The organism is Hominiventricola sp., assembly GCF_057604405.1.
Genome location: NZ_DBLYVB010000002.1, coordinates 115,343 through 173,013, shown reverse-complemented (window position 1 = coordinate 173,013; position 57,671 = coordinate 115,343). Strand labels below are relative to the sequence as shown.

The 57,671-nt window shown below is 46.4% G+C and carries 58 protein-coding genes (2 of these 58 running past the window's edge); 9 read left to right on the top strand and 49 right to left on the bottom strand.

The genetic code is table 11. The features are described 5' to 3' along the window. The 29 genes from rpsP to ACZMB2_RS02795 form a co-directional block, all read right to left on the bottom strand. Window positions 1-81 carry the 5' end (the start) of a 30S ribosomal protein S16 gene (rpsP, locus tag ACZMB2_RS02935; protein WP_118769857.1) on the bottom strand. Its footprint begins 165 nt before the window's first position, so 81 of the gene's 246 nt are visible here — the first part of the coding sequence; its start codon is at window positions 79-81; its stop codon lies beyond the left edge, outside the window. 78 nt (window positions 82-159) lie between these two features. Further along, window positions 160-1,518, bottom strand: coding sequence for a signal recognition particle protein (gene ffh, locus ACZMB2_RS02930; RefSeq protein ID WP_487595426.1), 1,359 nt, complete (start codon window positions 1,516-1,518; stop codon window positions 160-162). Continuing rightward, complete coding sequence (gene ylxM / locus ACZMB2_RS02925) at window positions 1,519-1,854, bottom strand: YlxM family DNA-binding protein (RefSeq protein WP_118769855.1); 336 nt, start codon at window positions 1,852-1,854, stop codon at window positions 1,519-1,521. It lies immediately after the preceding gene. A 126-nt stretch (window positions 1,855-1,980) separates the two neighbouring features. Continuing rightward, entirely contained in the window at window positions 1,981-3,171 is a 1,191-nt protein-coding gene (locus ACZMB2_RS02920; protein ID WP_487595425.1) for a phosphopentomutase, read from the bottom strand. A 231-nt stretch (window positions 3,172-3,402) separates the two neighbouring features. Beyond that, on the bottom strand, window positions 3,403-3,822 hold the full coding sequence (locus tag ACZMB2_RS02915; RefSeq protein ID WP_487595468.1) for a cytidine deaminase: 420 nt from the start codon (window positions 3,820-3,822) through the stop codon (window positions 3,403-3,405). Window positions 3,823-3,853: 31 nt separating this feature from the next. Then, entirely contained in the window at window positions 3,854-4,519 is a 666-nt protein-coding gene (deoC, locus tag ACZMB2_RS02910; protein ID WP_487595424.1) for a deoxyribose-phosphate aldolase, read from the bottom strand. Between the two features lie 27 nt (window positions 4,520-4,546). Then, complete coding sequence (gene deoD / locus ACZMB2_RS02905; RefSeq protein ID WP_118769848.1) at window positions 4,547-5,257, bottom strand: purine-nucleoside phosphorylase; 711 nt, start codon at window positions 5,255-5,257, stop codon at window positions 4,547-4,549. A gap of 15 nt (window positions 5,258-5,272) precedes the next feature. Beyond that, on the bottom strand, window positions 5,273-6,208 hold the full coding sequence (locus ACZMB2_RS02900; protein WP_487595420.1) for an ABC transporter permease: 936 nt from the start codon (window positions 6,206-6,208) through the stop codon (window positions 5,273-5,275). 1 nt (window position 6,209) lies between these two features. After that, the gene (locus tag ACZMB2_RS02895; RefSeq protein WP_487595419.1) at window positions 6,210-7,277 is read right to left on the bottom strand and encodes an ABC transporter permease; all 1,068 of its coding nucleotides are present in this window, start codon (window positions 7,275-7,277) and stop codon (window positions 6,210-6,212) included. After that, the gene (locus tag ACZMB2_RS02890; RefSeq protein WP_487595467.1) at window positions 7,270-8,796 is read right to left on the bottom strand and encodes an ABC transporter ATP-binding protein; all 1,527 of its coding nucleotides are present in this window, start codon (window positions 8,794-8,796) and stop codon (window positions 7,270-7,272) included. The genes ACZMB2_RS02895 and ACZMB2_RS02890 overlap by 8 nt, the downstream gene beginning before the upstream one ends. 42 nt (window positions 8,797-8,838) lie before the next feature. Next, complete coding sequence (locus tag ACZMB2_RS02885; protein ID WP_487595423.1) at window positions 8,839-9,681, bottom strand: YjjW family glycine radical enzyme activase; 843 nt, start codon at window positions 9,679-9,681, stop codon at window positions 8,839-8,841. After that, complete coding sequence (locus tag ACZMB2_RS02880; protein ID WP_487595422.1) at window positions 9,682-11,226, bottom strand: YjjI family glycine radical enzyme; 1,545 nt, start codon at window positions 11,224-11,226, stop codon at window positions 9,682-9,684. Window positions 11,227-11,268: 42 nt separating this feature from the next. Next, window positions 11,269-12,045: a uridine phosphorylase gene (gene udp / locus ACZMB2_RS02875; protein ID WP_118769852.1), complete on the bottom strand. Its 777-nt coding sequence runs from the start codon at window positions 12,043-12,045 to the stop codon at window positions 11,269-11,271. Between the two features lie 2 nt (window positions 12,046-12,047). Continuing rightward, on the bottom strand, window positions 12,048-12,767 hold the full coding sequence (locus tag ACZMB2_RS02870) for a Crp/Fnr family transcriptional regulator (RefSeq protein ID WP_487595421.1): 720 nt from the start codon (window positions 12,765-12,767) through the stop codon (window positions 12,048-12,050). 241 nt (window positions 12,768-13,008) lie between these two features. Then, a complete protein-coding gene (locus ACZMB2_RS02865) occupies window positions 13,009-13,944 on the bottom strand; it encodes an ABC transporter permease (RefSeq protein ID WP_487595420.1) in 936 nt (311 codons plus the stop codon). 1 nt (window position 13,945) lies between these two features. After that, on the bottom strand, window positions 13,946-15,013 hold the full coding sequence (locus tag ACZMB2_RS02860) for an ABC transporter permease (protein WP_487595419.1): 1,068 nt from the start codon (window positions 15,011-15,013) through the stop codon (window positions 13,946-13,948). Further along, the gene (locus ACZMB2_RS02855; protein WP_487595467.1) at window positions 15,006-16,532 is read right to left on the bottom strand and encodes an ABC transporter ATP-binding protein; all 1,527 of its coding nucleotides are present in this window, start codon (window positions 16,530-16,532) and stop codon (window positions 15,006-15,008) included. Before ACZMB2_RS02855 ends, ACZMB2_RS02860 begins: the two co-directional genes overlap by 8 nt. A gap of 194 nt (window positions 16,533-16,726) precedes the next feature. Next, entirely contained in the window at window positions 16,727-17,812 is a 1,086-nt protein-coding gene (locus ACZMB2_RS02850; RefSeq protein ID WP_487595418.1) for a BMP family lipoprotein, read from the bottom strand. 82 nt (window positions 17,813-17,894) lie between these two features. Then, on the bottom strand, window positions 17,895-18,866 hold the full coding sequence (gene add / locus ACZMB2_RS02845) for an adenosine deaminase (protein ID WP_487595417.1): 972 nt from the start codon (window positions 18,864-18,866) through the stop codon (window positions 17,895-17,897). Further along, window positions 18,863-20,086 carry a flagellin lysine-N-methylase gene (gene fliB / locus ACZMB2_RS02840; RefSeq protein ID WP_487595416.1) on the bottom strand — a complete coding sequence of 408 codons (1,224 nt, stop codon included), beginning with the start codon at window positions 20,084-20,086 and terminating at the stop codon, window positions 18,863-18,865. The genes add and fliB overlap by 4 nt, the downstream gene beginning before the upstream one ends. A gap of 28 nt (window positions 20,087-20,114) precedes the next feature. Then, complete coding sequence (gene map, locus ACZMB2_RS02835; protein ID WP_487595466.1) at window positions 20,115-20,921, bottom strand: type I methionyl aminopeptidase; 807 nt, start codon at window positions 20,919-20,921, stop codon at window positions 20,115-20,117. Between the two features lie 12 nt (window positions 20,922-20,933). Beyond that, complete coding sequence (locus ACZMB2_RS02830) at window positions 20,934-21,461, bottom strand: GNAT family N-acetyltransferase (RefSeq protein ID WP_487595415.1); 528 nt, start codon at window positions 21,459-21,461, stop codon at window positions 20,934-20,936. Continuing rightward, window positions 21,451-22,623, bottom strand: coding sequence for a CapA family protein (locus ACZMB2_RS02825; RefSeq protein ID WP_487595414.1), 1,173 nt, complete (start codon window positions 22,621-22,623; stop codon window positions 21,451-21,453). Before ACZMB2_RS02825 ends, ACZMB2_RS02830 begins: the two co-directional genes overlap by 11 nt. Next, window positions 22,620-23,276 carry an HAD family hydrolase gene (locus ACZMB2_RS02820; protein ID WP_487595413.1) on the bottom strand — a complete coding sequence of 219 codons (657 nt, stop codon included), beginning with the start codon at window positions 23,274-23,276 and terminating at the stop codon, window positions 22,620-22,622. The genes ACZMB2_RS02825 and ACZMB2_RS02820 overlap by 4 nt, the downstream gene beginning before the upstream one ends. Continuing rightward, window positions 23,273-24,397 (bottom strand): GTPase HflX, encoded by a 1,125-nt coding sequence (gene hflX / locus ACZMB2_RS02815; RefSeq protein ID WP_487595412.1) that lies wholly within the window; start codon window positions 24,395-24,397, stop codon window positions 23,273-23,275. Before hflX ends, ACZMB2_RS02820 begins: the two co-directional genes overlap by 4 nt. After that, window positions 24,394-25,503, bottom strand: coding sequence for a DUF362 domain-containing protein (locus tag ACZMB2_RS02810; RefSeq protein ID WP_487595411.1), 1,110 nt, complete (start codon window positions 25,501-25,503; stop codon window positions 24,394-24,396). Before ACZMB2_RS02810 ends, hflX begins: the two co-directional genes overlap by 4 nt. Continuing rightward, window positions 25,500-26,294 carry an HAD-IIB family hydrolase gene (locus tag ACZMB2_RS02805; protein ID WP_487595410.1) on the bottom strand — a complete coding sequence of 265 codons (795 nt, stop codon included), beginning with the start codon at window positions 26,292-26,294 and terminating at the stop codon, window positions 25,500-25,502. The genes ACZMB2_RS02810 and ACZMB2_RS02805 overlap by 4 nt, the downstream gene beginning before the upstream one ends. Continuing rightward, window positions 26,284-26,994, bottom strand: a complete 711-nt coding sequence (locus ACZMB2_RS02800; RefSeq protein WP_487595409.1) for a GTP pyrophosphokinase — start codon at window positions 26,992-26,994, stop codon at window positions 26,284-26,286. The genes ACZMB2_RS02805 and ACZMB2_RS02800 overlap by 11 nt, the downstream gene beginning before the upstream one ends. Window positions 26,995-27,010: 16 nt before the next feature. Then, window positions 27,011-27,823, bottom strand: coding sequence for a nitrilase-related carbon-nitrogen hydrolase (locus ACZMB2_RS02795; protein WP_487595408.1), 813 nt, complete (start codon window positions 27,821-27,823; stop codon window positions 27,011-27,013). 139 nt (window positions 27,824-27,962) lie between these two features. Here ACZMB2_RS02795 and asnA point away from each other — a divergent pair, with 139 nt between their 5' ends. Continuing rightward, on the top strand, window positions 27,963-28,973 hold the full coding sequence (gene asnA / locus ACZMB2_RS02790; RefSeq protein WP_487595407.1) for an aspartate--ammonia ligase: 1,011 nt from the start codon (window positions 27,963-27,965) through the stop codon (window positions 28,971-28,973). 34 nt (window positions 28,974-29,007) lie between these two features. Then, a complete protein-coding gene (gene greA / locus ACZMB2_RS02785) occupies window positions 29,008-29,511 on the top strand; it encodes a transcription elongation factor GreA (RefSeq protein WP_308459812.1) in 504 nt (167 codons plus the stop codon). Window positions 29,512-29,610: 99 nt separating this feature from the next. On the opposite strand, the gene ACZMB2_RS02780 is transcribed toward greA, so the two are convergent. Together ACZMB2_RS02780 and ybaK are read right to left on the bottom strand one after the other, a co-directional pair. Continuing rightward, window positions 29,611-30,870 carry a PDDEXK-like family protein gene (locus tag ACZMB2_RS02780; protein ID WP_487595406.1) on the bottom strand — a complete coding sequence of 420 codons (1,260 nt, stop codon included), beginning with the start codon at window positions 30,868-30,870 and terminating at the stop codon, window positions 29,611-29,613. A gap of 10 nt (window positions 30,871-30,880) precedes the next feature. Next, on the bottom strand, window positions 30,881-31,363 hold the full coding sequence (gene ybaK, locus ACZMB2_RS02775; RefSeq protein WP_308459814.1) for a Cys-tRNA(Pro) deacylase: 483 nt from the start codon (window positions 31,361-31,363) through the stop codon (window positions 30,881-30,883). A gap of 99 nt (window positions 31,364-31,462) precedes the next feature. Between ybaK and ACZMB2_RS02770 the strand changes: the two genes are divergently transcribed. Continuing rightward, complete coding sequence (locus tag ACZMB2_RS02770; protein ID WP_487595405.1) at window positions 31,463-32,236, top strand: ABC transporter ATP-binding protein; 774 nt, start codon at window positions 31,463-31,465, stop codon at window positions 32,234-32,236. After that, window positions 32,223-33,038 (top strand): ABC transporter permease, encoded by an 816-nt coding sequence (locus ACZMB2_RS02765; RefSeq protein ID WP_487595404.1) that lies wholly within the window; start codon window positions 32,223-32,225, stop codon window positions 33,036-33,038. Before ACZMB2_RS02770 ends, ACZMB2_RS02765 begins: the two co-directional genes overlap by 14 nt. Here ACZMB2_RS02765 and ACZMB2_RS02760 read toward each other — a convergent pair. Both ACZMB2_RS02760 and ACZMB2_RS02755 read right to left on the bottom strand, forming a co-directional pair. Continuing rightward, complete coding sequence (locus tag ACZMB2_RS02760; RefSeq protein WP_487595403.1) at window positions 32,992-33,951, bottom strand: P1 family peptidase; 960 nt, start codon at window positions 33,949-33,951, stop codon at window positions 32,992-32,994. The genes ACZMB2_RS02765 and ACZMB2_RS02760 overlap by 47 nt on opposite strands. Window positions 33,952-33,983: 32 nt before the next feature. Beyond that, a complete protein-coding gene (locus ACZMB2_RS02755; protein WP_487595402.1) occupies window positions 33,984-34,586 on the bottom strand; it encodes an ECF transporter S component in 603 nt (200 codons plus the stop codon). A gap of 402 nt (window positions 34,587-34,988) precedes the next feature. On the opposite strand from ACZMB2_RS02755, the gene ACZMB2_RS02750 reads away from it, so the two are divergent. Together ACZMB2_RS02750 and ACZMB2_RS02745 are read left to right on the top strand one after the other, a co-directional pair. Continuing rightward, a complete protein-coding gene (locus tag ACZMB2_RS02750; RefSeq protein ID WP_487595401.1) occupies window positions 34,989-35,270 on the top strand; it encodes an autorepressor SdpR family transcription factor in 282 nt (93 codons plus the stop codon). Next, complete coding sequence (locus ACZMB2_RS02745; protein ID WP_487595400.1) at window positions 35,257-35,898, top strand: SdpI family protein; 642 nt, start codon at window positions 35,257-35,259, stop codon at window positions 35,896-35,898. The genes ACZMB2_RS02750 and ACZMB2_RS02745 overlap by 14 nt, the downstream gene beginning before the upstream one ends. A 50-nt stretch (window positions 35,899-35,948) precedes the next feature. Here the strand turns inward: ACZMB2_RS02745 and ACZMB2_RS02740 are convergent, their stop codons facing one another. From ACZMB2_RS02740 to ACZMB2_RS02715, 6 genes are all read right to left on the bottom strand, one after another. Then, window positions 35,949-36,836: an SseB family protein gene (locus tag ACZMB2_RS02740; RefSeq protein ID WP_487595399.1), complete on the bottom strand. Its 888-nt coding sequence runs from the start codon at window positions 36,834-36,836 to the stop codon at window positions 35,949-35,951. A gap of 14 nt (window positions 36,837-36,850) precedes the next feature. After that, window positions 36,851-37,192: a cupin domain-containing protein gene (locus ACZMB2_RS02735; RefSeq protein WP_487595398.1), complete on the bottom strand. Its 342-nt coding sequence runs from the start codon at window positions 37,190-37,192 to the stop codon at window positions 36,851-36,853. A 113-nt stretch (window positions 37,193-37,305) separates the two neighbouring features. Then, window positions 37,306-40,656 carry an SbcC/MukB-like Walker B domain-containing protein gene (locus tag ACZMB2_RS02730; protein WP_487595397.1) on the bottom strand — a complete coding sequence of 1,117 codons (3,351 nt, stop codon included), beginning with the start codon at window positions 40,654-40,656 and terminating at the stop codon, window positions 37,306-37,308. Beyond that, window positions 40,613-41,275 (bottom strand): DUF4194 domain-containing protein, encoded by a 663-nt coding sequence (locus ACZMB2_RS02725; protein WP_487595396.1) that lies wholly within the window; start codon window positions 41,273-41,275, stop codon window positions 40,613-40,615. The genes ACZMB2_RS02730 and ACZMB2_RS02725 overlap by 44 nt, the downstream gene beginning before the upstream one ends. Continuing rightward, entirely contained in the window at window positions 41,272-42,612 is a 1,341-nt protein-coding gene (locus ACZMB2_RS02720; RefSeq protein ID WP_487595395.1) for a Wadjet anti-phage system protein JetA family protein, read from the bottom strand. Before ACZMB2_RS02720 ends, ACZMB2_RS02725 begins: the two co-directional genes overlap by 4 nt. A gap of 113 nt (window positions 42,613-42,725) precedes the next feature. After that, complete coding sequence (locus ACZMB2_RS02715; protein ID WP_487595394.1) at window positions 42,726-43,688, bottom strand: AraC family transcriptional regulator; 963 nt, start codon at window positions 43,686-43,688, stop codon at window positions 42,726-42,728. A 274-nt stretch (window positions 43,689-43,962) separates the two neighbouring features. On the opposite strand from ACZMB2_RS02715, the gene ACZMB2_RS02710 reads away from it, so the two are divergent. Continuing rightward, the gene (locus ACZMB2_RS02710; RefSeq protein ID WP_487595393.1) at window positions 43,963-44,832 is read left to right on the top strand and encodes a phosphoribosylaminoimidazolesuccinocarboxamide synthase; all 870 of its coding nucleotides are present in this window, start codon (window positions 43,963-43,965) and stop codon (window positions 44,830-44,832) included. Between the two features lie 62 nt (window positions 44,833-44,894). Here the strand turns inward: ACZMB2_RS02710 and pdxR are convergent, their stop codons facing one another. After that, window positions 44,895-46,292, bottom strand: coding sequence for a MocR-like pyridoxine biosynthesis transcription factor PdxR (gene pdxR, locus ACZMB2_RS02705; RefSeq protein WP_487595392.1), 1,398 nt, complete (start codon window positions 46,290-46,292; stop codon window positions 44,895-44,897). Further along, window positions 46,289-47,635, bottom strand: a complete 1,347-nt coding sequence (locus tag ACZMB2_RS02700; RefSeq protein WP_487595391.1) for an MATE family efflux transporter — start codon at window positions 47,633-47,635, stop codon at window positions 46,289-46,291. The genes pdxR and ACZMB2_RS02700 overlap by 4 nt, the downstream gene beginning before the upstream one ends. A gap of 161 nt (window positions 47,636-47,796) precedes the next feature. Between ACZMB2_RS02700 and ACZMB2_RS02695 the strand changes: the two genes are divergently transcribed. After that, on the top strand, window positions 47,797-49,149 hold the full coding sequence (locus tag ACZMB2_RS02695) for an MATE family efflux transporter (protein ID WP_487595390.1): 1,353 nt from the start codon (window positions 47,797-47,799) through the stop codon (window positions 49,147-49,149). Here the strand turns inward: ACZMB2_RS02695 and ACZMB2_RS02690 are convergent. Genes ACZMB2_RS02690 through ACZMB2_RS02680 form a run of 3 tightly spaced genes read right to left on the bottom strand, consistent with a single transcriptional unit; the run spans window position 49,141 to window position 52,896 of the window. After that, a complete protein-coding gene (locus ACZMB2_RS02690) occupies window positions 49,141-50,202 on the bottom strand; it encodes a M20/M25/M40 family metallo-hydrolase (RefSeq protein ID WP_487595389.1) in 1,062 nt (353 codons plus the stop codon). The genes ACZMB2_RS02695 and ACZMB2_RS02690 overlap by 9 nt on opposite strands. A gap of 40 nt (window positions 50,203-50,242) precedes the next feature. After that, window positions 50,243-51,583 (bottom strand): MATE family efflux transporter, encoded by a 1,341-nt coding sequence (locus ACZMB2_RS02685; protein ID WP_487595388.1) that lies wholly within the window; start codon window positions 51,581-51,583, stop codon window positions 50,243-50,245. A 26-nt stretch (window positions 51,584-51,609) separates the two neighbouring features. Beyond that, a complete protein-coding gene (locus ACZMB2_RS02680) occupies window positions 51,610-52,896 on the bottom strand; it encodes a sedoheptulokinase (protein WP_487595387.1) in 1,287 nt (428 codons plus the stop codon). 151 nt (window positions 52,897-53,047) lie between these two features. Between ACZMB2_RS02680 and ACZMB2_RS02675 the strand changes: the two genes are divergently transcribed. After that, window positions 53,048-54,406: an MATE family efflux transporter gene (locus ACZMB2_RS02675; RefSeq protein WP_487595386.1), complete on the top strand. Its 1,359-nt coding sequence runs from the start codon at window positions 53,048-53,050 to the stop codon at window positions 54,404-54,406. A 95-nt stretch (window positions 54,407-54,501) separates the two neighbouring features. On the opposite strand, the gene ACZMB2_RS02670 is transcribed toward ACZMB2_RS02675, so the two are convergent. The 5 genes from ACZMB2_RS02670 to ACZMB2_RS02650 all read right to left on the bottom strand — a co-directional run. After that, complete coding sequence (locus ACZMB2_RS02670; RefSeq protein ID WP_487595385.1) at window positions 54,502-55,050, bottom strand: hypothetical protein; 549 nt, start codon at window positions 55,048-55,050, stop codon at window positions 54,502-54,504. Continuing rightward, window positions 55,031-56,131: an AAA family ATPase gene (locus ACZMB2_RS02665; RefSeq protein ID WP_487595384.1), complete on the bottom strand. Its 1,101-nt coding sequence runs from the start codon at window positions 56,129-56,131 to the stop codon at window positions 55,031-55,033. The genes ACZMB2_RS02670 and ACZMB2_RS02665 overlap by 20 nt, the downstream gene beginning before the upstream one ends. 67 nt (window positions 56,132-56,198) lie before the next feature. Then, window positions 56,199-56,768, bottom strand: a complete 570-nt coding sequence (locus ACZMB2_RS02660; RefSeq protein WP_487595383.1) for an alpha/beta hydrolase — start codon at window positions 56,766-56,768, stop codon at window positions 56,199-56,201. Between the two features lie 11 nt (window positions 56,769-56,779). Continuing rightward, complete coding sequence (locus ACZMB2_RS02655; protein WP_487595382.1) at window positions 56,780-57,328, bottom strand: helix-turn-helix domain-containing protein; 549 nt, start codon at window positions 57,326-57,328, stop codon at window positions 56,780-56,782. A gap of 153 nt (window positions 57,329-57,481) precedes the next feature. Further along, window positions 57,482-57,671, bottom strand: partial view of a hypothetical protein gene (locus tag ACZMB2_RS02650; RefSeq protein WP_487595381.1) — the 3' portion only. Its footprint extends 359 nt past the window's final position; 190 of the gene's 549 nt are visible here — the last part of the coding sequence; its start codon lies off the right edge, out of view — the gene reads right to left on this strand; it ends in the stop codon at window positions 57,482-57,484.

The following is a 57,671-nucleotide window of genomic DNA, read 5'->3' as shown; positions in this document are numbered from 1 at the left end:
GGATCTGGAATCTGCTACGATTACTCTGTAAAACGGTGCCTTTTTCTGTCCCATTCTTCTTAATCTGATCTTTACTGCCATTGTTTCTTCCTCCATTAAATAAATGTATTGTAGTTTATATTCTATATTGTAAACGGAAAATCCGGATGCATCTGTTCCCTAGAAGGGTAATTTGCCGAACATTCCTTTTTTACCAAATTTACCTTTGCCGCCCATCAGTCCCGGCATCTGCTTCATCATCTTTCTGCTCTGCTCGAACTGTTTTACCAGACGGTTGACTTCACTGATATCCACACCTGCGCCGTTGGCAATTCTGCGCTTTCTGGATGGATTCAGAATCGACGGATTCTGACGTTCCTTGACGGTCATGGAAAGAATCATTGCCTCAATACGGGCCATCTTCTTCTCATCCACAGCATCTTCCAGCTGCTTCATCTGCGCGCCGCCCATCCCCGGCATCATGCTTAAGAGAGCGCCAATACCGCCCATCTTCTTCATCTGCCGCATACTTTCCAGATAATCCTCGAAGTCGAACTGGTTTTTCTTCATCTTCTGAACCATCTTCTTGGACTGCTCTTCGTCAATGGACTCCTGCGCCTTCTCAATCATGGTCAGAATATCACCCATGCCAAGAATTCGGGATGCCATACGGTCCGGATAGAACTGTTCCAGATCGGAGAGTTTCTCACCCATGCCGATATAGAGGATCGGTTTTCCGGTCACTGCGCGGATGGAAAGTGCCGCACCACCACGGGTATCACCATCCAGCTTGGTAAGGATCACACCATCAATGCCTACCTTATCCACGAAAGTGGAAGCTACATTTACTGCATCCTGTCCAGTCATGGAATCCACAACCAAAATACTGTAATCGACATTGACATTTTCCTTGATCTCCACAAGCTCTTCCATCATGGATTCATCAATGTGAAGACGTCCTGCGGTATCCAGAATGACAACGCTCATTCCATGCTTTTTCGCATGTTCCACGGCAGCCTTTGCAATATCCACCGGCTTGTTCTGATCTCCCATGGAAAATACTTCCACGCCCTGCTTCTCACCATTGACCTGCAGCTGCTTAATAGCTGCGGGGCGGTACACATCACAGGCTGTCAACAATACCTTGCGGCCTTTGATCTTGAACTTTCCGGCCAGCTTTGCTGCGGTAGTCGTCTTACCTGCTCCCTGAAGACCAGTCATCATAATAACCGTAATCTCGTTGGAAGGGCGAAGCTTAATCTCTGTCGTCTCGCTTCCCATCAGCTTGACCATCTCTTCATTTACAATCTTGATGACGGTCTGCCCCGGTGTCAGGCTTTCCAGCACGTCCGTACCGACTGCCCTTTCCTCCACCGCTTTGATGAACTGCTTTACTACTTTGAAACTTACATCCGCTTCCAGAAGTGCAAGTTTGACTTCTTTCAGACCTGCTTTTACATCGGCCTCGGTCAGTCTTCCTTTACCCCGAAGGTTCTTAAATACGTTCTGTAGTTTTTCTGATAAACTGTCAAATGCCATCTATAGCTCCTCCAGGATCTCGGCTGCGATCTGTCCGATCTTCTGCATGGACGGATCGTCTTTTTCATTTTCGGTAAGCTTATGTATCTCTCCCACTTTTCCGCGGAGATCCACAAAGCGTTCCACCAGATGAAGCTTCTCTTCATATTCATTCAGAAGCCGTGTGCTACGCTTGACCATATCATGCACGCCCTGTCGGCTGATGCTTAAGGACTGGGCTACCTCGCTTAGGGAGTAATCATTCAGTACCACATCTTCATATACCTGCTTCTGATGCTCTGTCAAAAGCTCACCATAAAAATCATATAAAAGCGTCTGTCTCAGAATCTCTTCCATCGTTGTCACCTTGTGTATCTTACACGATTCGGGTAGTGGTGTCAAGTGTTTTTTCTTGACAAGTTGATTTTTCGCAAAAAGCGGCCGCTCCTTATCCGAGAAGCGGCCTTCATCATCTGTTATTTCCTATTTAAGTTTATCCAGAATGGAATATCCAATGGTTCCTTCCGGCATTTTTACACCGAAATTATCTGCTATAGTAGCACCAATGATGGCAAAGGTATCGGTCTCCGGGAGTTCTCCGCTGCCTTTCATTGCTTTGGAGTATGCCAGGAACGGTACTTTTTCTCTGGTGTGGTCGGTTCCGGTATAGGTCGGATCGTTTCCATGGTCTGCGGTGATAATGAGAAGGTCGTCTTCACGCAGAGTATCAAGAAGGACTCCCAGGTTTACATCGAATTTCTCAATCTCCTGTGCGTAGCCTGACGGATTTCTTCTGTGTCCCCACAGAGCATCGAAATCTACCAGATTAACGAAGCAGAGTCCGTGGAAATCTTTCTTTGCCACATCGATGGTCTGTTCCATGCCGTGAACGGAGCTCTTGGACTTATATGCCTCCGTAATGCCCTCTCCCACGAAAATGTCATTGATCTTTCCGATGGAGATGACATCAAGGCCTGCATCTTTCATTGCATTCAGCGCGGTCGGACCAAAGGGTTTCAATGCATAGTCATGACGGTTGCTGGTACGCTTGAACTCGCCTTTTTTCTTGCCGACATACGGTCTTGCAATCACACGGCCCACTTTCCACTCGTCTCTCATGGTCAGTTCTCTGGCAATCTCACAGCAACGGTACAGCTCATCAAGACCGAAGGTCTCCTCATTTCCGCAAATCTGAAGGACGGAATCGGCAGAGGTGTACACGATCATATGTCCTGTTGCAATTTCTTCTTCTGCCAGTTCATCCAGAATTTCCGTGCCGCTGGCACTCTTATTGCCGATGACCTTATGCCCGGTACGCTCTTCCAATTCTTTAATCAGTTCCGGCGGGAATCCGGTCTCGGTAAAGGTCTGGAATGGTTTGGTCACTTCCAGTCCCATCATTTCCCAATGTCCGGTCATGGTATCTTTTCCGCGACTCTTCTCCCGCAGCTTGCCGTAGTAAGCCAGCGGATGATCCGTCGGTGCAACTTGCTTTAACGGAGTAATATTTGCCATTCCCAATCTTTGGAGATTCTGGATCTCAAAGGTGTCGACAGATTCTGAAATATGCCCCAGAGTATTGACACCGATGTCACCGAAATCCGCAGAGTCCGGCATTGCACCGACTCCTAGGGAATCCATGACAACTACAAAAACTCTCTTAAATTTTTCCATGTCGCATTCTCCTATCACGTTAGAATTACGTTTTGAAAAGCAGCCAGCTGCTTTGGAAGGTGACAGCCTGTGAAAGAAACGTCCGCAGTCCCGGTACTTCATGAGAACGAGCAGTCAGCGATGTTCGAATGTTAGTACCGCTGGATCGAGGACTTAGCGCGAGCGGTTCCGCTCACAGCCTGTCACTTCCAAGTGCTGGGCTGCATGTAAATAATGCCTGAATAAAATTAATTATTTCAGATTATTGGGTCCGAATCCAAGCGGAAGAAGCTCTTTCAGTGTGAAGATTTCATACTGCTCTTTTCCGGTTGCCAGAATGATCTGGAACTCTTCCGGATCACAGAACTCCATCATAACCTGACGGCAGACACCACATGGAGCTGCATATTCTTTCAGTTCTTTATTCATACCGCCCACAACACAGATAGCATCAAATTCCAGCACGCCCTCGCTGACTGCCTTGAAAAATGCCGTTCTCTCCGCACAGTTGCTTGGAGTATAGCCTGCATTTTCAATATTGCAGCCGCCATAGACAGTTCCGTTCTTTGCCAGCAGAGCCGCTCCCACATGGAAATGAGAATAAGGTACGTAGGAATAATCCATCATATTGATAGCTTTATCAATCATTTCTTCAATCTGCTTCTTTTCCAGCTCTTTCATACAACCTCAAACAATCCTTTCCTTAATATCCAGTTGCCTCTTCCTGTTTCACCAGTTTGATAATACGGCTGGTTCCCAGACGGTCCGCACCCAGAGAAAGGAACTTTTCTGCATCGTCAAGAGAAGAAATTCCTCCAGCTGCCTTCATCTTCACATTCGGTCCGATATGCTCGGAAAACAGTTTGATATCCTCAAAAGTTGCACCTGCTTTGGAAAATCCGGTAGATGTTTTAATATAATCAGCCCCTGCTTTTGTCACTGCTTCACACATACGGATTTTTTCTTCATCGGTGAGCAGGCAGGTCTCGATGATGACTTTCAGTATTTTGGAACCGCATGCTTTTTTGAGCGTACGGATTTCCTCTTCGATGCAGTCAAATTTGCCGTCTTTTGCCCAACCGATATTGATGACCATATCAATCTCATCTGCGCCATTTGTCAGTGCATCCTTGGTCTCAAACTCTTTTGCCGCGGTGGTCATGTATCCGTTCGGAAAACCAATCACGGTGCAGACTGCCATTTTATCCTGTACATATTCTTTTACCTGTTTTACATAAGCAGGCGGAATACATACAGAAGCGGTTCCATAGGTAATTGCATCATCACAGATCTGTTTGATCTCCGCCCAGGTAGCAGTCTGCGTCAGCAGTGTATGATCGACATGTTTTAAAATCTCTTTTACATCCATTCTTATAAATTCTCCCCGTCTTTATTATTATGCCAGTTCCAGTGCAATCTCCATCATCTTGCCAAATCCCAGCTGACGGTCTTCTGCACTTAAGAACTCGTTGGTATACAAATGGTCAGAAATGGTCAGCATACAGAGGGCTTTCTTACCTGCTTTTGCTGCATTCATATACAGAGCTGCCGCTTCCATCTCCACAGCCAGTACACCCATGCTGCGCCACAGATCATTGACATTCGGGTTCGCATTGTAAAATACGTCAGAAGAAAGGACATTTCCAACGACTACATTGGTACCCTGACGTTTTGCAGTCTCAACGGCTCTGTTCAGCAGGTCATAATCTGCGATCGGAGCAAAAGTTCCCGGAAGGCCATACTGATATACATAGTTGGAATCCGTGCAGGCACCCATGCCGATGACTACATCCATCAGTTTCAGATGATCCTGCAGGGCTCCTGCAGAACCAATACGGATGATCTGATCTACATCATAGAAGTTAAACAGCTCATAGGAATAGATTCCGACGGAAGGCATACCCATGCCTCCGCCCATAACGGAAATCTCTTTTCCTTTGTAAGTTCCGGTATATCCAAACATGTTTCTGACTGCAGTTACCTGTCTCGGATTCTCGAGATACGTCTCTGCAATGTATTTTGCTCTCAATGGATCTCCGGGCATCAGTACGGTTTTAGCGAAATCGCCTGCTTTGGCGCTGTTGTGCGCAGTTGGTGTGTTGGACATGTTTGTTCTCCTTTCTTATTTAGACTTCACAAAAATCTTGCCGTTGGCTGCCGGTGTGTGAGCTTTTCCCACGAACAGCACCAGTGCCACGATAGTTACCACATACGGAATCATGGAAATCAGGTTCGGGGATACCATATTGCTCTGGGATGCCAGGGATTTGATACCACTGCAAAGGCCAAAGAGCAGGCATGCCTTCGTTGCTCCCTCCGGGGAGAACTTTCCAAAAATAACCGCTGCAATCGCAATGAAGCCCTGTCCTACGATTACGCTTGGACGGAACTGGTTAATGGTTGCCAGCGTGACAAAGGCTCCGCCAAGCCCGGCCAGAAATCCGGACAGAATCACACAGATGTAACGAACCTTGTATACGTCAATACCCAGGGATTCACATGCTTCCGGATGTTCCCCGACAGCTCTTAAGTGAGCTCCGAATCTTGTTTTGTAAAATACAAACCAGCAAATAAATGCCAGAATAAATACCAGATATGCCACTGCATAGACATTCAGTACGTTGCTCCAGAAAGAACCGGTCGGGAACACACCCTCAAAGAGTTTCGGCAGCTTGCAGCTGGGATCCATCGCCGGTGTATCGGAAGAGTTATTGTACATCGCCTTGCAGAGGAACAGTGCCAGTCCAGGTCCTAAGAAGTTGATCGCCGTACCGGCAATGGTCTGGTCTGCATGGCAGGAAATACATGCAAATGCGTGGATCAGTCCGAACAGTGCGCCCGCCAGTCCTGCACAAAGGAATGCGATCCAGCCGTTTCCGGTGGTCAGCCCCATAACCGCTCCGGTGAAAGCACCGATGGTCATCATTCCCTCAATACCGATGTTGACCACTCCGCTTCGCTCGGAAAAACAGGAACCAAGTGCCGCCAGCAGAAGGGGCGGGGTTGCGATCAGGGTCGCATTGATCAGAAGTCCAAGGTCTTTTATTAATTCATTCATCTTATTTTGCCTCCTTCTTCTTTGCTGCTTTCAGCACGAATACTTTAAATACATGGGCGATGGCAATCAGCAAAACGATGCATCCCATGATGATATCAACAACCTCAGAAGGTGCTTTTACAATACTAAGCTTGGATCCGCCGTATTTCATAGCTCCATAGAAAAGTCCGGAGAAAATACATCCAATAGGATTGGAAGATCCGATAAGGGCAACCGTAATTCCTTCGAACCCGAAGCCTTCCTGTCCGGCAAACTGACTGAGACGTCCTGCCATACCAAGTACCTGCACGGCTCCGCCAAGACCGGATAACAGTCCGGAAATTCCAAGGGCGGTCAGGATTGATTTGTTGGCATCAATTCCTCCATACTCCGCGCCATTGCTGTTAAAACCAACGGCTTTCAGTTTATAACCAAGGGTCGTCTTCTCAATGATGACCCAGATAATCGCTGCCGCGATGACTGCCAGTACAATTCCCCAGTGGGCATTGCTGCAGTCCAGAGTGCTGCGCAGTCCTTCCGGCATCAGCAGTCTTGCAGAAGCTGCCACATCCTGGGTTGCTTCACTGCTGTCACGATGGATACCCGGAAGATTTACTACATAGTTAGAGAGGTAGAAGGCAATCCAGTTAAACATGATGAAGGATAATACTTCATGAATGCCTCTTTTTACTTTCAGGGCTCCGACGATCAGGGACCAGATGCAGCCGGCTGCTGCAGCTGCCACCAGACATACAATGGCATGAAGCCCTGCCGGAAGCTTTAATACGATTCCCAGTACACAGGCCACCAGTCCGCCGATGACGAACTGTCCCTCTGCACCAATGTTGAATACACCTGTTCTGAAGGAAAAGGCTACACTCAGACCGGTAAAGATCAGCGGGCTTGCATAAACAAGCGTCCATACCAGATATTTCGGCTTGCTGAAAATACTGCTGAACAGTTTTCCGTATGCCACAGCCGGACTGATACCTGCAATCATCAGGAACACCGCTCCGATCAGAAGACCGGCTATAATCGCAATGATGGTATAGAGTACATTACTTTCCAGAATGCTTTTCTTTTTATTCATTTGTCTTTCCTCCTGCCATCATAAATCCAAGTTCTTTCTCATCTGCGTCCTTACCCGCTACGCTTCCGGTGATCTGGCCGTCAAAGATAACCTCGATCCGGTCAGACAGGCTCATGATCTCATCCAGCTCGAAGGAAACCAGTAGAACCGCCCGGTTCTTGTTTCTCTGCTCTACCAGATATTTATGTACAAACTCGATTGCTCCTACATCAAGGCCTCGGGTCGGGTTAACTGCAATCAGAAGCTCTTTGTCATTGGTTACCTCGCGGGCAATGATGACTTTCTGCTGATTTCCGCCGGACAGGGTACCTGCCGGAGATTCCGCACAGCCTCTCGGACGCACATCAAATTTCTCAATCAGTTCTTCTGCATGTTCTTTGATGGCTTTCCGGTTCAGAATACCATGAGAAGAATAGGGTTCTTCCTCAAAATGCTGCAGAATCAGGTTGTCCTCATTGGAGAACTCCAGAATCAGGCCATGTTTCTGACGGTCTGCCGGAATACTGGAAATACCGCTCTCAAAAGTCTCCTTTGGTGTCTTATTGAAGACATCTTTGCCAAGCATGGTCACTTTTCCGGATTCTGCTTTCCGGAGTCCGGTCAGTACTTCTACCAGCTCCGTCTGTCCGTTTCCATCTACACCTGCCAGGCCAACAATCTCACCGCGTCTGACATTCAGATGGAAGCCTTTCAGGATCTCGACACCACGATAATCCTTTGCATGAAGGTCTTCGATATCAAGAACCACTTCGCCCGGCTCCTGGTCCTTCTTGTCGACTTTGAAGTTTACGTCACGGCCTACCATCATGGCTGCCAGCTCATTTTCATTGACGTCTGCTACCTTCACCGTCTGAATGTATTTACCCTGACGGATAATGGTACAGTTATCAGAGGAAGCTGTGATCTCTTTCAGCTTATGGGTAATCAGGATAACGCTCTTGCCATCTGCGGTCAGATTGTCAATGATCTCCATCAGGCCTTCGATCTCCTGGGGGGTCAGGGAAGCCGTCGGCTCATCAAGGATTAGCGTCTCCGCTCCGCGGTACAGAACCTTTAAGATCTCTACACGCTGCTGCATGCCGACGGAGATGTCCTCTACCTTCGCATCCGGATCTACTTTCATTCCGTAACGCTCCGACAGTTCCATCACTTTCTCCTTGGCCGTCTCCTTATCAATGGTAAGTCCTTTCGTCGGCTCCATTCCAAGAATGATGTTCTCAGTTACCGTAAAGGGCTGGATCAGCATAAAGTGCTGATGCACCATACCGATCCCGATATCAATGGCATCCTTGGGGCTGTTGAAATGAACTTCCTTCTCATTGATAAAAATCTGTCCGCTGGTCGGTTTGTACAGACCACAGAGTACATTCATCATGGTACTCTTTCCGGCTCCGTTCTCACCCAAAATCGCATGCACCTCTCCTTTGTGCACGGTCAGATTGATGTGGTCATTTGCTGTAAAATCGCCAAATTTTTTCACGATGTCTTTCATCTGAATGACGACTTTACTCTCATCCATATGGCTTGTTCTTGCCACAGCTTGTTCCCTCCTGCTTTCTCATTAAATAAGTGTTACGTGCGTAAACCCTTTTTCTTCCATAATCTTTCCAAGATGTGCCAGATAATCCTGCCCCGGCACCTGAAAATGAGAATATTCTTCTCTCACACCCATGGGACGATACGCAATAATCTTTACACGAATATCATTGATTTTCAGATAAGGTGCCAGAAAATCTCCAATCTCCCGTACACTTTTTTCTGTATCATAAAGATCCGGCACAATGACAGCCCTTACCTCATAAAGCTTAGATGTCTTTGCAAGATAAACGGCATTCTGAAGTACCATCTCATTGGTATATCCGGTTACTTTCTTATGTTCTTCGGCTTCAAATGCCTTGATATCCAGCATCACGCCGTCTGCCACTTCCATCAGCTCCGGATAGTTTTCAAATGGCACCATACCGTTGCTGTCGATCAGTGTTCCCAGTCCATCCTTCTTTGCCAGCCGAAACAGTTCCGTTAAAAATTCCGGCTGCAGCATGCATTCCCCTCCTGAGACGCTGATTCCCCGGATAAACGGAATCTGTTTTTTTACTCTCTCGTAAACTTCTTCCGGAGTCATCTCACAGGTTCTCGGTGAACTGTCATTGGGACAGACATGGATACAAGTGTCACACTGCACACATTTCGCGGGATCAAACTTCACTTTTTGGTCTGTTCCCATGGACAGTGCCCCTGCCGGGCAGTTTTTCACGCAGGTGCCGCACTGCACACACATTTTTCTCGTTTCCGGATTGTGGCAATATTTGCAGTTGATATTACATCCCTGCAGAAAGATTGCCGTCCGGTTACCCGGACCATCCACACTGCTGAAGGGGATGATCCGGTTCACTACTGCTTTCATTTAACGTACCTTTCTCTCCAGAATATGTCCGTTTCTGGCAGCTCCCAGTCCCAGTGCCGTGGTATCCTGAAGCACTGCCTCGCCGTTTGCCAGTTTTTCCAGCTCGGAGCGTTTTACCAGATATCCGGTTACACGAATCACATCACTGTCACTGGAATAGAAGGACAGATAACGGAGATCCATCTTGAAGGAACCTTTGATAATATCCAGTACATACTCCGGATTCCGATGAACCGTCATGTCGATCGGGAAGATGTCTCCGGTACCGGAGGTGAAGTATTTATGGAATTTTTTCAGGACATTCAGCTGGTCAATGAGCTCTTCCGGCTCCTCACCGATCGGGATTCTGGTTCCCGGTGTGACGTTTTCATCCTCTGCCAGACCTACCTGTGCATGGAGAAGGAAATGTCCGCCGGTTCCTTCACAGTATTTATTTTTATGGTTCAGATTGAATTCTTTGATAATCTCCATGATTTCCACACCAAGATCATTCGCTGCTTCATCATGTCCGAAACGTCCCTTGATCCCCTCTTTTTCAAACAGGATATTGACGCAGTCTGCAAGACCTACCAGTCCATACATACCGGAGAAACGGTCTCTGTGAATGAATCCTTCTTTAGCCAGGAAGTTGTTCTCGAAGAATCCACTCTCCTCTACTTCGAATTTGATTCTGGCATCCATATAACGTGCCATAATATCCAGTACGTACGGAAGTTCTCTTTCCTTGAAGTCCTGAATATTTTTTGCTCTCTTGGCAATATTTCCAAGCACCAGACGGCAGAGGGTGTAAGCGCCGCCCCCCAGCAGAAGTCCGTTGTAGCAGCTGGCAATGACATAATTCTCGCCCAGCTCACTCTTGAACATTTTATGATTTGCAAAGCTCGGTTTTGCGCTGTGCATTGCACAGTCGATGGCTTTCAGTGCAAAATCATCCGGAGTAATATCCTCGTCATATTTGAAGCTCAAGTTCGGAACTGCATTTTCCAGTTCTTTCTCTGCTTCCAGAAGAAGACGTCCTGTCTTGGTAGCTTTCGGTCCGATATTTGCATGGGAGAAGGAATCTAAAATGGTACGGTCCATCTGGATCAGGAAGAGTTTCAGCATTTTCTTTGCCTGTGCCTCATCCACGGTGTCAATGTACGGCTCCAGCAGTTCGTCCAGCTGACCAACATATACCGGATAGTTGGTAACGCTCGGTACATGTTTGTAGAAAATCATCAGGCTGTTCAGTGCCTCATATAGATCCGTCGGCGGGTCCAGCTGAAGGAATTTGCTTCCTTCTTTCAGGAATTTTGCATAATCCGGGATGATGTAACGCGGACGCATGGGAGCATGGCCCTCAGACAGATCGCAGATACATTTGCGATCGATGGGTACGTTCAGAAGCTCATCCAGACCTTCCGGAAGATCCAGTACTTCCATCAGGGAATCTGCCTGATTAGCCAAGCAGGTTAATTTCTGCTCATGGGTGAGCGTTGCGCTCTCAATAATGTCCAGAATATTTTTTCTTGTTTCATTGACTCTTTCCATAGAAATGTCACGCATAATAATAGTTTCCTCCTCGTGGTATAAACATGTAGTGTAATTTTATTTCTCAGCGTCTTCTTTGATCAGCTTGCGGATTGCTTCCACAGCCACACGGATGGCCATATCCGTATCATGGGCTACCGGATTATCCAGGCCCTGTTTTTCTCTCTCCTGGTTAGCCATTACCAGAAATACAGATCCGCAGCGCACATGCAGGGTGCTTGCTACGATGAACAGTGCTGCAGACTCCATCTCGGATGCCAGACATCCAAGGCGTTTCCATGCCTCCCATTTGTTCAGGAGTTCATAGCTGACCGGCATAGTCTCCGGTGAATGCTGCCCGTAAAATGCATCCTTGCACTGCACCACTCCCACATGGGAGGTCTGTCCCAGTTCCTTTGCAGCAGACCGTAATGCATTTACAATATCAATATCTGCCAATGCCGGGAACTCGATGGGTGCATATTCTTTACTGGTTCCCTCCATACGGATGGCACCGCTGGCGATCACTACGTCAGAACTCTTTACGTCCAGCTGCATGCCTCCGCAGGTACCAACACGGACGAAGGTATCTGCTCCGCATTTTACCAGTTCTTCCATGGCAATGGATGCGGACGGACCGCCGATACCGGTGGATGTAACACTTACCTTCACACCGTCAAGGTAACCAGTGTAAGTCACATATTCGCGGCTGTCTGCCACCAGTTTTGCATCATCAAAGTAAGCAGCAATCTTGGCACAGCGCTTCGGGTCTCCCGGAAGGATTACGTATTTTCCGACTTCTCCTTCGCCTACCTGAATGTGATACTGTTTATCCGGATTCTCTGAATATTTCATTGTCATTCCCCCATTTCGTTAATCTGATCTTTCATTAGTTCTTTAATCTGTTTATATTGTTTCCATGTCATCACAATATTCCAGCCATTTCTGGTGATAAGTTTTTTCTCCTCCAGCTCCTTCAATGCTCTGGTGATCGTCCGTTCCGATAATCCTGTAACTTCTGAAAAATCTTTTCGACTCATATAGACGCTGTAGGTGTCGAACTTTCCATATGTCTCATATAAATTGGCAAGGATGAGATAAACTCTTTCATTACCCGGAAGCAGCACGTAAAGCCGCTCTTTTCTGGACTGATCCAACAGATAGCCGATGATTCGTTCTGTCTCCATCTGAAGTGCATCCACATCTTTCAAAATCCATTTCTCAAAGGCATCTCTCGGTATCTTTAAAAACAAGCTGTCCCGCGTGGTCGCCAGCGTGGTTCGATACTGATTCATATGTCCCAGAATTTCCATAGTTCCGAAAGTCTCGATGGGATCAAAATGACAGAATCCATAAACCGTTTCCCGCACCCGGTAATCCACTGCCGAGACACATCCTTTCAGAAGGATATATACCTTGTCTACCGGTGTTCCTTCCTGTATGAAGGTCGTCCCCTCCGGCATCCGTATTACCTGCATGCTTCCTGTCACGCTCTCCGGTGCATGAGCAAAGTAACGGTTCAGGTAATTTCGCTGTTCCGTATTCAGTTTTCGAATGATTTCATCTGCTTCACTCATTTTTCGTTAATTTATCCATTTCCTCTTTTATTTCTACTTTATTTATACCACATTTCTCACAGGCAAGAAAGGACAAATGTCCTTTCTTCATTCTTTTTCTTGCCATTTGTCACTTTTAGAATTTTTTCATGACTATTACCAAAACCCAAAGCCTGTTTTTGTCTATAATCACCATATCTACAGGCGCAAAAAAACTGACAGCCGGAAAGGACAGCTGTCAGTTTTAGAGCGCTTTTATTATTTATTTAGACTTCACAAAAATCTTGCCGTTGGCTGCCGGTGTGTGGGCTTTTCCCACGAACAGCACCAGTGCCACGATAGTTACCACATACGGAATCATGGAAATCAGGTTCGGGGATACCATATTGCTCTGGGATGCCAGGGATTTGATACCACTGCAAAGGCCAAAGAGCAGGCATGCCTTCGTTGCTCCCTCCGGGGAGAACTTTCCAAAAATAACCGCTGCAATCGCAATGAAGCCCTGTCCTACGATTACGCTTGGACGGAACTGGTTAATGGTTGCCAGCGTGACAAAGGCTCCGCCAAGCCCGGCCAGAAATCCGGACAGAATCACACAGATGTAACGAACCTTGTATACGTCAATACCCAGGGATTCACATGCTTCCGGATGTTCCCCGACAGCTCTTAAGTGAGCTCCGAATCTTGTTTTGTAAAATACAAACCAGCAAATAAATGCCAGAATAAATACCAGATATGCCACTGCATAGACATTCAGTACGTTGCTCCAGAAAGAACCGGTCGGGAACACACCCTCAAAGAGTTTCGGCAGCTTGCAGCTGGGATCCATCGCCGGTGTATCGGAAGAGTTATTGTACATCGCCTTGCAGAGGAACAGTGCCAGTCCAGGTCCTAAGAAGTTGATCGCCGTACCGGCAATGGTCTGGTCTGCATGGCAGGAAATACATGCAAATGCGTGGATCAGTCCGAACAGTGCGCCCGCCAGTCCTGCACAAAGGAATGCGATCCAGCCGTTTCCGGTGGTCAGCCCCATAACCGCTCCGGTGAAAGCACCGATGGTCATCATTCCCTCAATACCGATGTTGACCACTCCGCTTCGCTCGGAAAAACAGGAACCAAGTGCCGCCAGCAGAAGGGGCGGGGTTGCGATCAGGGTCGCATTGATCAGAAGTCCAAGGTCTTTTATTAATTCATTCATCTTATTTTGCCTCCTTCTTCTTTGCTGCTTTCAGCACGAATACTTTAAATACATGGGCGATGGCAATCAGCAAAACGATGCATCCCATGATGATATCAACAACCTCAGAAGGTGCTTTTACAATACTAAGCTTGGATCCGCCGTATTTCATAGCTCCATAGAAAAGTCCGGAGAAAATACATCCAATAGGATTGGAAGATCCGATAAGGGCAACCGTAATTCCTTCGAACCCGAAGCCTTCCTGTCCGGCAAACTGACTGAGACGTCCTGCCATACCAAGTACCTGCACGGCTCCGCCAAGACCGGATAACAGTCCGGAAATTCCAAGGGCGGTCAGGATTGATTTGTTGGCATCAATTCCTCCATACTCCGCGCCATTGCTGTTAAAACCAACGGCTTTCAGTTTATAACCAAGGGTCGTCTTCTCAATGATGACCCAGATAATCGCTGCCGCGATGACTGCCAGTACAATTCCCCAGTGGGCATTGCTGCAGTCCAGAGTGCTGCGCAGTCCTTCCGGCATCAGCAGTCTTGCAGAAGCTGCCACATCCTGGGTTGCTTCACTGCTGTCACGATGGATACCCGGAAGATTTACTACATAGTTAGAGAGGTAGAAGGCAATCCAGTTAAACATGATGAAGGATAATACTTCATGAATGCCTCTTTTTACTTTCAGGGCTCCGACGATCAGGGACCAGATGCAGCCGGCTGCTGCAGCTGCCACCAGACATACAATGGCATGAAGCCCTGCCGGAAGCTTTAATACGATTCCCAGTACACAGGCCACCAGTCCGCCGATGACGAACTGTCCCTCTGCACCAATGTTGAATACACCTGTTCTGAAGGAAAAGGCTACACTCAGACCGGTAAAGATCAGCGGGCTTGCATAAACAAGCGTCCATACCAGATATTTCGGCTTGCTGAAAATACTGCTGAACAGTTTTCCGTATGCCACAGCCGGACTGATACCTGCAATCATCAGGAACACCGCTCCGATCAGAAGACCGGCTATAATCGCAATGATGGTATAGAGTACATTACTTTCCAGAATGCTTTTCTTTTTATTCATTTGTCTTTCCTCCTGCCATCATAAATCCAAGTTCTTTCTCATCTGCGTCCTTACCCGCTACGCTTCCGGTGATCTGGCCGTCAAAGATAACCTCGATCCGGTCAGACAGGCTCATGATCTCATCCAGCTCGAAGGAAACCAGTAGAACCGCCCGGTTCTTGTTTCTCTGCTCTACCAGATATTTATGTACAAACTCGATTGCTCCTACATCAAGGCCTCGGGTCGGGTTAACTGCAATCAGAAGCTCTTTGTCATTGGTTACCTCGCGGGCAATGATGACTTTCTGCTGATTTCCGCCGGACAGGGTACCTGCCGGAGATTCCGCACAGCCTCTCGGACGCACATCAAATTTCTCAATCAGTTCTTCTGCATGTTCTTTGATGGCTTTCCGGTTCAGAATACCATGAGAAGAATAGGGTTCTTCCTCAAAATGCTGCAGAATCAGGTTGTCCTCATTGGAGAACTCCAGAATCAGGCCATGTTTCTGACGGTCTGCCGGAATACTGGAAATACCGCTCTCAAAAGTCTCCTTTGGTGTCTTATTGAAGACATCTTTGCCAAGCATGGTCACTTTTCCGGATTCTGCTTTCCGGAGTCCGGTCAGTACTTCTACCAGCTCCGTCTGTCCGTTTCCATCTACACCTGCCAGGCCAACAATCTCACCGCGTCTGACATTCAGATGGAAGCCTTTCAGGATCTCGACACCACGATAATCCTTTGCATGAAGGTCTTCGATATCAAGAACCACTTCGCCCGGCTCCTGGTCCTTCTTGTCGACTTTGAAGTTTACGTCACGGCCTACCATCATGGCTGCCAGCTCATTTTCATTGACGTCTGCTACCTTCACCGTCTGAATGTATTTACCCTGACGGATAATGGTACAGTTATCAGAGGAAGCTGTGATCTCTTTCAGCTTATGGGTAATCAGGATAACGCTCTTGCCATCTGCGGTCAGATTGTCAATGATCTCCATCAGGCCTTCGATCTCCTGGGGGGTCAGGGAAGCCGTCGGCTCATCAAGGATTAGCGTCTCCGCTCCGCGGTACAGAACCTTTAAGATCTCTACACGCTGCTGCATGCCGACGGAGATGTCCTCTACCTTCGCATCCGGATCTACTTTCATTCCGTAACGCTCCGACAGTTCCATCACTTTCTCCTTGGCCGTCTCCTTATCAATGGTAAGTCCTTTCGTCGGCTCCATTCCAAGAATGATGTTCTCAGTTACCGTAAAGGGCTGGATCAGCATAAAGTGCTGATGCACCATACCGATCCCGATATCAATGGCATCCTTGGGGCTGTTGAAATGAACTTCCTTCTCATTGATAAAAATCTGTCCGCTGGTCGGTTTGTACAGACCACAGAGTACATTCATCATGGTACTCTTTCCGGCTCCGTTCTCACCCAAAATCGCATGCACCTCTCCTTTGTGCACGGTCAGATTGATGTGGTCATTTGCTGTAAAATCGCCAAATTTTTTCACGATGTCTTTCATCTGAATGACGACTTTACTCTCATCCATATGGCTTGTTCTTCCCACGTTTCTTTCCTCCTGTATATGTAGAATCGGCATGTCTTCCGTAGACAGGAAAACCCGTGGATTTTCCTCTCTATCGAAGACATGTGGCAATCTCAGAAAATTCCGTATGTGCTTACGGGGTCCGCATATACGCAGACCCCGCACCACATTGTTGGATATTCAGTTTACCGTCAGAATTAATCTAACTGATATACATCACCATATTTTGCCTCGAAGGACTCTTTGTCATCCGGAACAACCACTTCACCGCTGACGATTTTCTCTTTTACTTCATCAACTGCAGTGATTACTTCCGGAGCAATCAGATCCTGGCTCGGAGCGATATCAACACCGCCTGCTGCCAGGTCGAAGGATTTAATGCCGCCTTCAAGAGTTCCGTCGATGAGCTCCTGAACTGCTTCGTATACTGCGTTGTCGACTCTCTTCATAGCAGAGGTCAGAACCGTGTCCGGAGCAATGCTGGACTGGTCAGAGTCAACACCGATTGCATAAACCCCTGCCTCCTGGCAAGCCTCAATAACACCAAGTCCGGTAGCGCCTGCTGCCTGGAATACGATGTCAGCGCCTTTGGTAATAGCAGTATTTGCCATGGTCTTACCGGTAGCGGAATCAGCGAAAGAGTTTGCATTGAACTGCTGTACGGTGATATCCGGGTTCGCATCAATAGCACCTGCACAATAACCATAACCGAACTGGTTCATGGTCTCGTTGGTCATACCAACTACAAAACCAATATTGTTGGTCTTGGTAGTCAGACCAGCTACATATCCTACCAAATAGGAAGCCTGCTCTGCATGGAAGATAAGGCTGGTTACGTTGTCAAGATCGATGGAAGAATCATCGATGATAGCAAATTTGGTATCCGGGTTAGCTTCTGCTGCAGCTCTCGTTGCATCGGCAAGCATGTAGCCAACGCTGATGATCAGATCATAATCCTCATCAACAAAAGTCTCCAAGTTCGGAGCATAGTCAGCGTCAGTAGCGGATTCCAGATAGTTAACAGTCACACCAAGCTCCTCGCCTGCTCTCTCAAGTCCTTCCCAGGAAGACTGGTTGAAGGAACCATCGTTTACACCACCTACGTCAGTGATCAGACCTACTTTGAACTCAGAAGCATCTTTGGTGTCAGCAGCCTCAGCGCTATCTCCGCTCTCCTCAGTTTTGGTAGTATCTGCAGTATCAGCAGAATTGCTTCCTCCGCAAGCAGTCAGGGATGCCACCATAGCACCAGCTAACAATACAGCCAGCATTTTCTTTTTCATATGTTTCTCTCCTTTTTTCTTTTTCGGCTATTCACCTTATTCTATAATACCATCAATCTGCACAAATGAAAAGAAATATTTTTCAAGCTCTCATCATTTTCCATAATTCATGTTTCACGCTGTCATCGGCAAAAGCCACTTCCACCGCATTACGCTCTATCCGATAGAATTCCTCCAATGGGATTCCACAGTGTTTCTGTACCTCTTCCATCTCCCTGGAAAGGGTTGTTCCGCTGACAGTACGGTTATCGGTATTTAATGTTACCAAAAGTCCTTCTTCCAGGAATTCCCTGATGGGATACTGCTCCCAGCTGTTCACTGCATGGGTCTGCAGGTTGCTCACCGGACACATCTCAATGCCGGTTCTGTGTCTTCTGCAGACATCCATGATATCTTTCCGTCTGCCCATAGCAATGCCGTGGCCCACTCTCGCAGCACCCAGTTCTACTGCGCCCAGAATGTTCTCTGCTCTTCCGCACTCTCCTGCATGGATGGTATACGGATATTCCAGTTTCTTTGCTTCCTTAAAAAGCTCCACAAACTTTTCCATAGGCCATGCTGCCTCATCTCCTGCCAGATCCGCCGCGCAGACGCCTTCTCCTAAAAATTCCCGGCAACCCTTTAACATGGCAAGGTTCGTCTCCAGATCATGATGCCGCATGGCGCAGACAATGACATTATAAAATGTTCCGCACTGCTCTTTGGCTTCTTTCAGTCCGTCCAGCACCGACTCGATCACCGTTCCATAATTCATGTGATCATTCACAGAACAGGTGGGAGCAAACCTCACTTCCACATAGCGGACATTTTCTTTTGCCACATCCAGTAAAAAATTCCTGCTGGCTTTTTTGATGCCCTCCGGCGTCTGCAGACACTGGATTGGCAGGTCAAATTTCTGCAGATATTCCGCCAGATTCTGACAGTCCGGCTGCACCTGCAGTTCTTCCGGCGAAATATCCTTTCCCAGAATTTCCCGCACGCTTGCCAGTGTCAGAGAGCCGTCCAGATGGCAGTGAAGTTCCACTTTCGGCATTTTTAAAATTTCCTGATTCATACTTCCGTATCCTCTTCCTTCTTTTCTTCTTCCAATTGTTCACAGACCGGCTCCCGGGTTTCCTCCATCTCACCCAGAATTCCGGACAGCAGGCGTTCCAGCGTGAACAATTCCTCTTCTTCCATCATTTCGTCCAGAAGATTCAGATTCGGATCCGAGTGTTCGATCTCTCTGGACAGGCAGTGTGCCACATCAATTTGATCTTCTAACGTAAACGTCTTATCCTTTTCCAGCCACAAGCCCATCCCCAGTTCCCGAATCAATAATGTACAGACAACCGCAAATTTTACCTTACCAAAGGCATTTTCATCATAAACTGCTCCACAAAAATAGGTAAACAGGAAATACATTAATAACTGTTCATATTCGTATTCCCGCTCTTTCATATATCCGTCGAATTCCCGACAGATTTCCCCATAAGTTTCCGGTGAAAGTTCTCCATAAAGCCGATGCTCCTGCTTATGCAGAAACTCTGTCCATTGGGGTCTCATCACTTCCAGTCGGTGCAGGCGATGCATCATGGCACGCATCACCTGACGGCGGCTTTCTATCATTCCATAGTGCTTTACAAACCGTTTCATTGCTTTTTCCGCAAATGCCGGCTTCTGATATTTTTCCAGCAGATCGTCCACTTCATAGAGCATGGAACGGGTAATACGGGACTGCAGGTCATGAGTGGATGCCAGAACCAAAGCCATCCTATGCCGGATATCCAACTCCCGGTTCTGTACCACTTCATAAAGATAGTCTCTGATTTCTTCCAATTTAGTAAATAAGAAGAAATCAAATTCCTCATACTCTTCTTCCGGTGTTTTCCGAAACGAACCGTCAAAGGTCATGGGTTTGTCAGTCCCCAGTATCAGGCGGGCTGCCGCCGGGCAGGATAAAGAAAGAGAAATCTCTCTTAGATTCTCGTATTCCTCATAATGCCTCGGATAACGGGTACAGGTCTTACAAAGCATTTCCTTTCCCGCTTCCGTGTAAATATCGCACAGATTTTCCTCATTGAGAAAAGCACAGCGCCCTTCACACTGTTCAAAAGATTTCCGTTTCCAGTTGATGCAGTTTTTCAGCCTGCTTCCAAAAGATCCCGGATACTTCTTATATTTTTTTAATGACACGGGATCAATCATAATCTCCCATGCGGCACAGCAGGTGTCCTTACACGCAGACGCTTCACATTGAAAATCATAAAAATAACTTGGATACGTATATTCCATCTTTATCCCCCTGTCTGATTTTGTTTCTTTATCTGGTCAGTACTTCATAGCCGTCATCCAGAACAGCTACCGTTACCTCCCACTGTGCGGACGGCATTCCATCTTCCGTATAAACCGTCCAACCATTATTGTCATCCACATAAAATTCCGGACCGCCCATATTAATCATGGGTTCAATGGTAAATACCATGCCCGGTACCATGATCTCGCCGCTTCCTTTCGGTGATACATAACTGACCCACGGCTCCTCATGGAACTGCAAACCAACCCCATGGCCTCCGATCTCTTCCACTACCGAATATCCCTGACTCATGGCATACATATGGATGGCATGACCCATATCACCTAACGGTTTCCACGGTTTCACTTCCATGAGTCCTACCTGAATGGCCTCTTTTGCCACCTGTACCAGCCGTTTCTTGTCAGCACTTACTTCCCCGATACAGAACATTCTGGACGCATCGGAAAAATATCCCTTATAAATCGTGGAAACATCCACGTTGATGATGTCTCCTTCTTTTAAAATTTCGTCCTCACTGGGAATTCCATGGCATACCACACTGTTGATGGACGTGCACACACTCTTCGGAAATCCTTCATAATTCAACGGTGCCGGAATGGCTCCCATTTTCTTCGTCTGGTCATAAACCCAGCGGTCAATCTCTGCTGTGGAAATACCCGCACGGATATGCTCCTCCACATAATCCAATACTGCCGTATTGATCTTGCCGCTCTCCCGGATTCCATCAATCTGTTCTCTGCTCTTTACCAGCACATTTCCGATTTTCATGATTTTTTTCTTCTTTCTTCGCATATCTTCACTCTTTCTGCGGATACCCCGCCCGAATTACAGCCGTTCTACTTTTCTTGCAAATACCGGCCCTATGGTCTGTTCATAGAACTCATGATATTCTTCAAACACCATGTCCTGTCCGTCTGTCAGAAGTTCCATTGGTATCTGGAACAGACAGACCTTCACACCGGTCTCTTTCATGCCGTTTCGAAGATAAAACTGTTTTCTTCGGATCCGCAGCTTCTGTCCAGGTCCTTCCAGTTCAGAAAGTTCGATTTCCAAAAAAAACCGCCTTCCTTCATAGCGCTTCTTCAAAAGTGCCAGTGCTTCCGTTCCCAGATTCTGCCCCCGAAAAGATTTCTCGATGGCAAAATAATCTAAAAGCACCATATCTTTATATAATACGGTAATGGCAAGCCCCGTCAGCTTTCCTCTTTCCCGGATCGCCAGAAATTCCATAATGCCCTCTGACGCCTTCTGTTTCATCAATCGAAATGGTTTCCGCTCAGATTTTGGAAACGCTTCCAGATAAATTTTCTTGATCTTCCGCAATTCACGGGAGGTTGCCTTCTCAATCTGCATTGCTTATAATTCCCTTCTCATCAATCTGAACCGTTCCCGGCTCCATACTTTCCATATGACTGCGCCAGTCAGATACTTCCTGCTCATCCGTCAGAAGTCTCGTCACATGCTGCTCCTGTCTTGCCGGAAGCAGCTGCACTTCGGTATGCTGTTCCTCATCATTTCCATAGAAATGAAGCTTTACCAGCACCGTATCCAGTGTCTTTTCGTTAAACCAGTAGTTTCCCAGACTGTACAGAATCGGTTTTCCCTCATAGAATTCCATTCCCTGCAGGCAATGAGGATGGGCGCCAAGCACCACATCCGCACCTGCATCCACAAGCGCTTTTGCCCCTTCTGTCTGGGCAGTTTCCAGCGTTTCACTGTATTCCGTGCCCCAGTGAATATAGGCAATGACAATGTCTGCCCGTTCCTTTGCTTCCCGCACTTTCTGAAGTACCTTCGTCATATCATAACACCGGAACACTCCTGGCGTCTCTTCCTCTGCTTCCGGAGTCAAAATATATTTTTCCGCCCTGGTAGCTGATACCACTGCCACCGTGCGTCCGTCAATCTCTGTATAAAACGGTTCTTCTGCTTCCGCTGCATCCGTCCCTGCTCCGGCATGGGCAATTCCGTTTTCATCCAGAATAGAAAGGGTGTCCAGGAAAGCATCTGTTCCATAATCATAAATATGGTTATTTGCCAGATTTGCCAGATCCACACCCAATTCTTTCAAAATCTCTGCCCGCTCCGGTTTTGCCCGAAAGGTATATTTCTTGCCCGCCATAGGCGCACCCCGGTCAGAGAGGCAGAATTCCAGATTCACACAGGTCAGATCTGCCTGCTGCATCTCATGAATGAGCTGCGGATCAATGCAATCACAAATTCCATTCTCCTGCTGCCCATAGAATTCCATCGTGTTCCAGTCATCCGCCAGATTGATATCCCCAGCAAAGGCACAGGTAAAATCATAATCATGAAGATCTGGCGTTTTCGCCATTTCCGACGTTTCCGTTTTCTGTTCCGGTTTCTCCGCATCATCGGTCTCTGCCTGAACCTCTTCTGTCTTTTCTGGCAGCTCTCCTTCCGCCATTTCCTTCTGCTGCCCGCTGCATCCGGCGAGTAACAGTGAAACAGCTAACGCCAGTCCTGCCTGTTTCCAGAGTTTCTTTCGTTTCACGCCTTCATCGCCTCCAGAACCGGAATCAATCCGCTCAGATCATCAGCCACTGCTTCCAGATATTCTGCGGTCTCCGGCATTGGTTCTGCCAGATCCGGCACCATCACCACATGACATCCTGCCCTGTGAGCAGATAATGCCCCATTATCGGAATCTTCAATCGCCAGGCAATACTCAGGATGCTCACCGATCTGCTCACAGGCATAGAGATAAACATCCGGCATGGGTTTTCCATGAGCCACTGTAGTCGCACAAACAATCCGGTCAAATTTCTCATAGATTCCGATACTGGATAAATACTGTTTTGCCCGCTCCGGATCTGTAGCGGTCGCTACCGCAGTTTTATATCCATTGGCATGCAGATAATCCAGAAATTCATCCACACATGGTTTTTTATCAACTCCATGCTCCGCAATATAATCTCTCATCAACTCTTTCCGACGGCTTCGGATCGCTGCATAGTCAAATGCTTCGCCCATCAGTTTTTGAAAATGTGGTACCGCAAATTCAGCCGCCAGACTACGAATTCCAAGAAGCTGTTCTTTTGTGAGCATATAACCATATTCTTTTGCTGCCTGCTGCCAACAATCAAACAAATGCCGTTCCGTATCGATCAGCACACCGTCCATATCAAAAATCACTGCATGAATCATCCTTTGTTCTCCCCACATAATTTCCAGATCATATCCACCAATTCCTGAATTCCTTCTCCAGTCTTTGCCGACAGGTAAATCCGGTTTTCCTGGATTCTGGGAAGAGTCATCTTAGATCCATCTTCCTGCATTCTCAGATCTGATTTATTATATACGTAAATCACCGGAATATCTCCGGCTCCCAGCTCTTTTAATGTCTCTTCCGTCACTTCCCGCTGCTGCCTGCAGGCTTCATCAGAATAATCCAATACATGAAGCAGAAGATCTGCCTCTCTTGCTTCCTCCAGTGTAGAACGGAATGCTTTTATCAGTCCCGTGGGAAGCTGATGAATAAAACCTACAGTATCAGATAAAAGGAATTCTTTTTGCGGTCCGGTATGAATTCTCCTTACCGTCGTATCCAGAGTTGCAAACAGCATATTTTTTTCCATGACCCGTTTGGATGGGTCTCTGGAATATTTATCCAACATACTGTTCATAAGGGTGGATTTTCCTGCATTGGTATAACCCACCAATGCCACTCGTGGAATTCCACTGCCCTGACGCCTGTTTCTCTGGATCTCCCGCTCCTTTGACACCTGTTCCAGTTCCCGGCGCAGCTCTGACATCCGTTTTTCAATCCGTCGGCGATCCAGTTCCAGTTTCTTCTCACCGGCACCTTTATTAGAGATGCCGCTTCCGCCGCCCTGACGGCTCAGCGCTTTGTGCATGCCGGTCAGTCTCGGCAAAATGTACTGAAGCCTTGCAGATTCCACCTGCAGTCTTGCCTCTCTGGTTCTCGCCCGGACAGCAAAAATCTCCAGAATCAGACTGGTCCGGTCTAAAATAGCGCAATCCAGAAGCTGTTCCAGATTGCGAAGCTGGGACGGTGATAACTGCCGGTCAAAGATCACCACATCCACAGGGTGCTGTTCCAGAAATTTCCTTACTTCCGAGAGCTTTCCTTTTCCCATGTATAATGCCGAATGAGGACGTTCCATATTCTGAGTAATCTGCCCTGTCACCTGCATACCACAGGCCTCTGCCAGATTCCACAGTTCCTCCATGGATCGTTCAAAATCCTCTCCATCTCTTAATTTTACTCCTAAAAGCAGCGCCTGCTCCCGCGGCTCTTCTCTCATGCTTTTTCCGTTCCTTTACTGATATATGCTTTTAAAAATTCATACATTTCTGTTTCTGTAGGCGGACATCCTTTCAGACTGTGCCGGAATTTGGAAGTACAGCTTCCTACTCCCAGTTCTCCGGTCTGTCCGCGATACCCCTGCCCAATACAGATCTTTTCCGGAAAATCTTTTAAAAGGCCTTCCCGATCCAGCATGTCCAGCGCCGGAAGAAGGTAACCATAGCAGGCGCTGCAGGACTCTACTTCCTGTGCGATTTCTGCCAGCTTCATGACTCTGTCCTTATCGGCCTTCCCCATGGGATGAATGGGTTCATTCAGTTCCCGAATTTCCGCATGGGTGAGATCCGTGCTGCCCGCGCCAAGCTCCTCTGCCATGGTAACATAGGGCACTTCTTCTACCTCATAACCCAGAAGCTGGCAGACATAAGCATCCATGAGCACCGGATCAACTGCTGCCATGAGACGATCCATCTGGGTTGGATTTCCACCATCCTCAAAGCTTAAATCTCCGCAAATACTGTCCACCAGAATAAAATCCTGATGGATACCAAGGGCCAGATGAGCAATAGGACGATGAAGTCCTTCCGCATGAAATCTTCTCTTCTCCCTATTAGGAAGTAACCCTTTCATATTCTTCAGTGCACAAGTAATATGGGTCTGGCAATGTCCTTTCATAACCGGCACATTGATCATAAAATCCACTTCCGTGGCACATCGACACAAATGCAGTTCCATCCCACCGCAATCCTTTGAAACTGCCGGCTCCTTCTGGGCATCAATAAGTTCCACTCCATACTGCTCTGCCAGCCGGTCATAACCACACACCTGAAAAGATTCCTCTGTCCGGTCTCCCACCCAGGATCCTTCCATGATCCGTAAATGACGGAATCCGTGCTCCTGCAGATACTGAAGGAGGCCTTCCACCACTTCCGGGTGGGTTGTTCCGCCATCCTCTGCCGGAACCGGAGCTACCAGATTCGGTTTAATTCCAATGATTTTCCCAGAATCCCCGATCATTTCTGCCAGCTGCGCTTCTTCCAGCAGTTTTTTTGTCAGCTCCATGTATTCAGTCCCATATAGAATCAATATTTCATTTTTTTTCATGACTGTTCTTTCAAAAACTCCCGCAGTTTCTCCGTAACACTTTTACAAGTATGGGACGCATGAGGAATGACATCCGGCTTTGCATGCTCCATGGCATAACTGTTAGGAGTCAGTTCCAGCATGGAAATATCATTCTGGTTATCACCGAACACCAGCAATTCCTCCGGCTTCCATCCTTTTTCTTTCAAAATTGCCTGCAGCGCCAGTCCTTTTCCGGAGTTCTTCTGGATCATATCCAGCCAGTCATTGCCACCCCACACAAAATCCGCGAAATCACCATATTTTTCATTTAGTAATGCACGGATGCGATCTACATGTTTCGGAAAATCATAGATATACATGGCAATTTTCACGATCTGGTCATCAATCTCCGAAAGCTCCTGAAACATCTTGGTTTTATTTCTCAGCACATTTACCATCTGATTTTCAAACCAGTCTGACCGGGGTTGTATGTAACATGCTTTCACACCGGAAAGGCAGATATCTGTCTCCGGAAAACTCATAATATCCTCTGCTATTGCTATTGCTTTCTCATGGGGTACTTCCAGAATATACTGCTGCTGTTCCTGCGCCATGGCAAGGGCTCCATTTTCGCACACAAAGCCAATGCGGTCCGCATAAGAATCAAACAGCCGCCGGACATTTGCATATTGTCGTCCAGTAGCTACATAAAACTGGTATCCCCGGTCCAGAAGTTCTGAGAGTACCTCAAAAAATCCAGGCTCCATCTCCTGCGTTCCTTCCGGAATCAGCGTTCCGTCCAAATCGCTGGCAATCATTTTAATCATCATTTTCTCCTTCTTCAATCATGGTCCGGATTTCCTGCATGCGCTGATCCACACTGCTGATGATATCCGCACATTTACGAAGCTCTCCTGCGATCATCTCCGGATTCTTGACATTCTTTTTGTATTTTAATTTGTGATCCACACTGGCCCAGAAGTCCATGGCAATGGTACGGAACTGTACCTCCACCCGCATATTTTTCTTCTGGTCAGACAGAAAAATCGGTGTCTGAATAATGAGATGCAGACTCCGGTATCCATTTTCCTTTGGATTTTTAATATAATCCTTTACTTGCAGTACAGTCAAGTCATCCTGGGCTGACAGCATGCTGGCCAGATAATAAATGTCTTCCACGAAGGAACAGATCACGCGGATTCCCGCCACATCATTTAATTTATCCTCAATATTTTCTACAGATAGTTCATAACCCCGGCGATGCATCTTCTCTATAATGCTGGCGGGCTCTTTTACCCTGCTCTTAATTGACTCAAACGGATTACGCTCATGGCGCAGGGAAAATTCATCATTTAATACATTTAATTTCGTCTGAATCTCCCGGATGGCACAGCGGTATTGCATAAGCAGCGTCTGAAAAGACTGCGCTTTCATGAGCATGGACACCTTCTGTTCCTGCGTCAATTCCTGTAATATTTCCATTCCTTTTTCTGTATTCAGTCTCGACATCGTTGTCATTTGATCTTCCATTTTATTTACCCTCTCTTTAGGCATGCTTCCTTACATGCTCCCCCAGTTTTCTGTATAATGCTTCTCTCCGATCCTTCTTCACCGGAAAGCTTTCTCTGTATTTCCTGATCTGATTGTCAATTTCATACACAAAAACAGCTTCTTCCGGAATTGCTTCCTTTCCGGACAGGATGTTTCGTTCTGCCTGCACTTTTGTTCCATCCGGGCGGTACAGCACACTGTCACCGGAATAGTATTGTCCACCCATGCTGCCTGCACAGTTTATCCCGACAATATACACCTGATTTTCAATGGCTCTGGCGCGAAGCAGAGTATCCCAGTGGTCTCTTCTGGCTGCCGGCCAGTTGGCAGGCACCACAATCAAATCTGCTTTCTGTGATAATATCTGAAATGGTTCCGGAAAGCGCAGATCATAGCAGATCTGTACCCCAATCTCAAACCCTTTATAATTGCACAAAGGAAGTGTATCTCCTCCTGTGAAATAAAGACTTTCCTCTCCGTAACTGAAGGGATGAAGCTTCGCATAGTCTAAGAGTTCTCCCTCCGGTGAGATGATAGAATAATGGTTTTCACAGGTTGTTCCCAGATCTTTAACCCAGCCGACACCAATAGCTATATCATACTGTCTTGCCAATTCCCGGATCTGACATACAGTCTCTTTCTTATTTTCCTTCGTTTTTTCCGTGTTCATGGAAAACCCGGTTAGACTCATTTCCGGCATAAGAAAAAGATCCACGTCCGATAGTTGTTTCAGGCAGATCTTCAGTTTTTCCATATTTGCCTTTTTATCTTCCCAGAAAATTTTCAGTTGTCCCAGTGCTATCTTCATTTTCAGACTGCCTCCCTTTGAACAATCATTTTTTATTTTACCATGTTGTACACGATTTGTCGATTTCCGTTTTGCAACTATGTTCAGTTTATGGTATACTGGCAAAGATTGATATAACTACTAAATTGGAGGAAGTTTTATGGAACATCTGTATATACCAGAAAACTATCAGTCTGAGTTATCCCTCTACGACACCCAGATTGCTATCAAAACGGTAAAAGATTTTTTTCAGCAGACGCTGGCTGAGCAGCTTTATCTGCTCCGTGTCTCCGCGCCGCTGTTCGTCCGCCCGGAATCAGGACTGAACGACAACTTAAACGGCGTGGAGCGCCCGGTATCCTTTGGCATTAAAGAGCAGGACGACCGTCCGGTCGAGATCGTTCACTCTCTTGCAAAATGGAAACGAAATGCGCTGAAACAGTACGGTTTCCACGTAGGCGAAGGCCTTTACACGGACATGAATGCCATCCGCCGCGATGAGATCACTGACAACGTGCATTCCATCTATGTAGATCAGTGGGATTGGGAAAAAATCATTCTGAAACAGGACAGAAATGTGGAATATTTAAAAGAAACTGTCCGTAAAATTTACAAGGCACTGAAAAAAACAGAAAAATACATGGCTATCAAGTATGACTATATTGAGGAGATTCTCCCGAAGGATATTTTCTTCATCACCACCCAGGAGCTTCTGGACCTGTATCCGGACTGCACCCCGAAGGAGCGCGAGGATCGGATTACCCGCGAAAAGGGCGCTGTCTTCCTGATGGAGATCGGTGATAAACTGACCACCGGCGAACCCCACGACGGCCGTGCACCGGACTATGATGACTGGCACTTAAACGGTGATATCCTGGTATGGTACCCGGTTCTGGGTCATGCACTGGAATTATCCTCCATGGGTATCCGTGTGGACGAGGATTCCCTGGCACGCCAGTTAAAGCTTGCTCACTGTGAGGAGCGCGCAGAGCTTCCGTTCCAGAAAGCCATTCTGGAAAAGCAGCTTCCCTACACCATCGGCGGCGGCATCGGTCAGTCCCGTATCTGTATGTTCTTCCTGCGGAAAGCACATATCGGCGAGGTACAGGTATCCGTATGGCCGGATGAGACCAGAGAAGAAGCTCTGAAGAACGGCGTCGTACTTTTATAACATCTGCCATGCAGTTGAAAGAAGGTTTTTGTATATGAAAGAAAGAATGACCCAGAAAGACAGAGAGAAAATTCAGGCGGAGATTGATCACCGGAAACTGGTGCTCCGTCCCCAGATTCTGGATTCTCTGAAAGAGGCGCGGGCCCAGGGTGATTTAAGCGAGAACTTCGAGTATTACGCTGCCAAGAGAGAAAACGGAGCCAACAACAGCCGTATCCGCTATCTGGAGCGGCTTTTGAAGAACTCCGAGATCGTGGAAGACAATACCACATCCGATGAAGTCGGCCTCAATAAGACCGTTACCGTCTATATCGAAGAGGATGATGAATGCGAGACCTATAAGATCGTCACCAGCATCCGTGGTAATTCCATGAAAAATCTGATCAGTATTGAATCTCCGCTGGGAAAGGCTCTTCTTCACCATCATGTGGGTGACAAAGTCATGATCCCGGTCAGCGCGGATTACAGCTATGAAGTCATGATCCGTGAGATCAAAGATACCAGTGATGAGGAAGATGACGGCATCCGGGCATTTTGATGTCATAAACATTCGCAAATAACAGAACAACAAAAGTGACCGATTGTGGACGTTACAACATTCACAATCGGTCACTTTTTATATTACAAAATTTGACGATTAGTGTTTTACTAACGAAAGCAGCGACTCCTCAATCCGCTTCACTGCTTCCGTCACAAATTTCTTCCTTGCTTCTTCATCTGCCAGTGCAACAGCGGCATCATTCATAGCTTTAAAATCCGGTACTTCCGGGCTTTCTTTGACTGAACCGGTGGGAAGATACCGCCAGACTGCCCACCAGGCGGACTGATCTGCTTTTGCAACTTTCAGAATCTGCTCCACGCAGTTTCTCGTCTCCTTATCATAGTCATCCACCTGATTTCCCAGTCCTTCTTTTGAACTGGATGCCGGATCAAATACACAGAATCCAGCAAACAACCGATTATCCACCTCAATGCGAAGCCAGAGCTGATAGGTCCTGATCATGACCGCATCTTTTACAATGTAATTAATTCCCGGATAGGTGGTATATGCATGGTCATAAAAGGTATCCACCTGTGCTTCATATCCATACCAGCCTATATTCTGCTCCCGTTCCAGATGATATTTCTGCTCCAGCGGTTTCATCTGTGTCACAAACTCTTCCATCACTGAACGCAATACCTGTTTTTTCGCCAGATTCAGAGAATCTGCGATCTGCATGGCCGCCCGCAGGGAATCTGCGGAACCGGCAATCTCCTGTGCTGTCATATCTGTCATATTCTCCCTGGTAATTCCTGTAATCGTTCGAATCGTATCAATAAATTGCGTAAGCAGGGGTTTCATCTCTTCCCTGCTCACATTTCGACACTGTTCCAGCCAGTGTATAATATGCTCCTTAAAGGAAATACAGATCAGATCTGCCTCCGGCACCCGCTCGGTTCCATCAGACAGGCTGTAAGCACTCGGCATGGTTCCAAACCTGGTCAAATAAATAACTTTTGTCTGCGGATCTTTGGCTCTGCTGAACCGATAGTAGTCCAGACACTGCGCCTTCTGCTCACCAGCCAGAATCTTTACTTCCACCGGAAGGAACTGCCCGGCAGTTTCTATGACCAGATCAATCCTGCGATCCTCGTCAATCAAATATTCTGCCGTCACCACTGCATGTTTTACAACATCCGAATTCACCGCCTGCCAATGGAGTACTTCCTTCAAAAAGAGTTCCAGATATACGCTGCCCATTCCATGCTGTCCTCTGGGATTCAGAAGATCCGCCAACACCCGGCAGATCAGCACTTCTTTCGTCTCAATCCCCAGTACCGAGAACAGGTTATAGGAAGTATTCTGCCTGCACGCAGCGGCAATCTTTTTCACACGCACCAGTAATGTGTCGTCCATCGTCTTTCCTCTACACAGTAATATCCGCAAATTCTCCCTTGCAGGCTTTCTTCAAATCTTCCGGTTTTAATTCCAGCTGGCTTCCAATCCGTCCGCCACTGACAATGATCTTATCGAGATTTTCCGCCGCTGCCGCAATCCGGGTAACAAACTGCTTTTTCATGCCGATGGCGGTACATCCGCCACGGACGTAACCTGTAATGCTGTTAATATCTTTCACATGCACCATGGCAAGGGATTTCTCACCTACTTCGCGTGCCGCTTTCTTCAAATCCAGCTCTGCTTCAATGGGCAGCACGAACACAAAATAATTTTTGCTGTTTCCTACGGTTACCAGCGTCTTATATACTTTCTCATGAGGCAGATGAAGCATATCTGCCACCTGAATTCCATCTACAAATTCTTCACACTCATAGGTGTGTGCCTCATACGGAATTTTCATGCGGTCCAGCATCCGCATCGCATTGGTCTTTACTTCTTTTGTCTTGGACATGGTCCCATTCCTCCAGTCTTTTCTATCCCCCAGAGCATAGCACACATCCCTGAAAAAATCCATATCTTATATGGAAACCAGAAAGGAGGGTTCTTATCCTTGAGTACTGTACTGGAAGTCAGCGGCGTCTCCTACTCCTATCACACGCTCTCCGGTGAGACGCCTGCTTTGTCAAATATTACCTTTTCCGTACCGGAAGGAGAGTTTCTCGCCATTGTCGGTCCCAGCGGCTGCGGAAAATCCACGCTTTTGTCCATGATTGCCTCTTTGATGGAACCAGAAAGCGGTACCATCTCCATCCATGGAGCTCCGGCTTCCATGAGCCGCCAGCGTATCGGTTATATGCTTCAAAAAGATCATCTTTTTGAATGGCGCACCATCTATAAAAATGTAATTCTCGGGTTGGAAATCCAGAACCGGATGACAGAAAAGAATTTGGAGCATGTAGAACAGCTGCTCCGGGATTATGGACTTGATCAGTTTCGAAATGCCAGACCTTCCGAACTGTCCGGCGGTATGCGGCAGCGGGCAGCACTTATTCGCACCCTTGCTCTGAATCCGGACCTTCTGCTCCTTGACGAACCCTTCTCGGCTCTGGATTACCAGACCAGACTTCAGGTTTGCGACGATGTTTACCGGATTATCCGCAAAGAAAAAAAGACCATTATTCTGGTCACTCACGATCTGTCAGAAGCCATCAGCATGGCGGACCGGGTCCTCATTCTCTCCCACCGTCCTGCAACGGTGCAGGAAATTGTTTCCATCCACTTCGCCGATTCCGGTCTTCTTCCCATGGAGCGGAGACAGGCTTCTGAATTCAAGCAGTATTTTAATGAAATATGGAAGGAGCTGAATGTCCATGGAAGTCCCTGAAACTGTAGTTACTCCTTTACAGCAGCAGTATCTGAAAAAACACCGACAGCATCACCTGTTTGTGGCTGCCTGCCGTTTTCTTGGATTTCTGCTGATTCTGACTGTCTGGGAGCTGTCCAGTGATTTTCAACTCATTGATTCCTTTATCTTCAGCAGCCCCCTAAAAGTTGTCCGCACCATCGGAACCATGTGGACAGATGGCTCCCTGATACGGCATACCGCTATTACCCTAGGCGAAACTGCCGCGAGTTTTATACTGGTCATTCTCTTCAGTTTTCTCACCGCCACACTGCTCTGGTTCTTTCATTCTCTGTCAGAAATTCTGGAACCATGGCTGGTCATCTTAAACAGTCTCCCAAAATCCGCCCTGGCTCCACTTCTCATCGTATGGCTGGGTGCCAGCATGCGGACCATCATCGTGGCGGGCATGTCCGTGGCCATCTTCGGAAGCATCATCAGCATGTATACCGCTTTCTGTGAAACCGATCCGGAAGCCATGAAACTAATCTATACCCTGGGCGGCAACCGGCTGCAGGTGATGACTCATGTGGTCTGTCCCTCCAGCCTCCCCTCCGTGATAAGTATCCTGAAAGTCAATATCGGACTTTGCCTGGTAGGTGTCATCATCGGTGAATTTCTCGCCGCCAGAGAAGGACTGGGCTATCTCATCATCTACTCCAGTCAGGTATTCCGGCTCGACTATCTGATTGCCGCACTGATTATCCTGTGCGTGATTGCGTTTTGTCTCTACCAGCTTATTCAAAAACTGGAGCATCAGATACGGAAGTCACGGCTCTCATAATCGCCCGTTCCATAGCCTCGGCCATGAGAACTCCCGTGGTATTGATATCGGCCTGCACAGTGCCGACGGAGGCTGCATAGATGGTATCGCCGTCCGCCATGGTTCCCACCGGGCGGATGCAGCGGGCATAGGCATTTCTGGTCATAGCGGCCAGCTTATTCATCTCCCCCTTGGTAAATTCTCCATTGGTAATCACCACGCCGATAGTCGTGTTGGAATTGAAGAGAGTTTCCCGCTTGCTGATCGTGTAGAGCGCCTCCCGGCTGTCGGCAAAGCCGGTACCCGCTTCGTTCTTCAGACCAGCCAGCTTCTCACCATTTTCCGGATTGCAAATATCGCCCAGTGCATTGACCACCACAATGGCTGCCACACGAAGATCTCCCACTTCAAGTGCACATACGCCAAGTCCTGATTTGCTGGAACGTTCCATTCCGTATATTTTTCCAACCGTTGCACCGATACCTGCACCTATGCTGCCGGACAGCGCTTTGTTATGCTGCAGTGCATCCTCGCAGGCTGCATAACCCATGGCTGCATCCGGACGGATATCGGCTCTTTTATAACCCAGGTCATAGATACAGGACTGGCATACCAGCGGAACGCGGGCATATCCGGTGTCAAAGCCGAAACCGTGTTCTTCCAGCCAGTGCATGACACCGTCAGAAGCAGCCAGTCCATAGGCGGAGCCGCCGGATAATACAATGGCATTCACCGGATTGTCTGCCGTCAACGGAGAAGCCAGCGGCGTCTCTCTGGATGCCGGACCACCGCCGCTTACATCCACGCCGGCTCTGGCTCCTTTGTCTTTGTCAAACAACACCACTGTCACACCGGTACCCGCTTCCTCATTCTGTGCATTTCCAATACGGAAGCCATCCATCTTTTCGATCGGAAATTCTTTTGCCAGTCCCATGGTCAATCCCCCTTCTGCTCTATGTTCCTGTTTTATTTATGAAGTGCCGTTCCCAGTGCGCGGGAAATTGCTCCTGCCAGCAGGAAACATACAATGGCCTCAATGGCTCCCTGCACACCTACGAATGCGATGACAAATGCAAACGGATTGGTAACGCCGAATGTGCTTACAAATCCCTGAATATAATCTGTATTGTAGAAAAATACAACCAGTGAGCTCATAAAGAACAGAGTGTTTAACAGCGGGCATGCAAGACTTGCAATAAGATATGCACCATTTTTCATGTTTTTATGAAGCGCCTGGAAAATCAGACCACAGAGCAGTCCTTCCAGCACACGGGGAATGATACAGGTAATTGCCGTTCCCAATGGATTAATACTGAACAGCATGGTTCCAAAGGCTCCCATACCGAAGCACTGCATAAAGCTGGTGATTCCAAAAGCCAGACCACAGATGGCGCCGCCTTTCGGTCCTAAAATAATGGCACCGACTGCAACCGGTACAGTTAAAAAAGTAATGGAAAGACCCATGGTCTGGAAATATCCCAGCGGTGTAAATGCCATGATGAAAATAATGGCTACCATAAGTGCCAGTTCCACCATAAATAATGTCTTCTGTGAATGCGTGTTTTTCATTTTTCTCTCCTTTTGTCCAGTGAAACGGCGCAGCAAAGGCAAACGTCCCCTGTCTCCTGGCTCCTGTTTAATTTCTGGGGAAAATAAAATGAACGAAACTTCAGAAAAACCGCAGATTTGCGGACAAACAAAACACAAAATCCAAAAGAGTCTTTTTTCATAAGTTGCCGCCTGTAAGGTCAGCACTTTCTTCGTCTCTTTTTGCATTTTCTGTCTTTAGAATCACAGATGTCTTACATGATGCGTTTTCCTGTGGAATAACGTTCTTTTCTACTATAGCACAATTTTTTCATATGGCAAGAAGTTTTTTGTGCTTTCTCATTGACTTTTTTCCTGTCCGGTGCTATATTTCAATTAGATGTTTAGATAAATGTCTAATTATTATCTGTAAGGAGGTATCTCATGGGTTTTCAGGAAAGCTTCAAAGCCCTGTCCGATCCCACCAGACGGGAGATCCTGAATCTGCTGCGAACAGGCCCTCTCTCGGCCGGAGAACTGCTGGAACATTTCTCTATGACCGGAGCATCCCTCTCCCATCATCTGTCCATCTTAAAAAACGCCGGACTCATCGATGATGAGAAGAAGGGAAAATTTATTTTCTATACATTAAACACAAGTGTACTGGACGATATCCTGAACTGGATGATGTCTTTAAAGAAAGGAGATTCCAATGAAGAATCCTAAACTTCGTATTTTAAACTATGTGATTCCGCTTATCACTCTGCTTGTTTCTATTGTCTGCTATTTTCGGCTGCCTGACCAGATTACCTTAAGCTGGGATTTAAACGGCGCAGCCTCCTACGAAGCGAAATGGCATTTATTTCTTATGAGCGGTATGGGACTTGTCATCGCAATCCTGTTCGACATACTTCCCCATGTGGATCCGAGAAAGAAAAACTACAGTAAATTTGAGCATTTTTACGATCAGTTCTGTATTTTTATGCAGCTCTTTCTATTCGGCATGACCGCTGTCACTCTGGTAGAGAATTTCCGTCCGGGAACTGTCAATATTCCACTGGTAATTACGATCGCCATCGGTATTCTGTTCCTCTTTATTGGAAATGAACTGCCGAAAGTGAAAAGCAATTTCTTCATGGGCATACGAACTCCATGGGCTCTTTGCAGCGAAGAAAACTGGCGCAGAACTCACCGTCTGGGCGGAAAATGCTTCTTCACGGCAGGCATCATCCTGATCCTGGCAGCCTTTCTCCCCAGTCAAAAACTGGTCTTTGGCATTATGTTCGTACTGATTATGGTGGCAAGCCTGGTTCCCACCCTTATGTCTTATCTCTGGTATCGTAAGGGAATCTGATTTCCGCAAAAAACTCCGACCAGACAACAATGTCCGGCCGGAGTATCTTTTTACTCTACACCAAATCTTTTTAGCAGCTTCGAAACCATATCTTTTGGAATCGGAAGTGCAAATCCATGGGGATTAATCATATATGCTTTCGCATCTTTTACCCAAAACTTTTCCAGTTCCTTGAACGGGATCTGAATGGAACGAAGGTTTTTCTTATCTTTTGCATACTTCTGGAATTCCCAGACATCGGTAAATACCGGGAAGAAAATGTCCCCGCTCTGATGTTTCAGATAGGGAAGTCTGCACTCTTTTAATTCCAGCTTCGGATCACGCTCTTTTCCTTCTGGTGGAAGCACTGCCAAAAACAGCTTGCTCTTTACCAGATTGGAAGAAAATTCCTCATCCAGTTCTCTTAAGTGCTTCTGATCTACCAATTCTTTTTTCTTACGTGCTTCCTGCATAAGATAAATACCTGTCAGCTGCAGATTCGGCTGATACAGCGGATTTTCACTTACTTTCTTCTCGAAATCTTCCGGCAGTACTTCTTTGATCTCAATGCATGCTTCCTGTCCTTCTGCCGGATGGAAACAGATTGCGTTTATACCAAGGAACGGCAAGGTTCCCAGATGCTGACGCACCTGGTTCAGATACATTTTCTTCATCTCACCCTTCGGCTCCTTTGGATTCGCCGGTACCTGCACCTCTACGGTCTTCAGTTCCAGAATCCGGACGCGGATTCCCTGCTCTTCCAGCTCTTTCTGCATTTTCTCGGCAGTTTCTTTCTTCTCAAACAGATGCACCTGGTCATTGTAATCCACTTCCTCACACTCTGCATAGGGCATGTTGGTCAGTATGGAAATGAAGGCATATGCCTCTTTCAGGTTATTTACCGCATTCACCGCAGTCTGCTTCTGTTGATTTCTGTATTTGTCAATATCGATTGCCATGTTTGTTCCCCACTTTACTCGTTATATACCAGAGCCATCATTACCAGCTCTTCGTCGGAATTATTTTCCATTCCGTGGCTCTGACCGCATTCGATGATACAGACATCCTCCGGGCCTACCGGAATACGGCTTCCATCATTGTCAATAAAAACGCCATGACCCGAAAGGATATAGTAGGGTTCTGTATCTCCCACATGCTGATGATATCCTACGCTGCTATGAGGTGCCAGCACTACCTTTGCGTACATTTTTCCATGACCGCGTAATTCTTCTGCTGTTACGATATGATGAACTTCTGCCGTTCCTTTTCCCCCGCGCAGGCCTTCTACCATTTTTACTTCTGTCTTACGAACCATTTTCGTTCTCTCCTTTATCCGTCATTCATGTCCGATGCTCTGCTTTAGCACCGCATCACTGCATTTATTGTACCATATTATTTTCACATCCGCCACCCGGAATTTTCTCCTGCTCAGCCCTCCAGCAGATTCAGGTAATCACCTTTATCAATATGCATCATGCTGATCTGATTCTGAAATCTACGGAACCCATAGACGCAATCTACGTTCTGGATGAGAGACTGTAATCTCTCATCCGGGACGCATACAATAAGCTGCAGATCAAGCTCTCTTGCATAGCGCAGGCAGACCTCGCTTCGCTCCTTATCCATCTTGGAGAATGCCTCGTCCAGTAATACCAGACGCACTTTGGAATCCCGGCTGCTCTGCTGCATATAGAGCATGGCAAATCCGGCCAGCAGCGCTACGTATTTGGGGTTTTGTCCCTCTCCACCGGAATCACGTCCCGCCATCTCATCCACATGATTCTTTCTGACAGATCCGTCCTCATCCTCCACGCGCTCATACATACTGAAGGTCAGATAATTCCGGTAATCTGCATACTGTTCCATCTCCTGCCGCTTTGCATTCAGATTCTGGGCATCACCCTCCTGGGGCGGCATAAACTTTTCCGTGAGCAGGTCAATCTTATCTTTGTATTTCATATAAAATTCATCTTCCAGAAGACTCATCTGACCGTCAAATCCGTTATTATCCAGCACCTTGCTGTCCAGTTCGCTGGCCATAAGCATTTCATAAAACTGCCCGTTCTCATTATCCGCCGGGCGGATCTCAATTTGATAAGTACTGTCCGAAAAACGAATCCTGGAAAGCAGACGGTTGATCTCTCTTGCATGGCGGTATGCCGCTTTGATTTCTCCATGAATGGCCGCAATGACGTTGTCCCGAAGGCTTGTATAGACCTGATCGCACTGTATCCGGAATTCTTCCTTATACTGTGGTTCGTAATCCCTCCGACACTGTTCCAGGATCCGGTCGTAGGCATCATTTTCCTTCTCCACACCAGAAAGACCATAGGATGCATAGATTCGGTTGAAGTCCATTCTGGCACGGGAACGGTTTTCCTGTTGTTCCTGCTCAAGTTCCTGTAAAGAAGTTAATTCTCTGGTCATCCGATTGCGGTAGCTGGTTTCGGACTGGGTAAGCAGCTGCTCACTGACTTCTGCTGCCAGCTCTTCATTTTCCACAAATCCTTCTGACAATGCCGCCAGATTTTCCTTATATTTCTTTACATCAGATTCAATGCTTCCCTGCACACGAATATGTTCTATCATCTCTGTCTGCAGCATTCCCACTTTCCGGTTCTGTTCCTGCTGCTTTGCGATCAGTTCTTCTTTCTGTGTTTCCAGCTGTGCTGTCAGACTGCCGTTTTGAAGCTCACGGATCTCCTGCTCCAGCTTCTCCTGTTTCTTATAATAACGCTCCAAGTCTGCGGCTGCCTGAGATAACTCCAGTACATGCTCCGGCTCCATGTGAAGCATTTCAAAATTCAACGCTTTTTTCAGGCTTCTGCAAGTGGAAGCATACTCTTCCAGTTCGTTTTCCAGTACATTCACCCTGTCGGAAAGCTCCGTCATTTTTGTACGGGACACCTTCGTTCCGATGCAGGCTCTTAAAGTATAATCTTTCTCTCGCAGATGGCGGAACATATAATTACTGTAAGAATAGCAGTCCGGTGTCACACCGTCACGCACTTTGGACAATTCCTCTAGAGACTCACATTTTACGGTGCGTCCAAGATACCGTTTCAGACAGTCGTCTACAAAGGATTCTTCTGCACGAACCGCTTCATAGAGAGTTCCCGGCTGTGCCTGAGGCTGGTCTTTCAGAATTGCCTGGGTATTAATCAGATCCACTTCCTGGAACTTCTTCAGGCGGCGGAACAGATTTGCCGCATCAAGGGCATATTCCGGCGCTGTCACCAGACTGTATTTCAGACGACCCAGCCGTCCTTCCACCGCATTCTTCCATTTTTCGTCGGTGACGTCAAAAAGATCTGCCAGAATGTAAACGGGTGCTTTCTTTCCATAGAGATTGGAAAGAGCGCTCTCCAGCTGGGTTCTGGCCTGCCGGAGATTCTTATCATAAGGCTTCCGATCATGCTTCAGCTCATCAAGAATCTCTTTTTTCTCTTCCAGTTCTGCCGACAGTATGCGCTGCCGTTCTGTCAGATCCTCTAACTCTTCTTCCACATTTTCTCTGGCTTCTTCCAGACGCTTCTGAAGTTCCTTACAGTTCTCTTCCGTGACCTTTCCTTTGCGGAATTCATCCAGAAGCTGCAGGGCAAAATTACTCACATAGCCGGAAACTGTCTCCTCTGTCTCCCACGCGCTTAAATCATCCAGCAGTTTTCTCCACTGACGGCTGTTTCCGGAAAGCAGCAGAACCGTATTTTCAAGTTCTGTCAATTCCTTCTGTTTCTGTCCGTAATCACTGGAGCGAAGAGCTGCCTGAACTTCCACCAGTTCTGCAGCCAGCGTTTCCGATGTTTTTTCTTCCTCTGCCTGCTGTTTCTGAAGATTGGCAACAGCTTCCGTCTCTTTCTTCAGTTCCTGGGTTCTGGTCTCCAGATGAGCTCTGGTACTCTCGATCTCAATATATTTTAACACTGTTTCTGCATGGACCATATCTACACGGGTCTTTATAAGGCCTTCGTGGCTCTCCCTGATCTCACTGAGCAGACGGATTCTCCTCTCCAGATCCTCCACGCGCTCTTTGATCTCCCTGTAAGCCCCCAGCTGTTCACTGATCTTCTCGATGGCGCTCTCCCGACTCTTCGGGAACATATAATCCTTAATAAACTGACCGGTACCGTTGGTCATCCGAAGAGCGATAGCACTCTTTTCCATAGTCATCAGACGCTGTGCATCCACGGAACCTAAGATCACTTCATAAAGGGTGTTCACATAGGATTCTCTGGACGGATAGAGACGGTTCACTTCTCCTCTTCCCCGATTATCCGGACTGCTCTTTCTGGCCTCACAAAGTTTCTTCATCCGCCCTCTGGAATAAGGAATCCCTCCTTCTTCCAGATACTCATCCTCCGGCATGGATCCGGAGTGGCTGAAAAAGGTATATTTTCCATTGATATCCGTATCGGCTTTGCCGATCTCAAAGAGTACTCCAAAACAAGTAGTAATACCGTTTCCCGTATCTTTGATTTCCAGCACCAATGTGGAACCAAAGTCCTGTCCTCCGCGGTTGGCTGTGCCATCCTTCTGCTCTCCGCGGAGATAGCTCATAACACTTCTCCGGTTTTTTGCATCATCTGCTGCCTTATTCAGGAAGGAAGCGGACATGCTTCCATAGAGCACCACCTGAATGGCGTCCATGACTGTTGATTTTCCCGATCCGCTCTTTCCACTGAACAGATTCACATATTCATGAAATTCCATCATTCGATGGCTGATTCCGCCCCAGTTATTCAGCAGCATCCGGGTTATAATCTTCTTCGCCTGCTTCAACTTCCTCTTCCTCCCTGCTTTCTGCTTCCTGTACTTCTTCTCTGTATTTCTCCACCAGACGGTTCATGTCCAATGCCGAACAATACAGATTAATCGTTCCATAAATATAGATGGGGGTCTCATCGTCCACATCACGGACAGCACCCGGCACGTCGATCATCTGATGCATTCTCATAAGATACAGTGCCTCTCTCCATTCTGCCGTGGTCAGTTTTCTCGTAATCAGATTGGTATCTTTTCCGTATTCACGCATTTCCGGCAGATTCGTCACCGTAGCATGAAGACCTTCTCCCAGCACTTTATCCCGGTAGATTAGTTTCAGAATTAACACCAGCAGCGTTGTAGTGATAGACATACGCTCCACTGCGGCTCCTTCCCCGGCCAGCCGGAAAATACGTTCCTGCGGGTCATGGATCAGTTCACATCCAAGTACGGATACATAATCCTCAATAAATGCCCGGTGTTTCGCACAGGTCTGATATCTCGGGTTATCCCTTGGCGTCAACGTCGCCGGATCATATTTGGTCTGGAGAATGCAGGTCTGCCGGAACAGATCCCGGATCGTCCGTTTTACTTCTTCCGCTTCCGACAGCGAAAGTTCTTCTAAATATGTACTCATGCTTTTTCTTTCTCCTCTTCTGCATTCTCTATGGTAAGACCTGAGAAGGTAAGTCCTCCCTCTCCCCGGATCTCGTCGCCAATGGCAATCCGTTGAGCATCATCCTGCCGCTCGGTAGCTTCCTGCCAAATAAAGAACAGTTTTTCCAGATCTTCCACGGAATGTATTGCATCTTTTGTAACAGAAAAGACGCCATTCTTTTCATATTCTTTTCGGAAAGACCGGATCTCTTCTTTTGTATACAGAGGCTGCAAAATAAAATCTTCCATCTCGCCGGAATCAGCATTTGCTCCTGCGGATACCGATACCGGCTGAAATGCTTCTTTTTCCATATCCCTGGGTGTGTAAAAACTCTTCTCTGTGATTACCCGATAAGGAGAAGTGACACCCATAGAGGATGCCAGTTCTTCCAGGATCTCTTCCTTCCGGCTGCTCCGGTTCAGAAGATTCACAAGCTGCAGTGTCGGATCCTCTTCTGCAGAACCTTCCCTCAAAATATAGCGAATTCTCGCCGCTGCACGGCTGGCAAAGACCGTCTTTTGCTCAATGAGCCGATTGTATCTCCGTTCAATGCCGTCAAACTCCCTCTCGATTCTAAGCAGAATTTCTGCCGCTTCATCATCAATCTCAGGATTGCTCATATTCTGGTCGATCAGTTCTTTTACGGCTTCTTTGTAACGGTAAAAGCTGTCCGTAGTCGTCAGAATCGCATATTTCTTACTGTCACTGTTATGAATTTCCCGGATCAGTACCTCCTGAATACCACGAAAATCCTTCTGTCCTGACAATTCATCAAAATACCCTCTCATGCCTTCCTGCATGGCTGCCAGCATCTGTGACAGCTTTCGGGAAGTACGAAGGGCACTTCTCAGCATCTCTGTATTTTTTTCCGGGTCTGCGCTGTAGGTAAAAAGATAGCTATACACAGCCAGCACACTCTCCCGTTCCTCACTGTCCTCTTCCACGGATAATTTCTGAAACAGCTCCACATAAAGCTGGCTGTACTCAGGAAATGAAACTACATAACTGTTCAGCGTCTCATCAAAGTCCTGTCTAAGCCATCCCCACTCTTCAAAATGCCGGAGGCAGACCGCTGCCATATTACTTCTGGTCAGAAGACTTCCTTCCTCATCAAAACGTTCCTCACTCCAGTCAATGGTCGCTGATGCCAGCTGTTCATTGATGATAGCCCGGCACTCCTGCTCGGTAAGTCCCAGCGCAGAATAAGACCGGCTGCTCTCCTCATAGATGGCCACCAGAAATGCTATATAATACTCCATATATTTGCTTCCGAAAAGCTTATAAAAGTCTTTCGGAATCCGTTCTAACAGATTCATTTGTATAAACTAACCTGCCCTTCTTCCATTCTCCATTAAAACTTTATTATACAGGGATTTCAAGAAAAAGAAAAGGCATGCCTTCACAATTTGTAAAAGCATGCCTCCTGTCATCAGCGTCCCATCTTTCGTCTGTGAACCAACCGATATCTGCGAGGTGTGATATTATATCTCATTTTGAACTGACGATGAAAATAACTTTGATTTTCATAACCCACATTCAACGCAATCTCCTCCACAGGAAGATTCGTGTCTATGAGAAGCTCTGCCGCCCTCTCGAACCGTTTCTTCATGAGCAGTTCCTGGAATGTGTTTCCCGTTCCTTCTTTAATTAACTTGCTCAATGCCGGAAGACTCAACTGAAAATCCTCTGCAATCTGACTTAATCTTGCCGTGCGGTACTGCAGCTCTATGTATTTCTGCGTCTCATTAATAATAATTGATTTATAACTCTGGGATGAATTCTGCGCCACACGATCCATATGCTCACTTAAGTATAGAAAAATCAGTCCCATAGTATACTGGCTGATCTCGGAATTCTTACTGCCATCTTCATCACAAAGAGACACTGTCAGATTCTCTACCAGATTTTCCAGCGCCCGCTGATCATTCAGATGGAACATGAGATATTCCGGTTTCTTACTGTTCTGCCGGAGCATATTGGTCAGGAAATCCGTAATAAGACTTTGTTTCTTCATCATTTCCAAAGGTTTTTCAAAAAAATCCGGAAGTGCCGCCAGAATCAGTGCTTCATTTTCATTGCCTGTTGGTTTTACACGATGTTCCACATACTGGTTCATAAGCAGAATATCCCCTTTTTCCTGCACCAGTTCCTTGCCATCGATCTCTGTGACGATACGTCCTTCATAAGCATAAATAAATTCAATAAAGTTCTGTCTGTGTACCGGAAGTTCTACGCTGCACCCATGAAGGGTTACAGAAGCCGCCTGACGACCCTGCAGAAAATCCTTATAATCCATTACCGTATCTTTTCCATTGCTGCCATATTTCTCTACGATCTTTTTCCAATGTTGTGCAGAATTCTTTCGCAGCTCGCTGATCATTTTCTCATCCACAATGATGTCACCCCCAAAAAGTTGAATTATGAGATTATCAACCAGATTGCCCTCCCGGTTATTTTATCCCCAGACCCCCAAAATGTCTATAGATTACTATAACAAAATAACAAATTTCTTTTAAGGTTCTCATTTATGGAAAAAACTATCTTTTTTTGCATTTTCTTTTTTTCCCATAAAATATAGTGCAAATTTCGTCTTGACAGCACCCGGTAAACAATGGTACTTTTTACAGAGAATTTCATCTACAATCTTAAATGAAGAGGTGCAAAACATGCAGGAATTAAAGCCGATCAAAGAAGGTAAAGTACGCGAGATTTATGATAATGGCGACAGCCTTATCATGGTTGCTACGGACCGCATCAGCTGTTTTGATGTGATCCTGCACAACGAGGTTACAAAGAAAGGTACCGTTCTGACACAGATGTCCAAATTTTGGTTTGATATGACCAAAGACATCCTGCCGAACCACATGCTCTCTGTTGACGTGAAAGACATGCCGGAATATTTCCAGCAGCCGAAGTTCGAAGGCAAATCCATGATGTGCCGGAAACTCAATATGCTTCCTATTGAATGCATCGTCCGTGGTTACATCACCGGCAGCGGATGGGCAAGCTACAAGGAGAACGGTACTGTCTGCGGCATCAAACTGCCGGAAGGTCTGAAAGAATCCGACAAACTGCCTGAACCTATCTACACACCGTCCACCAAAGCAGAGATCGGTGATCACGACGAGAATATTTCTTTTGAGCAGAGCATTGCTCATCTGGAGAAATATTTCCCCGGAAAAGGCGAAGAATATGCAACACTCCTGCGTGACAGCACTATTGCATTATATAAGAAATGCGCTGAATATGCGCTGAGCAAAGGCATCATCATCGCAGATACCAAATTTGAATTTGGTCTTGATGAGAACGGTAATCTGGTCATCGGTGATGAGATGCTGACTCCGGACAGCTCCCGTTTCTGGCCAGCTGAAGGTTATGAACCAGGTCACGGACAGCCGTCATTCGATAAACAGTTCGCACGTGACTGGCTCAAAGCTAATCCGGACAACGACTGGACACTTCCGCAGGAAATCGTGGACAAGACCATCGAGAAATACCTGCAGGCATACAAAATGCTTACCGGAAAAGATTTATAAAACCAAAGTGTCAATCCGTGAAAAGGGACTGGGAAGTTCCTTTCACGGATTGACACTTCTTTTTATTCACAGCTGGTACAGATCCGTTCCATGATCTCATCTGCCTTTTCAATATCGATGGAGGAATAATTCATCACATACACATTTTTTTCTTTCGCTGTTCCATAATAATAACTGGAAAGTGGTACTAACCGAATGCCTTTCTCTCTGGCATTCGCTATTACCTGTTCCTCCGGCAGATCAGTCTTAATATGCATCAGGAAATGAAGTCCTGCCTCTTCTCCTGACACAGTCGTCCGGTCTTTCAGGCGGCTTCTCTTTAAGGCTTCCATCAGAAGGTCCCTTTTTTTCCGGTAATGGTTGCGAAGGCGGTTCACATGAGTTTCAAACTTTCCTTCTTCAATAAAACGCGATAACGTATATTGTTCAAAATTTGAAACCGTACAGGAATAAAAGGACAACTGCCGATAAAATCGCGTCATCAGTTTTTCCGGCAGAATCATATAGCTGATCCGGACTGTGGAACATAACGTCTTGGTAAAAGTATTCATGTAAATAATATGGTTCGATACATCCATGCCCTGCAGAGTCGGAATGGGCTGTCCACTCAGACGAAGCTCACTGTCGTAATCATCTTCAATAATATATCGTTCCTCTTTATCAGCTGCCCATTGAAGCAATTCCGAACGTCTGCTGACCGGCATGACGATACCTGTCGGATACTGATGGGACGGTGTAATATGAATAATATCCACATTCTTCTCTTCCAGTTCCTGCACCAAAATTCCTGCCTCATCCATAGAAATCCATTCGCAGGGCACCCCATAGCTTCCATAGATCTTTTCCAATTTCCGGTAGCCCGGATTTTCCACACCGTAGACCTTATCATTGCCAAGAAGCTGAATCAAAAGTCCATAAAGATACTCTGTCCCGGCTCCCACAATGATCTGCTCTGAACGAACAGACATACCGCGAAAATCCCACAGATACCGGGCAATATTTTCCCGCAATTCAGAAATCCCTCCACAGGGAGAGTTCTTCATCAGCTCCACCCGGCTGTCACTCAAAATCTCACGTACACCTCTTGACCAGATAGTGAAGGGAAACAGGTCTGACGACGTCTGATTGCTGGAAAAATCTGCAAACCAGGCAATCTCTTTTACAGGCAACGAAGCTGCCTTTTCCAGAACCATTGCGTGATCTTTCGTCTTTAGCATCCCCACATCCGCAATATAAAATCCTTTTTTCGGCACGGAATAGATGTAACCTTCTGCTACCAGCTGGGCATAGGCATTTTCTACAGTGATCACACTGACCCCCAGATTAGAGGCAAAGATTCTCTTAGAAGGCAGCTTCTCTCCCGGTTTTAGAGTTCCCCTGATAATATCTTTTTTAATACATTTGCACAAATATTCGTAGAGGGAGTCTGTCCCTGCATTCATCAGATTATAAGTTATCATGCACGTTCTTTCTCTTCCCTGCTAACTTTTTTCACGCAGTAAAAGCAGGTCGGCGCAATATAACAGCAAGCTGTAACCCATGCTGTCTGATCCGCAAAACAGATCGCTGTAAAACCGAATGTTCCCACAAAACCAATGCTCACAATGGTTCTGGCAATCATCTCCGTCACGCCGGAGAAAAAGGCTCTGCTGGAATATCCAAGTCCCTGAGTGGTCATACGGGTAATATTCAGAATACCAAGGGTCCAGAAGAAATATCCCATACAACGGAGATATTTTGCCGATGCATCCAGTACCTCCACCGCATCACGGCTCACAAAGATCATGGACAGGGTCCTTCCTCCGAAAATCATCAGTATTCCCGCCAGCAATCCGTATCCAACGCCTGCGGCAATTCCTTCTCCTAAACCTTTCTTAATCCGGTCGTACTGTCCGGCACCCAGATTCTGGCTGCAAAATACAGATACTGCTGTTCCGATGGCATCAAACGGACACATGGCAAACTGTTTAATCCGCATACCTGCCGTGAATCCAGATACATAGATACTGCCCAGTCCATTGTTGGCAGATTGCATCACCATACTTCCAATCGCAGTAATGGAATACTGCAGTCCTGTAGGAAGTCCCATGGCCAGAAGTTCTGCTGACACTGCCCTGCTTCCCTTTCTGTGTTCTTTTGCCAGCCAAAGAATCTCTTTCTTTTTTGCAATAAACACAATACAGAGAAGTCCACTGACAGCCTGTGCCGTAATCGTTGCAATGGCAGCCCCCGCACATCCAAGGTGCATTACAAGAATACAAAACAGATCCAGAAAAATATTCAGAATAGCAGAAAATGCCAGAAACAGAAACGGTGTCCGGCTGTCCCCCACTGACCTTAAAATACTGGACAGGTAGTTATACATCAGCGTAAACGGAAGTCCAAGAAAAATAATCAGAAGATATGCATAGGCATTCCCATAGATGTCTGGCTGCACCGACAGAATACGCAGAATCCATCCGCACAAAAGTACACAGGCTGCAGTCACAATCGCTGCTGCGCAAGCCGTCAGTAATGCCCCGTTATATACGTACTGTTTCATCTTATAATAATCCCCGGCGCCAAAATATTTTGCAACCGGTATTCCAAATCCGGCACAGATTCCAATACAGAACCCCAGAACCAGAAACTGCACACTGCTGCTGGCTCCCACACTGGCCAGTGCATCTGCTCCCAGTGTCTGTCCGACAATGGCAGCGTCAATAATATTATAAGTCTGCTGCAAGAGATTTCCAATCAAAAGCGGCAGTGCAAACCGCAGCATGGATTTCAACGGACTTCCATTTATCATAGATGTAGACATCTTTTTCACCTCATTTGTTTTTGACATATGCTATCTGATTTTAGCATATTCCTTTGAAAAATAACAGCGCAAATATTTCGGAAAGTTCTTGACAAACTCTATCTACACGATTACAATTTTCCAGCGAATATTTGTAACCGTTTTTTTATGGAGGAATATGTATGCAGTTGAATATGACCAAAGGGAAACCGCTTCCGGTGATCCTGATGTTTACCATACCGCTTATTATAGGAAATGTTTTTCAGCAGCTTTACAATATGGTTGATACCATCATTGTGGGGCGTTTTGTAGGTGCAGACGCATTGGCGGCTGTCGGATCTACAGGAACCATTATGTTTCTCATCACCGGTTTTTCTCAAGGCATCACCGCAGGTTTTTCTGTCCGCGTCTCCCAGAAATACGGAGCTCTTGATCACACAGCCGTAAAAAGAAATGTAGCCAATGGCATTCTCTTATCTGTGATCTCCGCCATGATTCTGACCGCCTTTTCTGCCTCTATCATGAAGCCTCTTCTTCGCCTTATGAATACACCGGATAATATTTATAAGATGGCGTATTCTTACATTATCGTAATCTGCATTGGTATTGCAGCCAATATTTTTTATAATCTGTTCTCTGCATACCTGCGGGCCGTGGGAAACAGTCAGGTGCCGTTATTTTTCCTAGTGTTCTCCGCCTGCCTGAATGTAGTACTGGATCTCCTGTTTGTAGTGAAATTGCAAATGGGAGTAGCCGGAGCTGCCTGGGCAACCAACCTGTCGCAGGCTATTTCCGCTGTCCTCTGTGCAGTCTATATCTGGCTGAAAGTCCCGGATCTGAAACCGGATCCTGATCAATGGAAAATTTCTCCGCAGGATACCAGCCCCCAATTAGCTGCCGGCATTCCCATGGCATTTCAGTTCGCCATCACTGCTTCCGGCACCATGATCATGCAGTCTGCCATCAACCTTTTCGGTTCCGAGGCAGTTGCCGCTTACACCGCCGCTGGAAAGCTTCAGAATATTCTGACCCAGGGCATGGTTGCCATGGGGCAGACTATGGCAACCTACGGCGGACAAAACTACGGCTGCTGTAATCTGAAACGAATCCGGGAAGGTGTCCGTGCTGCCCTGATCGCAGAGTTTATTTACTCCATTGCTGCAGCAGCCGTCCTGATCCTGCTGTTAAAACCCTGCCTCCATCTGTTCTTCTCCGGCAATGTGGACATGAATGCCATGCTCCCCTGGGCAACGACTTATTGCTATATGTGTGCAGCTTTTTTCCTGCCTCTTTGTACCATTTTTATTTTCCGAAACATCATGCAGGGCTGCGGATATGGCTTTCTGCCCATGATGGGCGGCGTTGCCGAATTAGTTGCAAGACTGATTGTTTCCGTCCTTGCCATGAAGGTTTTAAGCTATCCGTTGGCCTGCTTTGCAGATCCCGCCGCCTGGATGGCTGCCGGATTTTTTACCGGCATCTCCTATCTCTATGTAATGAAACAGATCGAGAAGGAGTTTCAGCGCTTAAATTAAATTCCAGAAGGCTTCTGCTGTCTTTTCCAGAAGATCATCCGGATATTCATATGTTATGGTATGAAGCGCCGGGTGATCCTTTCCGGCTCCAATTCCAAAGAAAGCTCCCTTACACTTCTTTAAATAATGTCCAAAATCCTCGCTCCAACGCATGGGAACTTCCAGATGTTTTCCATTGCACTTCTCCATGACCTTCTGCGCGCAGACCGGATCATTTTCCGTGGCAGGAAAGATATCCTGCTCTTCCATCCAAAATCCAAGTCCATCCGCTTCTGCCAGCTCCTTCGCAGCCTTCAGAACCATCTCCCGCAAAAGCTCCAGATCCTTTTCATGCTCTGCACGGAGAGTCAGCCAGACTTCCGCATCTGCTGCCGCCGCGCCAAAAGCTTTTTCACCCATCTGCACGCCAATGACCGTACAGAGCACCATGCCGGTATAGTGTTCCGGTGTCAGGATCTCCGGCACCTGTCTTAACAGCTCACCCACTGCATGAGCCGGGGACAGACCATTTTCCGGATAAGCCGCATGAGTTGCCTTTCCATGGAATTTTAACGTCATACCTTCTGATCCACAGGCAAAGGTTCCCGTTCTGGTATAGGCCTGCCCAAATGCGAAGCCTGGAAGATTGTGTGCGCCGTAGATCTCTGTAATCTGTTCTTTTTCAAATAATTCTGTGCATGGATACGCTCCTGCACCGGTCTCCTCCGCAGGCTGGAACAAGAGAAATACATCTCTGCCTGCCGTCTTTCCTTCCAGCATCAATGCCAGGCCGCAGAGTGCCGATGCATGTCCATCGTGCCCGCAGAGATGAGCGGCTCCTCCTTCCGGAAGCGCCAGTGCATCATAATCTGCCCGGAATGCGATTCCATTTCCTGTGCCCTCTCTATGGGCTGCATAAAAGCCTTTTCCGCAATCATGAAGTTCCAGACTGGTATGCGCTGTCAAAAAGTTCTGCAGAGTCTCTTTTGTCTGCTTCTCCTGACCGGATATCTCCGGACAGGCATGCAGCGTATGTCTTAAATTTGTGATCTGTTCTCTTATATATGTATCCATGACGTTCACACTCCTGTATTATTTTAATACACCTTTTCTGTCATAATTCTATCCATTTTCCTTTCCAGGTGTAGAGAATCATCAACACTGCTCCCACCAGCCAGGAAACCGGATAGAGAATGAAAATTCCTTCAATAGACGTATAATACGGCAATACCAGCTGAATCCATACGATTCGGAAAAGGCAAAGTGAAACAAGAAGCACCACCATGGGCGGTATGCTCTTTCCGGTCCCGCGCACCGTTCCCGCCAGCGAATGAAGAATTGCCAGAATCCAGTAAAACGGGCAAAAATACCGCATAGCTGTCTGACCATAGGCGATTACACCCACATCCTCGGAGAACAACCTCATAATCTGCCCCGAGAAGGTGAGCAGAAGAATTCCTGTGAGCACTGTATACACAATTCCCATGAGCAGTGTCACCCACATACCTTTTTTCATACGATCATATTTGCCTGCTCCATAGTTCTGTCCGATAAAAGTCGTGATGGCCATGCTGAAGCTCAACACCGGAAGAATGTTAAAGCCGTCAATCTTCAGATATGCGCTGAATCCTGCCACCGCCGTTGCCCCATACTGATTAATGCTTGCCTGAATCAGTATATTGGAAAAGGAAATGACCATATTCTGGATTCCGGTAGGCAGACCTATCTGGATAATACGTAGCGCCATCGCTTTGTGAATCCGAAGACTTTTCAACGAAATCCGGTAATCCGCCGGAACCCGGAACAGGAACCACAGTGCCAGAATGCAGGAGATTGCCTGGCTGAAGTTGGTCGCAATGGCTGCTCCTGCCACACCGATCTTCAAGCCTGCAATCAACAGCAGATCCATAAAAATATTGACCACAGCCGCTGCTGCCAGATACATCAACGATCTTCTGGAATTTCCTGCCGCATTCAGAATTCCAGCCGCCATATTATAAACCACATTAAAAATCAGTCCACAAGAATAAATCCGCAGATAACAGGCTGCATCATCCAAGATTTCCGCTGGTGTATTCATCATCACCAGCAACTTCCGGCTGAACAAAATACCGCCTGCTGTCAGAATCAGTCCCAGAATAATCGAGATTGTCATCGCTGTATGTACCGCCTTATGAACCCCCTCTTTTTCTTTCGCTCCCAGATACTGGGAAACGATCACTCCTGCGCCTACAGAAGCTCCCAGGCTGAATGCAATCAGCAGATAGATTAGAGAGGCACCTGCCCCGACTGCTGCCAGTGCATTACTTCCCACATAATTTCCTACAATAATCGAGTCCACTGCATTGTACATCTGCTGCAGCAGATTGCCCAGGATCAGCGGCGTCGCAAAAAAGAGAAGGTTCTTAAAAATGCCGCCTTCTGTCATTAATACTGTATTTTTCTTTTCATTCATTGATTACTATCCTTATCTTCATTCTTCTATCTGCTGCTCACGGCTGCTCCGCAGGCAGCCTCTTCCCTGTAATCCGCCAGAGTGAGCACAGCTCCAAACATATCTGAGCAGATCTCCTGCAGCACCGGATTTCGCCGAAGACCGTTGCCGGAAGCAATGAGGTGTTCTGCCTGAATACCGGTTTCTTCCCGAATCACCCGGAACATTTCATAGAGCTCAGCTGCCATTCCTTCCAGCACTCCATACACCAGCCCTTCCGGGGTAAAATTTTCTTCGCTCACATTCAGAATACTTCCACGAAGTTCCGGATGAACCCTTGTTCCGTTAAAGGTGGTATTCACTTTCATCCGGTCTTTCTGCTGCTGTCCGGCTCTCGCCAGCTGTTCCATTTTTTCATACTGGGACTCGTCCGTTCCGACACAACTTCTTAAGAACCGCTCCAGGATCGCATAGGCCCGTCCGCCGCAGAGAGATGCACCCACCAGAAGATAGTTTCCTTCTGTAATGGGTCTTGCCTCAATGCCCGGCGCTTCAAAATAGTTCGGCGACAGCACGGAAATCTGTCCACCGGTTCCCATATTTAATAATAAAGTTCTTTCTTTCAAGCCCACGGAACCAAGGAAACTTGCCTGGTTGTCTCCGATTGCCACAGTCACCGGAATGCCCCGGTAAGTACCCAGCTGCTCAAAATTCTGGCATACCTCCGGCAAAATCTCCGTATTCACCGCCAGATTCTGCAATATATCTCTGCGGAAAACATGTTCTTTCACATCATAGAATCCAAGGCTCGCTGCATTGCTGGCATGTAGAAGGGGCCATTTCCGTCCGGTCAGACACATGCCCAGATAATCTGCGATAGTACAGATCCCCACTGCTTCTTCCGGTACTTCTCCGTACAGCTGGTTCCATAGATGAGTTACCAGACCGTATCCGGTAAATACCGTAATCCCGGTCTTCTCCCGAACCATCTCTGTCAAAGTCTTCCCATGCTCATCCGGCACATTACCCCGACCATCCTGCCAGGTATACAAAGGACTGATACATCTGCCCTCCCGATCCACATAGAGGATTCCGTGCATCTGTCCGGTCAGACCGATGGACGACACCTCCGGATAAGCATGCAGCAGTCCTTCCAGGACTTTCCTTGTTTTCTCAACGATTTTATTTACATCCTGTATCCGTTCCCATTCCCGCGCAGTCTCCATAAATGTTCCATTGGAAATGGTTCTGGATTCCCATACTTTCTTCTGCTCCGGATCCAGCACTACCAGACTGATGGTGGTGGTCCCGATATCAATGCCCAATACCTTCATTTACATGCTCCCATAAAAATTTATTATCCAAATTATAACACACACCAGAAGTTTTTACAGCTTGACATTCTTCCTTTCCTGCTCTATGATGTTAATTAGTTCAAAAATGAACTTTCTAAAAAAAGAGGAATTTAAAGGAGTGACACTGCTCATGCAGAATAAGGAAGATTTTTTAGGTACTGAACCCATTGGAAAGCTGTTATTCCGACTTTCCATCCCCACGGTAGTCGCACAGCTCATTAACATGCTCTACAATATCGTAGACCGCATCTATATCGGACACATTCCAGACGTAGGAAGTCTTGCCCTCACAGGCGTCGGCGTCTGTATGCCGATTATCATGATTGTATCGGCATTTGCCGCACTGGTCAGCTCCGGCGGCGCACCGAGAGCCTCTATTTTTATGGGTAAAAAAGATCAGACATCCGCAGAAAAGATCTTAGGCAACTGTTTTGCACTGCAGATCATCATTTCCTGCATTTTGACCGCAATCCTGCTTCGATTTAATGAACCGCTTTTGCTGGCCTTTGGTGCAAGTTCCAACACCATCAGCTATGCAACCGCTTACATGCAGATTTATGCATTCGGAACACTGTTCGTACAGCTGACCCTTGGCATGAATGCTTTCATCACTGCCCAGGGATTTACCACCATTTCTATGGTCTCCGTCCTGATCGGTGCAGTCTGCAACATCATTCTGGATCCGGTGTTTATCTTCGGATTCCATATGGGCGTACAGGGAGCTGCCCTTGCAACGGTTCTCTCCCAGGCGATTTCCTGCGTGTGGGTCATCCGCTTTCTCTGCGGCAAGAAAACCCAGCTCCATATCCGTATCAATCATTTACGGCTGGAAGCTGCAACCATTCTGCCCTGTATTTTTCTTGGTCTTGCTGCCTTTATTATGCAGGCAAGTGAGAGTGTCATCGCCGTCTGCTTTAACTCTTCCCTGCTTCGCTATGGCGGAGATATTGCAGTTGGAACCATGACGATCCTGACCAGTGTCATGCAGTTCGCCATGCTTCCGCTTCAGGGAATTGCCCAGGGTGCGCAGCCTATCTCCAGTTATAATTACGGTGCAAAAAATGCAGACCGCGTGAGGAAAACCTTCCACCTGCTGCTTCGTACCTGCCTGACCTATTCCCTCCTTCTGTGGGTTGCCGTACAGCTGGTGCCGCAGGTATTTGTCAGCATCTTTACTTCCGACGCTGACCTGCTAGCTTTCGCCACACCGGCACTTCGCATTTATTTCGGAGGTCTGGGACTCTTCGGCATCCAGATTGCCTGCCAGATGACCTTTACCTCTCTTGGAAAAGCAGTCAACTCTATCATCGTGGCTATTGTCCGGAAATTTGTTCTGCTGCTTCCGCTCATCTACCTGATGCCTCATGTGGTATCCAATCCCACCACCGGCGTCTATATGGCTGAGCCCATTGCAGATGTAATCGCTGTCACCTTTACATGCATTCTGTTTGCCGTTCAGTTTAAGAAAGCACTGGCGGAAATTCAGTAAATACCTGTCGTAAAAAATGAATAATTCCAGGTATACCGACTGCTGAAATACAGGTGGTCGGTACATCTGGAACGCTCCTAGTACTATTTGAAAACTTATTTTAATTTGACAAATGGATATTTTCCATAAATATCATCGTTATTCCATTCCGCAATACTCATGACATCCACTTTATCAATCATTTTTATTCCTGTATCAAGACTCTCCTGCAGTGAAAATGGAAGCAACGTTTTCATACGCCCTCTTAACCTTTTTCTCATCGTAGAATCACTTCCAGGTGCTTCTACCACATAAATGTAATGTACTGGTTTTCGCTTACCCAAAAGATACAGATAGTGATAAGAATCATAAAATTTTCGAATTACTGAACCTACCTTTTTATCTTCCATAGGATTAAATGGCTTGGTCTTATAACTAAGTTCCACCGCTTTTTCAGTGTTGGCATTTTTATATTCCATTATCACAACATTTTCGGAATTTTCAATCATAAAATCTGCATCTGAAAGCTGTACTTTTGCATCATGGTAAATCTGATGAAGTTGATCTGATGCCCAAATAGCCTGCGAACAATCCAATCCATACTCTTCATTTTCATCGGTAAAAATTTTTTTCATTTTCATTTCCTCAAAGCCGATATACTTCATCCAGTAAACTATTATCAGCCATCATGATGTGATTGGCTTCCAGATCCTCCATTCTGTATGCAGAATTACTGTAAACTTCCTCTTCACCTGTTTCTTCATTTTTTTCTGACATGTCTTTTAATGAATCTGGTAATTCCGATGTGCCCTTATATAAATTATGGAACATCACCTGCTCTCTATTTTTACGCCGGATTTCCAAATATTTTGCAAAATTATAGCTATGTGTTGCAACAAATATCTGCACACCATTTTCCTGCAGTTTAAGCAAAACTCCTGCAACCAGTGGATACAATTCCGGATTCAAATTTGCCTCTGGCTCATCCCATAACAAAACTGATCCTTTTTCAAGTAATCCATTTCGTATCAGTTTCCAAAGCAATCCCAGTTTCCGTAAGCCTTCCGCTTCCAATGAGAAATCAATCTTTCTTCCATCTTTTTTTAACACATAAAATACATCGTCTTCCTGTATAACCGTTCCATCAATCGCTGCACTTAATTCATCAAGAATTGCTTTGCATGATTCCGGTATTTCTCTTGTTTCCGGAAGGGAGGCATTTACTACAATATCTATCTGCGTCCCATCAAATGGCATAGTATATTTTTGATTCATTGCAAGAAATCCCTTTGAATGAGAAAGCATTTCTGTTGTTGGAATATATACCGACGGAATATTCAACCCTAACCAGTCTTCATATCCTAAAATTTTTTCATGCGTCAGACTATCTTCAAATACGTGTGTCCCATCAGATACTTTATAGTAACAATAGTCACTTTCTGTATTTTTCAGCATCTCTGAATTTTTCAAATTATTAGAAAAAAAATCTAACAATCTCTTTGTTTTTCCTGGATTTGTCTTTTCAAACGACCACTGTGTTGCTGCATAAATCATTTTAAGAATTGTCGTTTTTCCTACACCATTTTCACCTATCAATACGTTAATTCCATTGCAAAAGCCTAAATGAAATGCATCTGAAATTTTATCTCCTGTTTTTACTTCCCCTATTTTACAATCCCCATTATTTTTCCGCCATTGTCTCTGAAAGACCATCACATTTAAAATATCTATTGATTTAATCGCCATATTTTTACCCTCTGATTATTAAGTATGCGGTTTTATTGTGCCATAAATCAAAACTAAACTCAATATCTCATTGTATTATTTCAAATAAATGAATATATCTCTTTGTCTTCTCCATCACATCTGTCAGCAACTCCAGGTTCTTCATGGTATCCGGTGTTTCGATTGAGTGATTTGCTTCTTCATATACATAAATCGGCACTTTCTGCTGCTTCGAAAGCCGTACCACCTCTTCCGTATTGCTCCACGGATCTTTCGTTCCTATAAATGCTATGGCATTTTCATGTGGGAATACATAGGTCTGTTTCAGCGGAGTATACAGAACCTGCTGGCACGGAATTTTGTATTTCCATGCGTAATTGGACGCGATAATCGTTCCCACGCTCTTTGATACAAACAGAATCTCACTGTATTTTCCAAAATCCACTTTTGACAGCTGCTGCTCTGCCTGTGCATACAACGCTTCAAACGCCTGCTGCATCTTCTGCTCATCTCCACGGATGTTTCTGCCATCATAGGAATAAGAAAGCGAAATACTCTCCTCATATCCACATTCCTGTGTCAGCTTTCTTGCATAATAAAGCAATGGTTTGTCACAGTGATAACCAATTCCCGGGAAAAATATGGCTAACTTTTTCATTTGTTCCTCCATCATTTCTCAATCCGAATCCAAAAATCATCTTCTGCCATCCGGCCTTCTGTTTTCTGAATAATCAGATACGGATCGTAAAAAGGTACTCCGATATCCTTCAATACAAGCTTCATTTTATCCCTTGTCTTGGGAAAGCATCTGGATTCCAAAAATTCCCGATAATCATCGATATCCGGATTTTGATTACTTCCAAATGCCCAAAACATAATATTGTCTGCATAATTTTTTATCCGAACAATCTGCTTCACTTCATCCACATCAATCAATGTACAGACTTTATTTTTATACATGTACCACATACGCACTGGTAACTCTTTGGGCAGAATTTCAAACTGCAATGCATACTCCGGATCGTGAATCAACATCTGAAGGAGTAAAACGATAGGTCCTTTCACCTGCATATTTCCCCGCTCCCAACGCTCCACTGTTGGTTTGGAACTTCCAATCAACTGTGCAAATTCTTTTTGAGTCAATCCCAGTCGCTTTCTTACATCTTTGATTTCCTCTGATATTACATAGTCACTTATCGCAAATCGCCTTGTTTTCATATTCTTTCTCCGAAACGAATCTCTTTTCTATAACTTATCATGATTATATCCATTTGTAAATAAAACAAACCATCAAAATGATTGTTCATTTCTTAAAAAAGCAATCATTTTGATGGTTTTTAGTTTTTCAATATTGAGATAAGTTATATAGCATTACCTGATACTCCACAAAATACAATCGATTTTCTTTACCGCTGATATCCATTTATAATTTGGCAATACTCTATCAAATACCCTGATACATTCACTTGCTTTATCTGTTTTCAAAAAATCCGCATAAAATACTTCTATATCGGCATACAAAGCAATTGCATTTTCCAGTTTTTCCTGTTTCGTTGCCCCT

What these genes read in the sequence shown, in the direction of transcription:
- ffh (WP_487595426.1), bottom strand. Translation starts at nt 1,518, where the DNA reads ATGGCATTTGACAGTTTATCAGAAAAACTACAGAACGTATTTAAGAAC.
- ylxM (WP_118769855.1), bottom strand. Translation starts at nt 1,854, where the DNA reads ATGGAAGAGATTCTGAGACAGACGCTTTTATATGATTTTTATGGTGAG.
- ACZMB2_RS02920 (WP_487595425.1), bottom strand. Translation starts at nt 3,171, where the DNA reads ATGGAAAAATTTAAGAGAGTTTTTGTAGTTGTCATGGATTCCCTAGGA.
- deoC (WP_487595424.1), bottom strand. Translation starts at nt 4,519, where the DNA reads ATGGATGTAAAAGAGATTTTAAAACATGTCGATCATACACTGCTGACG.
- deoD (WP_118769848.1), bottom strand. Translation starts at nt 5,257, where the DNA reads ATGTCCAACACACCAACTGCGCACAACAGCGCCAAAGCAGGCGATTTC.
- ACZMB2_RS02900 (WP_487595420.1), bottom strand. Translation starts at nt 6,208, where the DNA reads ATGAATGAATTAATAAAAGACCTTGGACTTCTGATCAATGCGACCCTG.
- ACZMB2_RS02895 (WP_487595419.1), bottom strand. Translation starts at nt 7,277, where the DNA reads ATGAATAAAAAGAAAAGCATTCTGGAAAGTAATGTACTCTATACCATC.
- ACZMB2_RS02890 (WP_487595467.1), bottom strand. Translation starts at nt 8,796, where the DNA reads ATGGATGAGAGTAAAGTCGTCATTCAGATGAAAGACATCGTGAAAAAA.
- ACZMB2_RS02885 (WP_487595423.1), bottom strand. Translation starts at nt 9,681, where the DNA reads ATGAAAGCAGTAGTGAACCGGATCATCCCCTTCAGCAGTGTGGATGGT.
- ACZMB2_RS02880 (WP_487595422.1), bottom strand. Translation starts at nt 11,226, where the DNA reads ATGCGTGACATTTCTATGGAAAGAGTCAATGAAACAAGAAAAAATATT.
- udp (WP_118769852.1), bottom strand. Translation starts at nt 12,045, where the DNA reads ATGAAATATTCAGAGAATCCGGATAAACAGTATCACATTCAGGTAGGC.
- ACZMB2_RS02870 (WP_487595421.1), bottom strand. Translation starts at nt 12,767, where the DNA reads ATGAGTGAAGCAGATGAAATCATTCGAAAACTGAATACGGAACAGCGA.
- ACZMB2_RS02865 (WP_487595420.1), bottom strand. Translation starts at nt 13,944, where the DNA reads ATGAATGAATTAATAAAAGACCTTGGACTTCTGATCAATGCGACCCTG.
- ACZMB2_RS02860 (WP_487595419.1), bottom strand. Translation starts at nt 15,013, where the DNA reads ATGAATAAAAAGAAAAGCATTCTGGAAAGTAATGTACTCTATACCATC.
- ACZMB2_RS02855 (WP_487595467.1), bottom strand. Translation starts at nt 16,532, where the DNA reads ATGGATGAGAGTAAAGTCGTCATTCAGATGAAAGACATCGTGAAAAAA.
- ACZMB2_RS02850 (WP_487595418.1), bottom strand. Translation starts at nt 17,812, where the DNA reads ATGAAAAAGAAAATGCTGGCTGTATTGTTAGCTGGTGCTATGGTGGCA.
- add (WP_487595417.1), bottom strand. Translation starts at nt 18,866, where the DNA reads ATGAATCAGGAAATTTTAAAAATGCCGAAAGTGGAACTTCACTGCCAT.
- fliB (WP_487595416.1), bottom strand. Translation starts at nt 20,086, where the DNA reads ATGGAATATACGTATCCAAGTTATTTTTATGATTTTCAATGTGAAGCG.
- ACZMB2_RS02830 (WP_487595415.1), bottom strand. Translation starts at nt 21,461, where the DNA reads ATGCAGATTGAGAAGGCAACCTCCCGTGAATTGCGGAAGATCAAGAAA.
- ACZMB2_RS02820 (WP_487595413.1), bottom strand. Translation starts at nt 23,276, where the DNA reads ATGATTCATGCAGTGATTTTTGATATGGACGGTGTGCTGATCGATACG.
- hflX (WP_487595412.1), bottom strand. Translation starts at nt 24,397, where the DNA reads ATGAGAGAAGAGCCGCGGGAGCAGGCGCTGCTTTTAGGAGTAAAATTA.
- ACZMB2_RS02810 (WP_487595411.1), bottom strand. Translation starts at nt 25,503, where the DNA reads ATGAAAAAAAATGAAATATTGATTCTATATGGGACTGAATACATGGAG.
- ACZMB2_RS02805 (WP_487595410.1), bottom strand. Translation starts at nt 26,294, where the DNA reads ATGATGATTAAAATGATTGCCAGCGATTTGGACGGAACGCTGATTCCG.
- ACZMB2_RS02800 (WP_487595409.1), bottom strand. Translation starts at nt 26,994, where the DNA reads ATGGAAGATCAAATGACAACGATGTCGAGACTGAATACAGAAAAAGGA.
- ACZMB2_RS02795 (WP_487595408.1), bottom strand. Translation starts at nt 27,823, where the DNA reads ATGAAGATAGCACTGGGACAACTGAAAATTTTCTGGGAAGATAAAAAG.
- asnA (WP_487595407.1), top strand. Translation starts at nt 27,963, where the DNA reads ATGGAACATCTGTATATACCAGAAAACTATCAGTCTGAGTTATCCCTC.
- greA (WP_308459812.1), top strand. Translation starts at nt 29,008, where the DNA reads ATGAAAGAAAGAATGACCCAGAAAGACAGAGAGAAAATTCAGGCGGAG.
- ACZMB2_RS02780 (WP_487595406.1), bottom strand. Translation starts at nt 30,870, where the DNA reads ATGGACGACACATTACTGGTGCGTGTGAAAAAGATTGCCGCTGCGTGC.
- ybaK (WP_308459814.1), bottom strand. Translation starts at nt 31,363, where the DNA reads ATGTCCAAGACAAAAGAAGTAAAGACCAATGCGATGCGGATGCTGGAC.
- ACZMB2_RS02765 (WP_487595404.1), top strand. Translation starts at nt 32,223, where the DNA reads ATGGAAGTCCCTGAAACTGTAGTTACTCCTTTACAGCAGCAGTATCTG.
- ACZMB2_RS02760 (WP_487595403.1), bottom strand. Translation starts at nt 33,951, where the DNA reads ATGGGACTGGCAAAAGAATTTCCGATCGAAAAGATGGATGGCTTCCGT.
- ACZMB2_RS02755 (WP_487595402.1), bottom strand. Translation starts at nt 34,586, where the DNA reads ATGAAAAACACGCATTCACAGAAGACATTATTTATGGTGGAACTGGCA.
- ACZMB2_RS02750 (WP_487595401.1), top strand. Translation starts at nt 34,989, where the DNA reads ATGGGTTTTCAGGAAAGCTTCAAAGCCCTGTCCGATCCCACCAGACGG.
- ACZMB2_RS02745 (WP_487595400.1), top strand. Translation starts at nt 35,257, where the DNA reads ATGAAGAATCCTAAACTTCGTATTTTAAACTATGTGATTCCGCTTATC.
- ACZMB2_RS02740 (WP_487595399.1), bottom strand. Translation starts at nt 36,836, where the DNA reads ATGGCAATCGATATTGACAAATACAGAAATCAACAGAAGCAGACTGCG.
- ACZMB2_RS02735 (WP_487595398.1), bottom strand. Translation starts at nt 37,192, where the DNA reads ATGGTTCGTAAGACAGAAGTAAAAATGGTAGAAGGCCTGCGCGGGGGA.
- ACZMB2_RS02725 (WP_487595396.1), bottom strand. Translation starts at nt 41,275, where the DNA reads ATGAGTACATATTTAGAAGAACTTTCGCTGTCGGAAGCGGAAGAAGTA.
- ACZMB2_RS02720 (WP_487595395.1), bottom strand. Translation starts at nt 42,612, where the DNA reads ATGAATCTGTTAGAACGGATTCCGAAAGACTTTTATAAGCTTTTCGGA.
- ACZMB2_RS02710 (WP_487595393.1), top strand. Translation starts at nt 43,963, where the DNA reads ATGCAGGAATTAAAGCCGATCAAAGAAGGTAAAGTACGCGAGATTTAT.
- pdxR (WP_487595392.1), bottom strand. Translation starts at nt 46,292, where the DNA reads ATGATAACTTATAATCTGATGAATGCAGGGACAGACTCCCTCTACGAA.
- ACZMB2_RS02700 (WP_487595391.1), bottom strand. Translation starts at nt 47,635, where the DNA reads ATGTCTACATCTATGATAAATGGAAGTCCGTTGAAATCCATGCTGCGG.
- ACZMB2_RS02695 (WP_487595390.1), top strand. Translation starts at nt 47,797, where the DNA reads ATGCAGTTGAATATGACCAAAGGGAAACCGCTTCCGGTGATCCTGATG.
- ACZMB2_RS02690 (WP_487595389.1), bottom strand. Translation starts at nt 50,202, where the DNA reads ATGGATACATATATAAGAGAACAGATCACAAATTTAAGACATACGCTG.
- ACZMB2_RS02685 (WP_487595388.1), bottom strand. Translation starts at nt 51,583, where the DNA reads ATGAATGAAAAGAAAAATACAGTATTAATGACAGAAGGCGGCATTTTT.
- ACZMB2_RS02680 (WP_487595387.1), bottom strand. Translation starts at nt 52,896, where the DNA reads ATGAAGGTATTGGGCATTGATATCGGGACCACCACCATCAGTCTGGTA.
- ACZMB2_RS02675 (WP_487595386.1), top strand. Translation starts at nt 53,048, where the DNA reads ATGCAGAATAAGGAAGATTTTTTAGGTACTGAACCCATTGGAAAGCTG.
- ACZMB2_RS02670 (WP_487595385.1), bottom strand. Translation starts at nt 55,050, where the DNA reads ATGAAGTATATCGGCTTTGAGGAAATGAAAATGAAAAAAATTTTTACC.
- ACZMB2_RS02665 (WP_487595384.1), bottom strand. Translation starts at nt 56,131, where the DNA reads ATGGCGATTAAATCAATAGATATTTTAAATGTGATGGTCTTTCAGAGA.
- ACZMB2_RS02660 (WP_487595383.1), bottom strand. Translation starts at nt 56,768, where the DNA reads ATGAAAAAGTTAGCCATATTTTTCCCGGGAATTGGTTATCACTGTGAC.
- ACZMB2_RS02655 (WP_487595382.1), bottom strand. Translation starts at nt 57,328, where the DNA reads ATGAAAACAAGGCGATTTGCGATAAGTGACTATGTAATATCAGAGGAA.